Annotated in this window: 54 protein-coding genes (2 of these 54 running past the window's edge); 24 read left to right on the forward strand and 30 right to left on the reverse strand. The window is 61.8% G+C overall.

Annotated features, from left to right (window positions below; translation table 11 throughout):
- Positions 1–369 carry the beginning of a bifunctional riboflavin kinase/FAD synthetase gene (locus E5678_RS21680; RefSeq protein ID WP_136180455.1) on the reverse strand. The gene continues 723 nt to the left of window position 1, outside the view, so 369 of the gene's 1,092 nt are visible here — the first part of the coding sequence; it begins with the start codon at positions 367–369; its stop codon lies off the left edge, out of view.
- A 163-nt stretch (positions 370–532) separates the two neighbouring features.
- Between E5678_RS21680 and E5678_RS21685 the strand changes: the two genes are divergently transcribed.
- On the forward strand, positions 533–1,090 hold the full coding sequence (locus E5678_RS21685; protein WP_136180456.1) for an HNH endonuclease: 558 nt from the start codon (positions 533–535) through the stop codon (positions 1,088–1,090).
- Between the two features lie 94 nt (positions 1,091–1,184).
- Here E5678_RS21685 and E5678_RS21690 read toward each other — a convergent pair whose 3' ends face one another.
- The 4 genes from E5678_RS21690 to E5678_RS21705 form a co-directional block, all read right to left on the reverse strand.
- Positions 1,185–2,561, reverse strand: coding sequence for an alpha/beta fold hydrolase (locus E5678_RS21690; protein WP_136180457.1), 1,377 nt, complete (start codon positions 2,559–2,561; stop codon positions 1,185–1,187).
- Positions 2,562–2,641: 80 nt separating this feature from the next.
- A complete protein-coding gene (locus tag E5678_RS21695; RefSeq protein WP_136180458.1) occupies positions 2,642–3,757 on the reverse strand; it encodes an acyl-CoA dehydrogenase family protein in 1,116 nt (371 codons plus the stop codon).
- Positions 3,758–3,769: 12 nt separating this feature from the next.
- Positions 3,770–4,951: an acyl-CoA dehydrogenase family protein gene (locus E5678_RS21700; RefSeq protein ID WP_136180459.1), complete on the reverse strand. Its 1,182-nt coding sequence runs from the start codon at positions 4,949–4,951 to the stop codon at positions 3,770–3,772.
- 74 nt (positions 4,952–5,025) lie between these two features.
- Entirely contained in the window at positions 5,026–5,745 is a 720-nt protein-coding gene (locus E5678_RS21705) for a YceH family protein (protein ID WP_136180460.1), read from the reverse strand.
- Between the two features lie 78 nt (positions 5,746–5,823).
- On the opposite strand from E5678_RS21705, the gene purN reads away from it, so the two are divergent.
- The gene (gene purN / locus E5678_RS21710; protein WP_136180915.1) at positions 5,824–6,363 is read left to right on the forward strand and encodes a phosphoribosylglycinamide formyltransferase; all 540 of its coding nucleotides are present in this window, start codon (positions 5,824–5,826) and stop codon (positions 6,361–6,363) included.
- A 38-nt stretch (positions 6,364–6,401) separates the two neighbouring features.
- Here purN and E5678_RS21715 read toward each other — a convergent pair whose 3' ends face one another.
- Together E5678_RS21715 and E5678_RS21720 are read right to left on the reverse strand one after the other, a co-directional pair.
- Positions 6,402–6,986, reverse strand: coding sequence for a YqaA family protein (locus E5678_RS21715; protein WP_136180461.1), 585 nt, complete (start codon positions 6,984–6,986; stop codon positions 6,402–6,404).
- Between the two features lie 8 nt (positions 6,987–6,994).
- Positions 6,995–8,617 carry a peptide chain release factor 3 gene (locus E5678_RS21720; protein ID WP_136180462.1) on the reverse strand — a complete coding sequence of 541 codons (1,623 nt, stop codon included), beginning with the start codon at positions 8,615–8,617 and terminating at the stop codon, positions 6,995–6,997.
- 55 nt (positions 8,618–8,672) lie between these two features.
- On the opposite strand from E5678_RS21720, the gene E5678_RS21725 reads away from it, so the two are divergent.
- On the forward strand, positions 8,673–9,947 hold the full coding sequence (locus tag E5678_RS21725) for an RsmB/NOP family class I SAM-dependent RNA methyltransferase (protein WP_136180463.1): 1,275 nt from the start codon (positions 8,673–8,675) through the stop codon (positions 9,945–9,947).
- A 178-nt stretch (positions 9,948–10,125) separates the two neighbouring features.
- Positions 10,126–11,352 (forward strand): fatty acid desaturase, encoded by a 1,227-nt coding sequence (locus E5678_RS21730; protein ID WP_136180464.1) that lies wholly within the window; start codon positions 10,126–10,128, stop codon positions 11,350–11,352.
- Between the two features lie 486 nt (positions 11,353–11,838).
- On the opposite strand, the gene rpmG is transcribed toward E5678_RS21730, so the two are convergent.
- The 3 genes from rpmG to trxB all read right to left on the reverse strand — a co-directional run bounded on the left by rpmG (position 11,839) and on the right by trxB (position 13,415).
- Positions 11,839–12,009 (reverse strand): 50S ribosomal protein L33, encoded by a 171-nt coding sequence (gene rpmG / locus E5678_RS21735; RefSeq protein ID WP_066088635.1) that lies wholly within the window; start codon positions 12,007–12,009, stop codon positions 11,839–11,841.
- Positions 12,010–12,021: 12 nt separating this feature from the next.
- Positions 12,022–12,255, reverse strand: a complete 234-nt coding sequence (gene rpmB / locus E5678_RS21740) for a 50S ribosomal protein L28 (RefSeq protein ID WP_136180465.1) — start codon at positions 12,253–12,255, stop codon at positions 12,022–12,024.
- A gap of 212 nt (positions 12,256–12,467) precedes the next feature.
- Positions 12,468–13,415, reverse strand: a complete 948-nt coding sequence (gene trxB, locus E5678_RS21745; protein ID WP_136180466.1) for a thioredoxin-disulfide reductase — start codon at positions 13,413–13,415, stop codon at positions 12,468–12,470.
- Between the two features lie 163 nt (positions 13,416–13,578).
- On the opposite strand from trxB, the gene E5678_RS21750 reads away from it, so the two are divergent.
- The 10 genes from E5678_RS21750 (at position 13,579) to E5678_RS21795 (ending at position 25,468) form a co-directional block, all read left to right on the forward strand.
- On the forward strand, positions 13,579–14,253 hold the full coding sequence (locus tag E5678_RS21750) for a Crp/Fnr family transcriptional regulator (RefSeq protein ID WP_136180467.1): 675 nt from the start codon (positions 13,579–13,581) through the stop codon (positions 14,251–14,253).
- A 115-nt stretch (positions 14,254–14,368) separates the two neighbouring features.
- Positions 14,369–16,735, forward strand: a complete 2,367-nt coding sequence (locus E5678_RS21755) for a DNA translocase FtsK (protein WP_136180468.1) — start codon at positions 14,369–14,371, stop codon at positions 16,733–16,735.
- Positions 16,736–16,799: 64 nt separating this feature from the next.
- Positions 16,800–17,456 (forward strand): outer membrane lipoprotein chaperone LolA, encoded by a 657-nt coding sequence (gene lolA, locus E5678_RS21760; RefSeq protein ID WP_136180469.1) that lies wholly within the window; start codon positions 16,800–16,802, stop codon positions 17,454–17,456.
- Between the two features lie 4 nt (positions 17,457–17,460).
- Complete coding sequence (locus tag E5678_RS21765; RefSeq protein WP_247596859.1) at positions 17,461–18,762, forward strand: replication-associated recombination protein A; 1,302 nt, start codon at positions 17,461–17,463, stop codon at positions 18,760–18,762.
- Positions 18,763–18,993: 231 nt separating this feature from the next.
- Positions 18,994–19,923 (forward strand): branched-chain amino acid ABC transporter permease, encoded by a 930-nt coding sequence (locus tag E5678_RS21770; protein ID WP_136180471.1) that lies wholly within the window; start codon positions 18,994–18,996, stop codon positions 19,921–19,923.
- Between the two features lie 24 nt (positions 19,924–19,947).
- Positions 19,948–21,030, forward strand: coding sequence for an ABC transporter ATP-binding protein (locus E5678_RS21775; protein ID WP_136180916.1), 1,083 nt, complete (start codon positions 19,948–19,950; stop codon positions 21,028–21,030).
- Between the two features lie 13 nt (positions 21,031–21,043).
- A complete protein-coding gene (locus E5678_RS21780) occupies positions 21,044–21,814 on the forward strand; it encodes an ABC transporter ATP-binding protein (RefSeq protein ID WP_136180472.1) in 771 nt (256 codons plus the stop codon).
- 135 nt (positions 21,815–21,949) lie between these two features.
- Complete coding sequence (locus tag E5678_RS21785; RefSeq protein ID WP_136180473.1) at positions 21,950–22,666, forward strand: ABC transporter ATP-binding protein; 717 nt, start codon at positions 21,950–21,952, stop codon at positions 22,664–22,666.
- A gap of 194 nt (positions 22,667–22,860) precedes the next feature.
- On the forward strand, positions 22,861–24,414 hold the full coding sequence (lysS, locus tag E5678_RS21790) for a lysine--tRNA ligase (protein WP_136180474.1): 1,554 nt from the start codon (positions 22,861–22,863) through the stop codon (positions 24,412–24,414).
- A 67-nt stretch (positions 24,415–24,481) separates the two neighbouring features.
- Positions 24,482–25,468: a metallophosphoesterase gene (locus tag E5678_RS21795; protein ID WP_136180475.1), complete on the forward strand. Its 987-nt coding sequence runs from the start codon at positions 24,482–24,484 to the stop codon at positions 25,466–25,468.
- 83 nt (positions 25,469–25,551) lie between these two features.
- On the opposite strand, the gene rpoH is transcribed toward E5678_RS21795, so the two are convergent.
- Complete coding sequence (gene rpoH, locus E5678_RS21800) at positions 25,552–26,508, reverse strand: RNA polymerase sigma factor RpoH (protein ID WP_136180476.1); 957 nt, start codon at positions 26,506–26,508, stop codon at positions 25,552–25,554.
- Between the two features lie 307 nt (positions 26,509–26,815).
- On the opposite strand from rpoH, the gene E5678_RS21805 reads away from it, so the two are divergent.
- Positions 26,816–27,073, forward strand: a complete 258-nt coding sequence (locus E5678_RS21805; RefSeq protein ID WP_136180477.1) for a hypothetical protein — start codon at positions 26,816–26,818, stop codon at positions 27,071–27,073.
- 24 nt (positions 27,074–27,097) lie between these two features.
- Here E5678_RS21805 and E5678_RS21810 read toward each other — a convergent pair whose 3' ends face one another.
- The 3 genes from E5678_RS21810 to E5678_RS21820 all read right to left on the reverse strand — a co-directional run bounded on the left by E5678_RS21810 (position 27,098) and on the right by E5678_RS21820 (position 28,753).
- Complete coding sequence (locus E5678_RS21810) at positions 27,098–27,349, reverse strand: DUF2789 domain-containing protein (protein WP_136180478.1); 252 nt, start codon at positions 27,347–27,349, stop codon at positions 27,098–27,100.
- Between the two features lie 223 nt (positions 27,350–27,572).
- Positions 27,573–28,313 (reverse strand): YitT family protein, encoded by a 741-nt coding sequence (locus tag E5678_RS21815; protein WP_136180479.1) that lies wholly within the window; start codon positions 28,311–28,313, stop codon positions 27,573–27,575.
- Positions 28,314–28,441: 128 nt separating this feature from the next.
- The gene (locus tag E5678_RS21820) at positions 28,442–28,753 is read right to left on the reverse strand and encodes an RNA-binding protein (protein ID WP_136180480.1); all 312 of its coding nucleotides are present in this window, start codon (positions 28,751–28,753) and stop codon (positions 28,442–28,444) included.
- Between the two features lie 3 nt (positions 28,754–28,756).
- On the opposite strand from E5678_RS21820, the gene E5678_RS22395 reads away from it, so the two are divergent.
- Positions 28,757–28,921: a hypothetical protein gene (locus tag E5678_RS22395; RefSeq protein WP_168708636.1), complete on the forward strand. Its 165-nt coding sequence runs from the start codon at positions 28,757–28,759 to the stop codon at positions 28,919–28,921.
- A gap of 306 nt (positions 28,922–29,227) precedes the next feature.
- Here the strand turns inward: E5678_RS22395 and ureG are convergent, their stop codons facing one another.
- From ureG to E5678_RS21850, 7 genes are all read right to left on the reverse strand, one after another.
- On the reverse strand, positions 29,228–29,902 hold the full coding sequence (ureG, locus tag E5678_RS21825) for an urease accessory protein UreG (protein WP_136180481.1): 675 nt from the start codon (positions 29,900–29,902) through the stop codon (positions 29,228–29,230).
- Between the two features lie 57 nt (positions 29,903–29,959).
- On the reverse strand, positions 29,960–30,664 hold the full coding sequence (locus tag E5678_RS21830; protein ID WP_136180482.1) for an urease accessory protein UreF: 705 nt from the start codon (positions 30,662–30,664) through the stop codon (positions 29,960–29,962).
- On the reverse strand, positions 30,654–31,217 hold the full coding sequence (gene ureE / locus E5678_RS21835; protein ID WP_136180483.1) for an urease accessory protein UreE: 564 nt from the start codon (positions 31,215–31,217) through the stop codon (positions 30,654–30,656). The genes E5678_RS21830 and ureE overlap by 11 nt, the downstream gene beginning before the upstream one ends.
- A gap of 20 nt (positions 31,218–31,237) precedes the next feature.
- Positions 31,238–32,956, reverse strand: coding sequence for an urease subunit alpha (gene ureC / locus E5678_RS21840; protein ID WP_136180484.1), 1,719 nt, complete (start codon positions 32,954–32,956; stop codon positions 31,238–31,240).
- Between the two features lie 22 nt (positions 32,957–32,978).
- Positions 32,979–33,302 (reverse strand): urease subunit beta, encoded by a 324-nt coding sequence (locus E5678_RS21845; protein WP_136180485.1) that lies wholly within the window; start codon positions 33,300–33,302, stop codon positions 32,979–32,981.
- 13 nt (positions 33,303–33,315) lie between these two features.
- Positions 33,316–33,483, reverse strand: coding sequence for a hypothetical protein (locus E5678_RS22400; RefSeq protein WP_168708637.1), 168 nt, complete (start codon positions 33,481–33,483; stop codon positions 33,316–33,318).
- A gap of 135 nt (positions 33,484–33,618) precedes the next feature.
- Positions 33,619–33,921 (reverse strand): urease subunit gamma, encoded by a 303-nt coding sequence (locus E5678_RS21850; RefSeq protein ID WP_136180486.1) that lies wholly within the window; start codon positions 33,919–33,921, stop codon positions 33,619–33,621.
- Positions 33,922–34,039: 118 nt separating this feature from the next.
- Here E5678_RS21850 and E5678_RS21855 point away from each other — a divergent pair, with 118 nt between their 5' ends.
- A complete protein-coding gene (locus tag E5678_RS21855) occupies positions 34,040–37,714 on the forward strand; it encodes an ATP-binding protein (protein ID WP_247597063.1) in 3,675 nt (1,224 codons plus the stop codon).
- Positions 37,715–37,719: 5 nt separating this feature from the next.
- Complete coding sequence (locus E5678_RS21860) at positions 37,720–38,760, forward strand: response regulator (protein ID WP_136180488.1); 1,041 nt, start codon at positions 37,720–37,722, stop codon at positions 38,758–38,760.
- A gap of 35 nt (positions 38,761–38,795) precedes the next feature.
- Here E5678_RS21860 and E5678_RS21865 read toward each other — a convergent pair whose 3' ends face one another.
- Positions 38,796–39,656 carry a LysR substrate-binding domain-containing protein gene (locus E5678_RS21865; RefSeq protein WP_136180489.1) on the reverse strand — a complete coding sequence of 287 codons (861 nt, stop codon included), beginning with the start codon at positions 39,654–39,656 and terminating at the stop codon, positions 38,796–38,798.
- Between the two features lie 134 nt (positions 39,657–39,790).
- Here E5678_RS21865 and E5678_RS21870 point away from each other — a divergent pair, with 134 nt between their 5' ends.
- Positions 39,791–40,735, forward strand: a complete 945-nt coding sequence (locus E5678_RS21870; RefSeq protein WP_136180490.1) for a DMT family transporter — start codon at positions 39,791–39,793, stop codon at positions 40,733–40,735.
- 67 nt (positions 40,736–40,802) lie between these two features.
- Here the strand turns inward: E5678_RS21870 and E5678_RS21875 are convergent, their stop codons facing one another.
- A complete protein-coding gene (locus E5678_RS21875; RefSeq protein ID WP_136180491.1) occupies positions 40,803–41,090 on the reverse strand; it encodes a ferritin-like domain-containing protein in 288 nt (95 codons plus the stop codon).
- Between the two features lie 317 nt (positions 41,091–41,407).
- Here E5678_RS21875 and E5678_RS21880 point away from each other — a divergent pair, with 317 nt between their 5' ends.
- Complete coding sequence (locus tag E5678_RS21880; protein WP_136180492.1) at positions 41,408–42,229, forward strand: NAD(P)-dependent oxidoreductase; 822 nt, start codon at positions 41,408–41,410, stop codon at positions 42,227–42,229.
- A gap of 104 nt (positions 42,230–42,333) precedes the next feature.
- Here the strand turns inward: E5678_RS21880 and E5678_RS21885 are convergent, their stop codons facing one another.
- Positions 42,334–43,725, reverse strand: coding sequence for an AMP-binding protein (locus tag E5678_RS21885; RefSeq protein WP_136180493.1), 1,392 nt, complete (start codon positions 43,723–43,725; stop codon positions 42,334–42,336).
- Between the two features lie 470 nt (positions 43,726–44,195).
- Here E5678_RS21885 and E5678_RS21890 point away from each other — a divergent pair, with 470 nt between their 5' ends.
- On the forward strand, positions 44,196–45,167 hold the full coding sequence (locus tag E5678_RS21890; protein ID WP_136180494.1) for an MBL fold metallo-hydrolase: 972 nt from the start codon (positions 44,196–44,198) through the stop codon (positions 45,165–45,167).
- 381 nt (positions 45,168–45,548) lie between these two features.
- Here E5678_RS21890 and E5678_RS21895 read toward each other — a convergent pair whose 3' ends face one another.
- Entirely contained in the window at positions 45,549–45,839 is a 291-nt protein-coding gene (locus E5678_RS21895; RefSeq protein WP_136180495.1) for a hypothetical protein, read from the reverse strand.
- Between the two features lie 219 nt (positions 45,840–46,058).
- Entirely contained in the window at positions 46,059–46,370 is a 312-nt protein-coding gene (locus tag E5678_RS21900; RefSeq protein WP_136180496.1) for a YdhR family protein, read from the reverse strand.
- Positions 46,371–47,190: 820 nt separating this feature from the next.
- On the opposite strand from E5678_RS21900, the gene E5678_RS21905 reads away from it, so the two are divergent.
- Together E5678_RS21905 and E5678_RS21910 are read left to right on the forward strand one after the other, a co-directional pair.
- Positions 47,191–47,490 carry a PepSY domain-containing protein gene (locus E5678_RS21905; RefSeq protein ID WP_136180497.1) on the forward strand — a complete coding sequence of 100 codons (300 nt, stop codon included), beginning with the start codon at positions 47,191–47,193 and terminating at the stop codon, positions 47,488–47,490.
- A 111-nt stretch (positions 47,491–47,601) separates the two neighbouring features.
- Positions 47,602–48,198, forward strand: coding sequence for a cytochrome b/b6 domain-containing protein (locus tag E5678_RS21910; protein WP_136180498.1), 597 nt, complete (start codon positions 47,602–47,604; stop codon positions 48,196–48,198).
- A gap of 976 nt (positions 48,199–49,174) precedes the next feature.
- Here E5678_RS21910 and E5678_RS21915 read toward each other — a convergent pair.
- The 3 genes from E5678_RS21915 to E5678_RS21925 all read right to left on the reverse strand — a co-directional run bounded on the left by E5678_RS21915 (position 49,175) and on the right by E5678_RS21925 (position 53,862).
- A complete protein-coding gene (locus tag E5678_RS21915) occupies positions 49,175–51,331 on the reverse strand; it encodes a carboxy terminal-processing peptidase (protein WP_136180499.1) in 2,157 nt (718 codons plus the stop codon).
- A gap of 334 nt (positions 51,332–51,665) precedes the next feature.
- Positions 51,666–52,181, reverse strand: coding sequence for a hypothetical protein (locus E5678_RS21920; protein ID WP_136180500.1), 516 nt, complete (start codon positions 52,179–52,181; stop codon positions 51,666–51,668).
- Between the two features lie 703 nt (positions 52,182–52,884).
- Positions 52,885–53,862 (reverse strand): AraC family transcriptional regulator, encoded by a 978-nt coding sequence (locus E5678_RS21925; protein ID WP_136180501.1) that lies wholly within the window; start codon positions 53,860–53,862, stop codon positions 52,885–52,887.
- Between the two features lie 170 nt (positions 53,863–54,032).
- Between E5678_RS21925 and E5678_RS21930 the strand changes: the two genes are divergently transcribed.
- Positions 54,033–54,926: an alpha/beta hydrolase gene (locus E5678_RS21930; RefSeq protein ID WP_136180502.1), complete on the forward strand. Its 894-nt coding sequence runs from the start codon at positions 54,033–54,035 to the stop codon at positions 54,924–54,926.
- 984 nt (positions 54,927–55,910) lie between these two features.
- Here E5678_RS21930 and E5678_RS21935 read toward each other — a convergent pair.
- On the reverse strand, positions 55,911–56,497 hold the end of the coding sequence (locus E5678_RS21935; protein ID WP_136180503.1) for a PLP-dependent aminotransferase family protein. Its footprint extends 811 nt past the window's final position; the window shows 587 of its 1,398 coding nt (coding positions 812–1,398); its start codon lies off the right edge, out of view; it ends in the stop codon at positions 55,911–55,913.

Raw genomic sequence — 56,497 nt, forward strand, 5'->3', positions numbered from 1 at the left:
GAGGGTGTCCTGTATGAAGGATTCGGGGCTCTGGCCAGCCAGCTGGGCGTTGAAGGGCAGGACCACGCATTGGTCCACGCCACAGCGCTCCAGCTCCAGCAACTTGTCGCGCAGCGTGGCGATGCGGGCCGGAGCCAGCTCGGGCTTCTGGTGCAGGGCCGCGAAATAGTCGCGCGGGTGGGGCTCAAAGGTCATCACGCAGCTGGGCACACCGCGGTGGCGCGCCTCATTGATCAGCAGCGCGATCATGGCCTGGTGGCCCCGGTGAACACCGTCGAAGTTGCCGATGGTGAGGGCGCAGCCCTGAGCCTCGGTTGACCCATGGGCGGCGGGCGCCAGGCGTTTCCGCAGGCCTCGGAAGATTTTCATGAAAGTTTCAGCGGAGAAGACAGGCCATTCGGGGGGGATGGCTGAGGTTCAAGCAATTTGTCACAGAAGCACGGTATATTGACACACTCGATGCAAGGGGCCGCGTGCGGTGCCTGTGTGGGAAGACAGATTGTCCGGTTGTTTTTCAACAAGGAGGTGGGTCTTGAAGGTCTTGAAGCTGTCAGCGCAAGGGCTTCCACAGTCGTGGATCACCCTGGAAGAAGCCGTATTGCATTACGCGGCGGATGAAGTGCGCTGGGAGATGGGTGCCGAAGTCGCTGTATTCCACGGGGGACACAACGCCGTCAGCGGTTTGCAGTCGGTCATCACCGTCAACTCCATCATCGGCACCCAGGGCGTTCCGCGCATCAACCCGTTTGACCTGCGGCCCACGCTGACCAACAGCAAGCTGTTTTCTCGCGACCGTTGCCTCTGCGCCTACTGCGGCGGGCATTTTCATGAAGACGTGCTGACCCGGGAACACATCCATCCCGTGGGTCAAAAAGGCCAGGACCATTGGATGAACGTGGTCACCGCCTGCAAGTCGTGCAACCACCGCAAGGGGAACCGCACGCCCGAACAGGCCCGCATGCCGCTGCTCTACGCGCCCTATGTGCCCAGCCTCTGGGAGGACTTCATCCTGCGCAACCGCCGCATCCTGGCGGACCAGATGGAGTTTCTGATGTCGCATCTGCCCAAGACCTCGCGGCTGCACGCCTAGATTTTTGGGGTTCGATCCGGCGCCAGGGCGCGTCAAACCGGCGGCGCCTGTTGAGGTGCGGTGACCCCCGCAGTGGCGCACCCCGGCGGCCATTTCAGTTGGTCAGCTCAAGAATGACCAAGTGATTTTCAGCAGCGGGCCAAGATCGACCCGTGATTTTCTCGCCGTTGAACTCTGCCGAAATCGCGCGAGCGCCGTCTTCCATCAGCTGGATCTTCGAGCTTGACACACCTGCGCCGGTGGCTGGCACGCCGGGCAGGGTTTTGCCGTCAAAGACCATCTTGTCGCGTTCTGCGTCAAAGTAGCCGCGCGGGCGGTTGAAGGTGACGGTGGATTTGGCATCCTTGTCGGCGGCAGCGGCCCGCTCGGCACGCAAGTGAATCAGCGAGCTGCTGCGCAAGAACGGGCTGCGGTAGATGTGCGTGGTGGCGTAGTCCGGCGCGCTGATCACGAACTCATAGGGAACGCCAGCCTGTGCCGTGAACGGTCCCCACAGGCCATCGGTGGCCACCCTTGTGTTGTGCACGGCTGCGCCTTTTCGCTCGCCTGTGGCCGGGTCGGTCGCGTACACCGCCAGCAAAGCGCCCGGCAGGGGCAGGTTGTTGGCGTAATTGCCGCTGGCCGGGTCCGTGGGCACAAGGCCCAGGCCGACGATCTTGCCGTTCAACACCACCGCGGCCTGCGTTGTCACGTTCAGCGTTTTTGGCGCCTGGCCGGTGATGAAGCGGTAAGCGGTGTCAAAGGCAGCGGGTGAGAACGACGTTTCGCGGTGGTCCACGCGCGGCAGCACGGCATTGGTTGCGCCCTTGAGTGCCGGGCCCTCGAAGCTCACGTTGGTGGGGGTGCCCTTGGCACCGATCCACAGGCCATCGGGTTGCGCGAACTTGTCGTTGTTGTGCGAGCGGATGGTCATCCACTTCACTGGGCCGGTCACCTCGTCGCCAGCAGCGTTCTTGGGTGCGTTCAGCGCGGTCAGGAAAGGCCCTGTGCCCGAAAATTCGTTGGCTTCACGCAAGCCCTTGGTGGCCCACACCCCGTGGTTGGGCGTACCGCCCAGCACAGCGTGGCTCACCGTGGCGTCGCCGCCGCCATTCTGGATGTAGTTGCGCACCGCGTTGCCGCCGCGCGAGTTGGCGACCAGCACGACCTGTTGGGCGCCGGTAGCCCTCAGGACCTGCTCCACTTCGGCCTTGAGGTAAGCCATGTGCTCGGTGGTCGAGGTTCGACCGGGCTGTGCTTTGCTGTCGTCGTCGCGCGCCAGCGGGTAGGGCAGGTCAATGGCGTGCAACCGTTCGCTCGGCCAGCCGTTGGATTCGAAGCGCCACACCGTGCTCTGCCAGATGGCGGCGGAGTCGCCATTGCCGTGCACGAACACAATGGGTGGCTGGTTGGCGCCTTGTGGCGCGGTGGCGCAGGCGCCCAGCAGCAGGCTGCTGGCAACCAGGGCAAAAAGGTGGCGGCGGGTGGTCATGCGTGTCTCCAGATCGTTTTTTTTGGGTGCCAAAAACAACTCGGCCCGCAGAGAGCGGGCCGGTGAGAGGGAGAGGGGAATCAGGCGAAGACGCCCGCTGTGTCCTGCATGCGGCTGGACACCTCTCCCAAATGGTGCATGGTGTCGCCAAATGCGATTTCCATCTGCGTCAGCTTCTTGAAGTAGTGGCTCACGATGTACTCGTCGGTCACACCGATGCCGCCGTGCAGCTGCACCGCGTCTTTGGCCACCAGGCGCATCGAGTTGCCCAGTTGCACCTTGGCGCGCGCCATGGCGGCGCGGCGTTCGTTGGTGGGGGCGTTGAGCTTCAATGAAGCGTAGTAGCTCATGGAGCGTGCCAGCTCCAGCTGCATCTTCATGTCGGCCACACGGTGGCGCAGCGCCTGGAAGCTGGAAATGACCACACCGAATTGCTTGCGGGTGTTCATGTAGTCCACGGTGATGGCCAGCGTCTGGTCCATCACGCCGACGGCTTCCGCGCAGGTGGCGGCGATGCCGATGTCAATGGCGTGTTCCAGTGCGGTCTGGCCGTCCAGGGTGACGAGCGTGGCGGGCGCGTCTTTCAGCGACACCTCAGCTGCCCGCCCACCGTCTTGCGTGCCGTATCCGTTGGCGCTCACGCCTTTGGCGCTGCGCTCCACGAGGAACATGGCCATCTTGCCGTTGGCCATGGCGGGCACCAGAAACGCATCGGCCTGGTCACCCACGGGCACGACGTTTTTGTCGCCGGTCAGCGCCCAGCTCTCGCCGTTTTGCGTCGCCGAGGCCTTGCAGCTGTCGGTCCGGTAGCGCAGGCCGCGCTCGGTATGGGCCAGCACCACCAGCGCCTCGCCCGAGGCGACTTTGCCGCACCAGTCGGCCTTGACAGCGTCGGGGGCATAGCCCGCGAGCACAGCACCCGCGATGAGTGCTTGGGTCAGAGGCTCGATCACGATGCCACGGCCCAGCTCCTGCAGCGTGACCATGCCTTCGACCGGGCCCATGCCCATGCCGCCGAGGTCTTCGGGCACGTAGAGGCCGGTCAGGCCCAACTCAGCCATTTCGTTGTAGGCCTTGCGGTCAAACCCACCAGCCGCCACGGTGGCGCGGCGGCGTTCGAAGCTGTAGCCTTTTTCGACCCATTTGGCGCAGGCATCGCGCAATTGTTCCTGGTCGTCTGAAAAATCGAAGTCCATGTCTGAATTCCTTTAACCAAGTACCGTCTGAGCGACGATGTTGCGTTGCACTTCATTGCTGCCACCGTAGATGGTGGTCTTGCGCATGTTGAAGAAGGTGGAGGCCAGCGGGGCATTGGCGGTGACACCGCCGGGGTAGTTGCCTTGCCATCCGGCTTCCATGGCTTCTTCGATGAAAGGCATGGCAAAGGGGCCGGCTGCCAGCATCATCAGTTCGCTGTAGCGCTGCTGAATTTCGCTGCCCTTGATCTTGAGCAGGCCGGCGATATCCAGCGAATTCTTGCCCGATTTTTCGGCCGACAACACACGCAGCACCAGCATCTCCAGCGCCACGATGTCGACTTCCAGCAAGGCGATCTGATCACGGAAGCGGGCGTCATCCCACACACCTTCGGTCTTGGCGAGGCGCTTCAGACGCTCCAGCTCGCGTTTGGCACGGTTGACATCGGCGATGTTGGTGCGCTCGTGGCTCAGCAGGTGTTTGGCGTAGGTCCAGCCCTTGTTTTCTTCGCCAATCAGGTTGTTGGCGGGCACCTTGACGTTGTCAAACCAGACTTCGTTGACTTCGCACTCGCCGTCGAGCAGCTTGATCGGGCGCACGGTGACGCCTGGTGTCTTCATATCGATCAACAAGAAGCTGATACCGGTTTGGGGCTTGCCCTCGGTGCTGGTGCGCACCAGGCAGAAGATCCACTCGCCATACTGGCCCAGTGTGGTCCAGGTCTTCTGGCCATTGACGATGAAATGATCACCTTCGCGCTCGGCCTTGCATTTCACCGAAGCGAGGTCCGAACCCGAACCTGGCTCGCTGTAACCCTGGCTCCACCAGACTTCGCCGCTGGCAATGCCGGGCAGGAAGCGTTCTTGCTGCTCCTTGTTGCCAAAGGCCATGATCACCGGCGCCACCATCACGGGGCCAAACGGGACCACGCGCGGTGCGCCTGCCAGCGCGCATTCTTCTTCAAACAGGTGCTTTTGCACGGCGGTCCAGCCCGGACCGCCAAATTCTTTGGCCCAGCCGTGGCCCAGCCAGCCTTTTTTGCCCAGAATTTTGGCCCAGCGCTGCATGTCATCGCGCGTGAGCCGCAAGGCGTTGTGCACTTTGTGAGAGAGGTCTTCGGGGAGGTTGCCCTTGACCCAGGCGCGAATTTCTTCGCGAAACGCCTGTTCTTCGGGGGTGAAAGCCAAATCCATGGATGTCTCCTTGTTTCAGGGGTCGACGGGTAGCCCGTTCGACGTCAGCATCCAGTTTCGCACGACCGTTCGTTTTATGCCTGTCCGGGCTGTGACAGACCCAGCTGTTCATGCAAGTTTTGCAGTTGTCCTTCCAGGCGACCCACCGTTTCCTCCAGCGTGGCCACGCGCCGGCTGAGGTGGATGACGTCGTCCTCGGTCGCGCTGGCGCTTAGACCCGCGTGGTGGGTGGCCACGGGTTGGTTGAGGTCCACCGGGCCGCACAACAGGTGCGCCCAGCGTTGCTCGCGCGCGCCGGGCGCCTTGGGCAGTTTGACAACCAGGGCTCCGCCTTTTTCTGCCGAGCGGTCTTGCAGCTCTTCGAGAAAAGCGTCCACCGATGCGATGTCGAGAAACTTGTACCAGCGCTCGACGTTCAGCCGCAACTCGCCCGCTGTCTGGGGCCCACGCAACATCAGCATACCCAGCAGAACTGCGGATTGTTCCGGCACGCCGACCGTGCGCAAGAAATTGTGTTCGTAGCGGGTGACACGACCCCCGCTGGACTCAAACACCATGTGGAGCTGGCGCAGTTCGTCCAGGGCCTCGGCCACGAGTGCATCGGCCAGCTGCATCACCGGCTCCCGGCTGGATTTCTGGTTACAGCCAGTGATCAGGTTGTTGAAGGTGAGCGGGTAGCTGTCGGGGACGGTGCGGGCCTTCTCCATCAGCGTGCCGAGGATGCGGGCTTCGATGTCGGACAGGGGGCGTTGCTGAAAGTCGTGGCGGCGGGGGGATGGGGTGTCAGGGGTCATTACACTTCTTGCCTCAGTAGGAATGTTGGCGTGAACCAGAAAAACATTGTGATCTTGATTTCCGGCGGTGGCTCCAACATGGCCGCCATCGTCGATGCTTCGCGCCAGCGCCGCTGGCTGGAGCGCCATGGCGCTGCCGTAACGGCCGTGATCAGCAACAAGGCCGATGCGGGCGGCCTCATCTGGGCGCGCAGCCAGGGGCTGGCCTGTGCCGCGCTGGATCACCGAGCCTACCCCACACGGGAGGCTTTTGATGCGGCCCTGATGGCGCAGGTGGACACCCATTCACCTGCGCTGGTGGTGCTCGCCGGGTTCATGCGCATTCTCACGCCGGGTTTTGTGGCGCACTACGAGGGGCGCCTGGTCAACATCCACCCCAGTTTGTTGCCCGCGTTCACCGGCTTGCACACCCACCAGCGCGCCATTGACGCGGGTTGCCGCTTTGCCGGCGCCACGGTGCACCGTGTCACGGCGGAGCTGGACCATGGGGCCATCCTGGCGCAGGCGGTGGTGCCGGTGATGCCAGGTGACACGGCCGATGCCCTCGCCAGCCGGGTGCTCAGCCAGGAGCACCGCCTCTACCCTCAGGCCGTCGAAGCGTTGATCGCTGCGGGCTGAAGCGTTCTTCAGGGGTTGCTGGGGCGCTCTTGAATGGATCAGCGCAGCGCGTAGTAAAGGGCGACACCCACAACCACCAGGGCCACGGAAGCCCAGCCAATCATGTCGATGTGCCGCCGCAGTTGGGCTTCCATGCGTGCACCGCCCCAGCGCATCAGCCCGGCCACCAGGAAGAAGCGCGCGCCTCGGCCGACGAACGAAGCCACCGCAAAGGGCAGCAAAGCCATGGACAACACCCCCGCTGCGATCGTGAAGACCTTGTAGGGGATGGGTGAAAACCCGGCGATCAGAACCGCAACCACGCCCCACTCCTGGAACCAGGCCAGGGCCTGGGAATAGGCGCCCCAGTAATGGCTGTTCTGCAGCCAGGGCTCGATCGAAGAAAAGGCCCAGGCCCCGATGGCATAGCCAAACAGGCCGCCGACCAGAGAACACACGGTGGTGATCCAGGCCAGGCGCCAGGCTTTGTCGGGGTGGGCCAGGCTCATCGGGATGAGCATCACATCGGGCGGGATGGGGAAGAAAGACGACTCGGCGAAACTTATGCCACCCAGATACCAGGGGGCGTGGCGGTGACGGGCCCATTGCATGGCTCGCTCGTACAGGGGGGCAAACAGCTTCATGGGGTCTTTCAGACGCCTTTTTGATGGAACACCAGGCCCGCGTGCTCGCGCATGGCGTGGAACTTGATCTTGGGCCAGTTGGCCTCGACCGCGCGCAAGGTGGCAACGTGGTCTACCAGCAGCGTGGGCGCATCCACCGCATCCAGGGCCACGCGGTGGCTGTTGGCGTCGATGAACTTCTTGAGCTCGATTTCACCGCCATCTTCGGGCGCGCAGGTCACCCAGCGCGCCACTTGATAAGGGCTGCCCATGATGCGGGCCTTGACACCGTATTCGTGTTCCAGGCGGTGGGCCACCACTTCAAACTGCAGCTGTCCCACAGCGCCCAGGAGCAGCACCGAGCCTGCCACGGGGCGGAACACCTGGATCGCGCCTTCTTCGCCCAGCTGGGTCAGACCTGCGCGCAGCTGCTTGCTGCGCAGGGGATCGGCCACCTCCACGCTGCGGATGATCTCGGGCGCGAAAAACGGCAGGCCGGTGAATTGCAGGGTCTCGCCTTCGGTCAACGTGTCGCCGAGCTGGAGCACACCGTGGTTGGGAATACCGATGATGTCGCCCGCAAAGGCTTCGTCCAGCAACTCGCGGCGCTGGGACAGGAACGACACCACGGTGTTGGGCCGCATTTCTTTGCCCGAGCGCACCACCTTGATCTTCATGCCCCGCACAAAGTGACCGCTGGCCAGGCGCACGAAGGCAATGCGGTCGCGGTGGGCCGGGTCCATGTTGGCCTGGATCTTGAACACCACGCCCGTGAATTTGGGCTCTTCGGGCTTGACCACGCGCTGCATCGCAGGCCGCTCGCCGGGCGGTGGCGCCAGATCAACCAGCGCGTCCAGCACTTCACGCACGCCAAAGTTGTTGACGGCCGATCCGAAGAACATGGGCGTCTGGCGGCCCGCCAGGAATTCGGTTCTGTCAAAGGAGGTGGATGCGCCAGCCACCAGCTCCAGCTCTTCTTTGGCTTGCTCAAAATCGCTGCCAAAGCGTTTCAAGCTTTGGGGATTGCCCAGTCCGGAGAGCACTTCCTCTTCACCGCCGCGGCGGTCTTCGCCAGCGCTGAACACGCGCATCTGGTCGGTGCGGCGGTCGAACACACCGCGGAAGGTCTTGCCCATGCCCACGGGCCAGGTGAAGGGCACCACCGTCATGCCCAGTTCCCGCTCAATTTCGTCCATCAGGTCGAGCGGCGCCTGGACTTCGCGGTCCATCTTGTTGACGAACGTGAGAATGGGCGTGTTGCGCGCCCGGCAGACCTGCAGCAGGCGCCGGGTTTGGGGTTCCACGCCATTGCCTGCGTCAATCACCATCAGGGCCGCGTCCACCGCGGTCAGCACGCGGTAGGTGTCTTCCGAGAAGTCCTGGTGGCCGGGGGTATCGAGCAGGTTGATCACGCAGTCGCGGTATTCCATCTGCATCACCGAAGACGCCACCGAAATGCCCCGTTGCTTCTCGATTTCCATCCAGTCGGACGTGGCGTGCCGCGCCGCCTTGCGGGCTTTCACGCTGCCGGCAATGTTGATCGCGCCCGAGAAAAGCAGCAGCTTTTCCGTGAGCGTGGTCTTACCCGCGTCGGGGTGTGAAATGATGGCGAAGGTGCGCCGGCGGCGCACTTGTTGGGCAATATCGGACATAACCTTAGATTATCGCTCGCAGGGAGATCGCCTATCCAGAGGCGACAATACCCATATGCACCCAAAAGCTCTGCTGGACGAATGCGCCGGCCTCATGGAACAGGTTTTTAAGTTTGATCACCCGGCGGATGCCGTGGTGTCGCGGTACTTTCGCGAACACCGCTCGCTGGGGTCTCGCGAGCGCGCCACGCTGTCAGACACGGTTTACGCCGCCTTGCGCGAGCGCCTGAAATTTGAATGGTTTGCCCGCTCGGGCAGCGGGTCCAAGTGGCGCAAGCTCTCGATCCTGGGGTTTCCCGGCGATCGCGATTTCCTCAAGAGCGCGCTGACCGATCAGGAAAAGACCTGGCTCGATAACTGCCTGAATGCCTCAGACAATGAGTTGATGGCGCCCCATCGCCACAACCTGCCCGAATGGCTGGCCTCTGCACTGAAGGCGCAAGTGGGGGATGAGTTTGATGCGCTTGTGGCCAGTTTGAACCACATGGCCGCGCTGGACTTGCGCGTCAACCTGTTCAAAAAGAAGCGGGAAGCGGTGTTGGCCGATTTGCGTCTGGCCGGGTTGGCTTGCGAGCCCACGCCCTATTCCCCTATGGGTATCCGGTTGCAGGGCAAACCCTCTTTGGCCAAAACGCCTTCGTTCGTACAGGGCGATGTGGAGGTACAAGACGAAGGCTCGCAGCTGCTGGCGTTGCTGATGGATGCCAAGCGGGGCGAAATGGTGGTGGATTTTTGCGCCGGCGCCGGCGGCAAGACCTTGGCCATCGGTGCGGCCATGCGCAACAGCGGCCGGCTCTATGCCTTTGACACCTCGGCCCACCGTCTGGATGCGCTCAAGCCCCGGCTGGCGCGCAGTGGCTTGTCCAACGTGCATCCGGTCGCCATTGCCCACGAGCGCGACGACCGCATCAAGCGCCTCGCAGGCAAGATCGACCGTGTGCTGGTGGATGCGCCCTGTTCGGGTCTGGGAACTTTGCGGCGCAGCCCCGATCTCAAATGGCGTCAAACGCCGGAAACCGTGGCCGCCCAAGTGGAGCTCCAGCAAGCCATCCTGAACAGTGCGGTCCGATTGCTCAAGCCCGGCGGCCGATTGGTTTACGCCACTTGCAGCCTGTTGCGGGAAGAAAACGAATCCGTGGCGCAGGCTTTTGGCCAAGCGCATCCTGATTTCGAACCAGTCGATGTGAAGGCGCTGCTGGAAAGTGCCCAAGTCTCGGGGGCTGAGACGCTGACCGTGGACGCGGACGGCCAGTCTTGTCTGCGTTTGTGGCCACACCGCCACGGCACAGATGGATTTTTTGCCGCGGTTTGGCAGAAAAAGACCGCGTGAAGAGTGGTTTTTCCCACGCTCACGGCGATTTGTTGCTGGCAACATAGCTGGAGGGGTGTGTCCAAAGGTTGGTGAAAAGGCCCCTCAGCCTTAAAATACCCTGTTGCCCGTCGCTGCTTGTCAGCGCATGGGGCCGGTTGATGATTGGCGCCCAAGAGGGCGGCTGAATAGGAACTCAATGATTGCAAGCGATTTCGGTACCTGGTCCGATCTGTGGTTTGGCCTGATGGATTTTCTGGCCAACGGCCTGACGCGCGCCACGTGGTGGCAAGTGATCATCGTCACGCTGGTGCTCACCCACATCACCATTGCCAGTGTCACCATCTACCTGCACCGCCATCAAGCCCACCGCTCGCTGGACCTGCATCCGATCGTGTCGCACTTCTTCCGCTTCTGGCTGTGGTTGACCACCGGCCAGGTGACCAAAGAATGGGCGGCAATCCACCGCAAGCACCACGCCAAGTGCGAGCAGGCCGAAGATCCCCACAGCCCCCATGTGCACGGCATCAAGACTGTGTTGTTCACCGGTGCCGAGCTGTACCGCAAAGAGTCGAAAAACCTCGAAACAATGGCCCGTTACGGCCACGGTACCCCCGATGACTGGATCGAGCGCAACCTGTACACGCGCTTCTCATGGCAGGGCGTGGCCGTGATGATGGTCATCAACCTCGCGCTGTTTGGCGTGGTCGGCATGTCCATCTGGGCCGTGCAGATGGCCTGGATACCGATCACCGCCGCTGGCATCATCAACGGGGCCGCCCACTACTGGGGCTACCGCAACTTCGAAGCGACCGACGCCAGCACGAACATCTCCCCCTGGGGCATCCTGATTGGCGGCGAGGAGCTGCACAACAACCACCACACCTACCCGACCTCGGCCAAGCTGTCCGTCAAGCCCTACGAGTTCGACATTGGCTGGATGTACATCCGCATGATGGAAATGGTGGGCTTGGCCAAGGTCAAGAAGACGCCACCCAAGATGGCCTATGGCGATGTGCGCGCTGTGGCCGATGAAAAGACGCTGGAAGCCATCATTGCCAACCGCTACGAAGTGATGGCCGGCTATGCGCGTGAAATGCGTGCCGCTTGCAAACGTGAAATGCAGGCGCTGCAACCCCGCCGGGGCGATGTGGCCGTCATGGCCGCAGCACGCCGCTGGCTGCACCGCGATGAAGCGAAGGTGCCTGCCAGCGTGAGGCCCCACTTGGCGCAGGTGCGCGCCGAGCACCCGGTGCTCGACAAAATGGTCACCATGCGCGAAGAACTGCGCGCCCTGTGGTCCAGCACCACGGCCACGCGCGAGCAGCTCGCAGGCGATCTGCAGGCCTGGTGCCGCCGGGCCGAAGAAAGCGGGATCGCTGCCTTGCGCGATTTTTCGATCCGCTTGCGGTCCGCTCACGCTTGAATTAGCCCACGCCTGCGCCGGCCCGATGCTCGGGCCGTCACCCCCCAAGGGGGCAGCGCTGGCCGACCGGCAGAGCCGGATCGACGGCGTTCTCGGTGAAGACGGGTGCGCCGAGTGCGGCCGCTACCTCAGGACAAGAAACCCATGCTTGCGGTGCTCTAATCACTTAGAGGGGGCGATGCTGGCGGCCTGGCTGAACCGGAACGACTGCCGCTTGGGTTGACCGCCTCACTGGGATTTGATCCTGAAAGCCCGCCAATGAGCGGGCTCTTTTTTGCCTGGTTGGCCTGGGTCGAGCGCACGGATGGCGCAGCGTCAGGGGTGCCCTTCACAGAATGAGGCTTCGTGCGCTGTGGAGTAGGCCGACGGGCACAGGGCATGGACGGCTCGGTATCTCACAGGGGGCAGCCGAGACAGGCGGGCGCAGAGCGGACAACAAAAAACCCGCTGGTTCGCAGCGGGTTTTTTGGGGAGAGTCGCGCCGAATTACTTCAGCTTGATCTCTTTGTAGTCCACGTGCTTGCGGGCTTTAGGATCAAATTTCTTGATCAGCATCTTGTCCGGCGTGGTCTTTTTGTTTTTGGTCGTGGTGTAGAAGTGGCCGGTTCCAGCAGTGGATTCCAGCTTGATCTTTTCGCGTGTGCCTTTGGTTGCCATGTTCGGTTCTCCTTAAGCTTGGCCGCGTGCGCGCAGGTCGGCGAGCACAGTTTCGATGCCCTTTTTGTCGATCAGGCGCAATGCTGCACCCGAGACGCGCAGGCGCACCCAACGGTTTTCGGCTTCCACCCAGAAACGGCGGTATTGCAGGTTCGGCAGGAACCGGCGCTTGGTTTTGTTGTTGGCGTGGGAAACATTGTTCCCGACCATGGGCTTTTTGCCCGTAACGTCGCAGACGCGTGCCATAAGGACACTCCGATCAATTTTCTACAGCTGCACAACCGGGATGCTTTCGCATCTGGCATGTCAGCCTCACCTCGCCAGGAAAGGGTGGCGGTAACCCGAGACATTTGCATCGATCTGCCGTTCGAGTGAACGTCAAATTTCGCAGAGCCTCGGATTATAGCCCGCTCGATGTGCTTTGGCTAAATGGCCTGATGAGCGGCTGGGATGCGGCTTCAGGATTCGTTTTGTTCCAGGAATCGCTGGGCGTCCAGGGCCGCCATGCAGCCCGTGCCAGCGCTGGTGATGGCCTGGCGGTAAACATGATCCTGCACGTCACCGGCGGCGAACACCCCGGGCACGCTGGTCATGGTGGCCATGCCCTTCAGGCCCGACTGGGTGACGATGTAGCCGTCTTTCATCTCCAGCTGGCCGTTGAACAGCTCGGTGTTGGGCTGGTGGCCGATCGCGATGAAGCAGCCTTTGACGGTCACGTCTTCGGTGGCACCGGTTTGCACGTTCTTCAGGCGCACACCCGTGACGCCGGTGCTGTCGCCCAAGACCTCGTCCAGCGTGCTGTGCAGCTTGAGTTCGATCTTGCCGGCGGCCACCTTTTCCATCAGCTTGTCCACCATGATGGCTTCGGCTTTGAAGGTGTCGCGGCGGTGGATCAAATAAACCTTGCTGGCGATGTTGGACAGGTACAACGCTTCTTCCACCGCTGTGTTGCCACCGCCCACCACGCTGCAAACTTCGTTGCGGTAGAAAAAACCGTCGCAGGTGGCGCAGCCGGACACGCCCTTGCCCATGAAGGCCTCTTCTGAAGGCAGGCCCAGGTATTTGGCGGAAGCGCCGGTGCAGATGATCAGGCTGTCACAGCTGTAGTCACCACTGTCGCCTTTGAGCACAAAAGGGCGCTTGGAGAAATCCACGGCGTTGATGTGATCAAAAATGATCTCTGTATTGAAGCGCTCGGCATGGGCCAGGAAACGCTGCATGAGCTCAGGGCCCTGCACACCATCCACATCGGCAGGCCAGTTGTCCACATCGGTGGTGGTCATGAGTTGCCCACCCTGGGCGATGCCGGTGATCAAAACCGGGTTGAGATTGGCCCGTGCGGCGTAAACGGCAGCGGTGTATCCGGCAGGTCCGGAGCCCAAAATAAGTACTTTTGAATGCTTCATGGGGAAAGTTCGAACCTGTGTCCGGTCAGAGTGGTTTAGAGTTCACGCTGGCGCACCTCTTGGGGGCCGCCGGCCAGGCGCTGCGCCTGGCGGTGTGTGCGATGTTGCATCCCATTGTATGAAAGAGCTTTGCGCTGCGCTCTGCAGCCATAGGAATACACGCATGTCCATCCTGTCCAATCTGGATCTGATCCGTCGGGTCCCCTTGTTTTCCACCTTGACACAGGCGCAGGCCGAATCGGTAGCGGATGCCGTGACGAAAAAACGGTACAAGCGAGGCGAGTGCATCGTTGAGCAAGGCAAGAAGTCCAACATGCTGGCCATTGTTCTCACGGGGCGTGCCCGTGTGGTGACCACCGATGCCCGTGGCCGCGAGGTGATATTGGCCACCATGAACCCCGGCGACTACGTGGGTGAGATGAGTCTGATCGACAATCAGCCCCATTCGGCCACGGTTCGCGCCGAAATCCAGACCGATGTGCTGATCTTGGGGCGGGTGGAGTTTGCGCGTTGCCTGCCTGAGAACACCTCCATGGCGTATGCCGTGATGAAGGGCCTGGTCCAGCGCCTGCGGCATGCCGATCGAAAGATCGAGTCGCTCGCCCTGATGGACGTGTATGGCCGGGTGGCCCGCGCCCTGCTGGAATTTGCAAAACCCGACAAAGACGGCCAGCTGGTGATCCGCGATCGCGTGTCGCGCCAGGACGTTGCCAAGATGATCGGTGCCTCGCGTGAGATGGTCAGCCGCGTCATGAAGGACCTCGAAGACCGGGGTTTCATCGAATTGGCAGAAGACGGCTCCACTCTCGTCAAAGACCGCCTCAACTCCCTGGGTTGAGGTCTGTGGCCCGCCTGGGCACCGTTGGCGCAGTCCCAAGGTAACAGGGGGGGGGCTCGCGGGCTTTGTGCCGGTGTTGATGGGGTAAGCTTGTGCCTCGTATCGACCGAGGTTTATGACGTATTCACTGAACACCCTCAACGCTGACCGCGACTCTGCGGGGCCCAGCGGCCTGAGCCGCTTTGCGCAGGAAATTGCGCTGGTGCTGGGCGCTGCCGCGCTGGCTTTCTGGCTGTTGGCCATGCTCAGCTATTCCCCCACGGATCCTGCCTGGAGCACCACCGGGACTCACCTTGAAGTGGGCAACTGGGGCGGGCGCCTGGGTGCCTTGCTGGCCGATGGTGGTTATTACCTCTTGGGCTGGTCGGTCTGGTGGTGTTTCTTCGCCAGCACGCGCGCCTGGCTGTCTACCCTGGCAGGGCGCTTGCGCGTGCAGCCAGTACCCCTGAAAAAGAACAAAAACAAGGCCAAGGCGGCAGAACCCGAGCGCTGGTGGGAGCAAACGTGGGCGCGGCGGGCCGGTTTTGCCGTGGCTTTGCTGGTGTTGCTGTGTGCCAGCGGCGTGCTGGAATGGAGCCGCCTGTACCGGCTGGAACACCTGCTGCCGGGTGCTTCGGGTGGCGTTCTGGGCGAATTGCTGGGCCCTGGTGCCATGCGCTGGCTGGGGTTCACCGGCTCGGCGTTGGCGATGCTGGCTTTGCTGGTGGTCTCTGCGCCCCGGGTCTTCGGATTCTCTTGGGGCCACTGGGCTGAGCACATTGGCGTGCGTTTTGACGGCTGGTTCGAATCCCGCCGCGAAAAGCGCGAAGCGGTCGAAGATCAGCGCATTGGCGAAAAAGCCGCCCGCGAACGCGAGGAGGGGGTGAAGGTCGAGCGGGTCGAGATCGAAGAACAGCATCCGACCCCGGTCTTTATCGAGCCCACGGTCATTGAGGTACCCAAGAGCGACAGGGTGGCCAAGGAGCGCCAGAAACCGCTGTTCACCGAAATGCCCGACAGCAAGTTGCCACAAGTGGATCTGCTCGATGCCGCGCCGACGCACCAGGCAGGGGTGGACCACCAGACGCTGGAGATGACCAGCCGCCTGATTGAGAAAAAGCTCAAAGACTTTGGTGTTGAAGTGCGTGTGGTGGCGGCTGCGCCGGGGCCTGTGATCACGCGCTACGAGATTGAACCTGCCACAGGGGTGAAGGGCTCGCAGATCGTGAATCTGGGGCGCGATCTGGCGCGCTCGCTGTCTTTGATTTCGGTTCGCGTGATCGAGACCATCCCGGGTAAAAACCTGATGGCGCTGGAGCTGCCCAATGCCAAGCGGCAGACCATCAAGCTGAGCGAGATCCTGGGTTCGTCCGTGTACAACGATGCGCGCTCCATGCTGACCATGGGTCTGGGCAAAGACATCAGTGGCTTGCCGGTGGTGGCCGATCTCGCCAAGATGCCCCACTGCCTGGTGGCAGGTACCACGGGCTCGGGCAAATCGGTCGGTATCAACGCCATGATCCTGTCGCTGCTCTACAAGGCCGATGCCAAGGACGTGCGACTGCTGCTGATCGACCCCAAGATGCTGGAGATGAGCGTCTACGAAGGCATTCCGCACCTGCTGGCCCCTGTGGTGACCGACATGAAGCACGCGGCCAACGGCCTGAACTGGTGCGTGGGTGAGATGGAGAAACGCTACAAGCTCATGAGCAAGATGGGTGTGCGCAACCTGGCCGGCTACAACACCAAAATCGACGAAGCCAAGGCCCGCGGCGAGAGCATCGGCAACCCCTTCAGCCTTACGCCGGAGCAGCCGGAGCCGCTGGAGCGCCTGCCGTATATCGTGGTGGTGATCGACGAGCTGGCCGACCTGATGATGGTGGTGGGCAAAAAAATCGAGGAGCTGATTGCGCGCCTGGCCCAGAAGGCCCGCGCGGCCGGTATCCATTTGATTCTGGCCACCCAGCGCCCCAGCGTTGACGTGATCACGGGTTTGATCAAGGCCAACATCCCCACCCGCCTGAGTTTCCAGGTCAGCAGCAAGATCGACAGCCGCACCATCCTGGATCAGATGGGCGCTGAGAGCCTGCTGGGCATGGGCGACATGCTGTATTTGCCATCGGGCACCGGCTTCCCTGTTCGGGTGCATGGTGCTTTTGTCAGCGATGAAGAGGTGCACCGCGTGGTGGCCTACCTGAAACAGCAAGGCGGTGAGCCCAACTACATCGATGGGGTGCTGGAAAGCAATCTGGGCGGTGACGGCGAGGGCGGCGATGTCTTTGGCGAAGGTGGCGACAACAGCGAAAAAGATGCGCTGTACGACCAGGCGGTTGAGATCGTGCTCAAAGACCGCAAAGCCAGCATTTCTTACGTACAGCGCAAGCTCAAGATTGGCTACAACCGCGCGGCGCGCTTGCTGGAAGAGATGGAGAATGCGGGCATGGTCAGTGCGCTCACCTCCAGCGGGCAACGCGACATTCTGGTGCCGTCGCGCCAGGAATGATGCGTCTGGACTGCCTTTGCCGGACCAATGGAACCTCGTCGGCTGGTACCGACTCTGAACACACATGAATCTGTTTCTTCGATACCTGCCCGCCGTGGCCACTTCCGCCGCGCTGGTCTTCGCTGTTTTGCCTGCCCGTGCAGACGGTCTCGCCGAGCTGGATCAATTCCTGCGCGAGGTGAGCAGCGCACAGTCCAGCTTCACCCAGGTGGTGACCTCGCCCAAAAGGGCCAAGGAAACCGTGGCACGCACCAAAACGTCGAGCGGGCGCTTCGAGTTCTTGCGCCCAGGCCGGTTCCGTTTTGAGTACACCAAACCGTTTGAGCAAACCATCGTCGCCGATGGAGAGACCCTGTGGCTGTATGACGTGGATCTCAACCAGGTCACAGCCCGCCAGCAAAAAGACGTGCTCGGCAGCACACCCGCGGCCCTGATTGCCTCGGGTACCGATCTCAAGGGTCTGGGTCAGGCGTTTGATCTGCAGTCTGCGCCCGCGTCTGAAGGCATCGAATGGGTGGACGCGAAACCGCGCCAGTCTGATGGCCAGCTGAAGAGCGTGCGCGTGGGATTTCGCTCGGGTCAGTTGGCTGAGCTTCAGATCGTGGACAGCCTGGGGCAACGCTCGGTGCTGACCTTCGCTGACTGGAAGGGCAATGTGCCGCTCAAGGCCGAGCGCTTTCGCTTCCAGCCGCCCGCAGGTGCCGACGTCATCCGGCCCTGAAGCTGTGAGCGCCGCTTCATCGCCACCGGGGCACCAGCCCCTGGCCGAGCGGCTCCGGCCGCGCGAGCTGTCCGAGGTGATTGGTCAGCGGCATGTGCTCGGAGAGGGCATGGCTTTGCGGCTGGCCTTCGAGTCGGGGCAGCCCCACAGTTGCATCCTGTGGGGCCCGCCAGGCGTGGGCAAGACGACCATTGCGCGCCTGATGGCCACGGCGTTTGACGCCCAGTTCATCACCATCAGCGCGGTGTTGGGCGGTGTCAAAGACATTCGCGAAGCGGTGGACAAGGCCGAGCTCGCCCGCGCCGGGCTGATGGCCCAGCGCACCATCGTGTTTGTGGACGAGGTGCACCGTTTCAACAAAAACCAGCAAGACGCCTTCTTGCCGCATGTGGAGAGTGGCCTCTTCACTTTCATCGGTGCGACCACCGAGAACCCGTCCTTCGAAGTCAATTCGGCTTTGCTTTCGCGTGCCGCGGTGTATGTGCTCCAGCCCCTGGGTGAAGAAGATCTGCGCCAATTGTTTGCGCGGGCCCAGGCACTGGGGGCGATCCCTGCGGTGCAAACGGCAGCAGCCGATCGCCTGATCGCTTATGCCGATGGCGATGCCCGGCGATTGCTCAACACGCTGGAGACGCTGGCCGTGGCCGCCACCCGTGAAAAACTGGAGGAAGTGACGGACGAATGGCTCATGCGTGTGCTGGGCGAGCGCATGCGCCGGTACGACAAAGGCGGCGAGCAGTTTTACGACACCATCAGTGCGCTGCACAAAAGCATACGCGGCTCCGACCCGGACGCCGCCCTGTATTGGTTTGTGCGCATGCTCGATGGTGGTGCAGAGCCGCGCTACCTCTCCCGCCGCCTCATCCGCATGGCCAGCGAAGACATCGGGCTGGCCGATCCCCGTGCCTTGCGCATGGCGCTGGATGCCGCCGATGTCTACGAGCGGCTGGGCACACCAGAAGGTGAGTTGGCGTTGGCCGAGTGTGTGGTGTACCTGGCCGTTGCACCCAAGTCGAACGCTGTCTACAAAGCCTTCAACGAAGCCAAGGCATTTGTGAAGAAAGACGGCACACGGCCCGTGCCCATGCATCTGCGCAATGCCCCGACCAAGCTCATGAAAGATCTGGACTACGGCAAAGGCTACCGCTACGCCCACGACGAGTCGGGCGGGTTTGCCGCAGGCGAAAACTACCTGCCCGAGGGCATGGCCGCGCCGGATTTTTACCGGCCGGTGGAGCGGGGCCTGGAGATCCGGATCGCCGATAAGCTGCGCGACCTTAAGAATCGCAATCATCAATCTGGCTAATGTTTCGCCAATCGCGCTGATGGAGGGCTCTTCTGGCCCAAACATTGCGGGTTAACCCGGGCTTGCTTAGGGCTTACACGCTTGAATTGGCTTGTAGTGGGTCGTTACAATCGCGCACCAACCCGCAGTCTGTCCCCCTGGGACGGTGTCTGGCGGGTTTTTTGCTAATTAAATGAAACCGGCCGTTTCGGAAGAACGGCCACAGCCCTCTCAGAACTCGGAGAACCTTTTATGGACGTTTTACTGCAGCAGATCATCAATGGTCTGGTCCTGGGCAGTATGTATGCCTTGGTGGCCCTCGGATACACCATGGTGTACGGGATCATCGGGCTGATCAACTTTGCCCACGGTGAAGTTCTGATGGTGGGTGCGCTCACCAGCTGGACGCTTATCGGCTGGATGACCGAAGCCTGGACGGGCATGCCCGGCTGGCTTATTTTGTTGACGGCCACCCTGATTGCGATGGTGGTTTGCGGCGGACTCAACTTCATGATTGAGAAGCTGGCCTATCGCCGGCTGCGGAACTCGCCGCGCCTCGCTCCGCTGATCACCGCCATCGGTATGTCGCTCCTGCTGCAAACCATTGCGATGATGATCTGGGAGCCCCGGCCCCACTCGTATCCTTCCATGCTGTCCACAGAGCCGTTCCATCTGGGTGGTGCCGTGATTTCGGTGACGCAGGTGACGATTCTGGCCACCACTGCGATCACGCTGGCGCTGTTGATGTGGCTGGTGAACCACACCAACCTCGGGCGTGCCATGCGCGCCACCGCCGAAAACCCCCGCGTCGCCGCACTCATGGGCATCAAACCCGACATGGTGATTTCGGCCACCTTCGTCATCGGCGCCATGTTGGCTGCGATTGCGGGCGTGATGTGGGCTTCGAACTACGGCACCGTGCAGTTCGCCATGGGCTTCATGCCCGGCTTGAAGTCCTTTGTGGCCGCTGTGATGGGTGGCATTGGCAACCTGGCCGGGGCCGTGGTCGGCGGCATCCTTTTGGGCTTGATCGAATCGCTGGGCGCTGGCTACCTTGGCAAGCTCACCGGCGGTGTGCTGGGCAGCCAATACTCGGATATCTTTGCCTTCGTGATGTTGGCGCTGGTGTTGACTCTGCGGCCGTCGGGCTTGCTGGGTGAACGCGTGGCCGATCGCGCCTGAAGCCGAAGGAGACGTTACATCATGATGAAAACGAAAACCGGCAAAATCGTTGCCTTTGTGCTCGCAGCCATCGCGCTGCTGGTATTGCCCATACTGTTGCAGTCCACCGGCAGCAACTCCTGGGTGCGCATCGTCGACTTGGCGCTGCTCTATGTGTTGCTGGCCTTGGGGCTGAACATTGTGGTGGGTTACGCGGGCCTGCTTGACCTGGGCTACATCGCCTTCTTTGCGGTGGGCGCCTACATCTATGCGCTCTTTGACTCGAGCCACCTGATCGATACGTTTCCAGCGATGAAGGCCATGTTCCCCAACGGGACCCATGTCAGCATCTGGATTGTGATGGTTGTGGCGGCGGTGGTCGCAGGGCTGGTGGGCATGATTCTGGGCGCGCCCACACTCAAGCTGCGTGGCGATTACCTGGCCATCATCACCTTGGGCTTCGGCGAGATCGTCCGGATCTTCCTGCTGAACCTGGACCGCCCGATCAACATCACCAACGGGCCCAGAGGTATCAGCCAGATTGATGCCATTGACACCTTTGGGGTGGATTTTGCCCAGCGATTGACGGTGGGCAACTACACCTTCGAGCCCGTGACCATGTACTACTACCTGTTCATGTTCTTTGTGGTGATGGCGGTGATCTTGTCTTACCGTTTGCAAGACTCCCGCATCGGTCGGGCCTGGATGGCGATTCGCGAAGACGAGATCGCGGCCAAGGCCATGGGCTTGAATACCCGCAACCTGAAGCTGCTCGCTTTCGGCATGGGTGCGTCGTTTGGCGGCGTGTCGGGCGTGTTGTTCGCCTCCTTCCAGCGCTTCGTGTCACCCGAGTCGTTCTCCCTGATGGAGTCGGTGATGGTGGTGGCCATGGTGGTGCTGGGCGGTATTGGCCATATCCCTGGTGTGATTCTGGGTGCCCTGCTGCTGGCCGGTTTGCCCGAGGTGTTGCGCCATGTGGCGGGCCCGTTGTCGCAAATGACCGATGGCCGCCTGGCGCCTGAGATCTTGCGCCAGCTGTTGATCGCCCTGGCCATGGTGCTGGTGATGCTGCTGCGCCCCAAAGGCTTGTGGCCGTCGCCCGAGCATGGCAAATCGTTGAGCAAATAAGAAGGTTGACTGTATGAGCGAAACCATTCTCAAAGTAGCCAACGTCTCCAAGCGATTTGGCGGTCTGCAAGCGCTGAGCGATGTGGGCATGGAAATCAATCGGGGTCAGGTTTATGGCCTGATCGGTCCCAACGGGGCGGGCAAAACCACGTTTTTCAACGTGCTCACCGGCCTCTACACCCCTGACAGTGGCTCGTTCGAGCTCGCCGGCAAGCCTTACACGCCCACGGCCGTTCACGAAGTGGCCAAGGCGGGTATCGCCCGCACCTTCCAGAACATCCGTCTCTTCAACGAGATGACCGCGTTGGAAAACGTGATGGTGGGGCGCCATGTGCGCACCCATTCGGGCCTGCTGGGCGCCGTGTTCCGCACCCCGGGTTTCAAGCGCGAAGAAGCCGAGATTGCCGCCCGTGCCTATGAGCTGCTGGAGTACGTGGGCATTGCCAAGTTCGCCGACTACAAGTCGCGCACGTTGAGTTATGGCGACCAGCGCCGTCTGGAGATCGCGCGCGCCCTGGCCACCGATCCGAAGCTGATCGCGCTGGACGAGCCCGCCGCCGGCATGAACGCCACGGAAAAGGTGCAATTGCGCGAGCTGATCGACCAGATCCGCAAAGACAACCGGACCATCTTGCTGATTGAGCACGACGTCAAGTTGGTGATGGGGCTGTGCGATCGCGTGACCGTGCTGGACTACGGCAAACAGCTGTCGTCGGGCACTCCCGCTGAGGTGCAGCGAGACCCCAAGGTGATCGAGGCTTACCTGGGCAGCGGCGGAGGCTAGATGTGGCTCCCCCTGCGCCGCGCTGCGCGCGTCACCCCCCAGGGGGCGACGCTGGCCGACTGGCGAAGCCAGATCGGCGGCGTTCTGGAAAAGACACCTCGCTCGGGACGTTCTGAATGAACAAGGAAATATGAGATGGCAAACACATTACTCAAAGTCAGCGGCCTGAAGGTCGCGTATGGCGGTATCAAGGCGGTCAAGGGCGTTGATCTGGAAGTCCATGAAGGCGAGCTGATTTCGTTGATCGGCTCCAATGGGGCGGGCAAAACCACCACCATGAAAGCCATCACGGGCTCCCTGGGTTTCGAAGCGGGCGACATCGAATACCTGGGCGAAAGCATCAAGGGGCGCGGCCCCTGGGATCTGGTTCGCCAAGGCCTGGTCATGGTGCCTGAAGGCCGCGGTGTGTTCACCCGCATGAGCATCACCGAAAACCTGCAAATGGGCGCTTACATCCGCAAGGACAAGGAAGGCATCGCCAAGGATATCGAGCGCATGTTCGGCATCTTCCCGCGCTTGCGCGAGCGCAAAGACCAGCTGGCAGGCACCATGAGCGGTGGTGAGCAGCAGATGCTGGCCATGGCGCGTGCGCTGATGAGCCAGCCCAAGGTTTTGTTGCTCGACGAGCCATCCATGGGCCTCTCGCCCATCATGGTGGACAAGATTTTTGAAGTGGTGCGTGATGTGGCCGCCCAGGGCGTGACCATTTTGCTGGTGGAGCAAAACGCCCAGCGCGCGCTGCAGATCGCTGCCCGCGGGTATGTGATGGATTCGGGCGAAATCACCATGACCGGTACCGGCAAAGACCTGCTGGTGGACCCGAGGGTGCGCGAGGCTTACCTGGGGCACTGACCCAGCCTCAGCACCCGCGCCGCCTGCGGCGCCATCCCGTCAAAGGGGCGTGATTGCGGTCTGGCAAAGCCAGCTCCACAGCACCCAGGGCACCTGAAATCTGCACATTTTCCCTGGGGCCTGGTCGGAAACTTACAATCACGGGTTGCACCGCGCAGATGTCTGCGGATGTGCAGCCCGTTTTTTATTGCACCATGACACAAGCACCCACTCCCACCGCCCAACCTGTTGCCGTTGACGAAAACCAGCTCATTGCCGAGCGCCGCGAAAAGCTCAAGGCTTTGCGTGAAGTGCAGCGGCAGGGAGGGGCGGTTGCATTCCCCAACGATTTCAAGCCAGCCGACAAGGCCGCAGCCCTGTTCGCGACCCACGGCGAGGCCACCAAGGAAGCGCTGGAAGCCACGCCGGTGCGCGCCAGTGTCGCTGGCCGGATGATGCTCAAGCGCGTGATGGGCAAGGCCAGCTTTGCCACTTTGCAAGACGCCTCTCTGGGTGAGAGCGGTGGCCGCATCCAGATTTACCTGAACAATGAAAGCGTTGGCGAAGCGGTGCACGCGGGGTTCAAGCACTGGGACCTGGGCGATATCGTGGCGGCCGAAGGCGTGCTGTTCAAAACCCGCACCGGTGAGCTCACCATCCACGCCGACAACATCCGGCTGTTGACCAAAAGCCTGCGGCCGCTGCCCGACAAGTTCCACGGTATCAACGACCAGGAGATCAAATACCGCCAGCGTTATGTGGATCTGATGACCGACGAGGTTTCGCGCCGCCGTTTTGTGACGCGCAGCAAAACCCTTTCCTGCATCCGCGAATTCATGGTGAGCCATGCCTTCCTGGAAGTCGAGACCCCCATGCTGCACCCGATCCCGGGTGGTGCCATCGCCAAGCCCTTCGAGACGCACCACAACGCGCTTGATCAGGCCATGTTCCTGCGCATCGCGCCCGAGCTGTACCTGAAGCGATTGCTGGTGGGCGGCTTCGATCGCGTGTTCGAAATCAACCGCAGCTTCCGCAACGAAGGCATCAGCGTTCGCCACAACCCCGAGTTCACCATGATGGAGTTCTACGCGGCGTACTGGAACTACCAGGACCTGATGGACTTCAACGAGCAGCTGATCCGCCATGTGGTGCTTCAGGTGCATGGCGACACGCCGCTGAGTTACAACGGAAAGCCTGTCGATGTGATGGCGCCTTTTGAGCGCCTGACCATTCGCGAAGCGATCCTGAAGTACACCGATGCCGGCGACGGTGTGGACCAGCCCGAATGGCTGCTGCCCCAGCTCAAGAAGCTGGGCCTTTCGGAGGCCAAACACCAACTGAGCGGCCGCAGCCTGTCCAGCCTGCAGGTGTTGTACTTTGAAGAGACGGTGGAAGAAAAGCTGTGGAATCCCACTTTCATCATGGACCACCCCACCGAGATCTCGCCACTGGCACGGGCCAACGACGCGAACCCGGAGGTGACCGAGCGCTTCGAGCTGTACATCACCGGCCGCGAGTTTGGCAATGCCTTTTCGGAGCTGAACGACGCCGAAGACCAGGCCGCCCGCTTCCACGCCCAGGTGGCCAGCAAAGAAGGCGGTGATGACGAGGCCATGCATTTTGATGCCGACTTCATCCGCGCCCTGGAATACGGCATGCCACCCGCCGGTGGTTGCGGCATCGGTATCGACCGCCTGATGATGTTGCTGACCGACAGCCCCAGCATCCGCGACGTGATCTTGTTCCCGGCACTGCGCCGCGAAGCCTGATCGGGCCCTCGGCTTGACTCGGGCTCGCACGGTCGAGCGTTGGTCATGGCGCTGCTTTTGGGCTGCCATGGTCGTGGCCTTGATCGTGACCCTGGTGGACTATCTGGGACGCTGGTCAACGCCGGGGTTCTGGGTGCGCAACCTGGTGATGCACGCCCTGTACTGGTCGCCCCGCATTGCCGGCGCCTTCCTGCTGACGGGCCTGTTGAGCCATTCGGTGGTGAACCAGGGTTTTCGCCGCTGGCGTGCGGCTGTGTTGTCGGTGGCGGTGCTCATCGGGCTGTGGTCTTCCCTGGTCGAGCCTGGCATGGTGCGGGTGCGGGAGACCACCTTCAGCGGTATTCCTGCCAGCACCGAGCCGGTGCGTCTGGTGGTGATTTCTGATATCCACTGGGGCCTGTTTTTCAGGGATGATCAGCTGGTGGATCTGGTGGATCGCCTCAATGCGCTGGAGGTGGACGCGGTGATGGTGGCGGGCGACTGGACGCATGAGCCCCCACCCGACCTCACCGCAGGGCTGGCGCCCTTGGCTAAGATTCGACACCCGGTGTTCGCCGTGTTGGGCAACCACGATGTGGAGTCGCCCGGCCCCCCCTTGACCGGGCCTTTGAAGGCGGCGCTGCAAACCCATGGTGTGCAATTGCTGGAAGGGCGTGTGGTGCCCTGGAAGGGCTGGGAGCTGGTTGGCCTCGACGACCAATGGGGTGGCCATCCCCAGCTTCAGGTCAAAAAGCTGTGGCCGCAACCGACCAGCATGGGTACATCACCTCCCAGTGTGCGCCTGGTGCTCGCCCACCAGCCGGACACCATTGCCCTGTTGCCAAAGGGCGCGGCATTTTTGTCTTTCGCGGGCCACACCCATGGCGGTCAGATCTGGATCCCGGGGCTCACACCCTGGGTGCTGCGCAACACCAACAGCGAGCAGCCCTGGTGGAATGGGGTGTACCAGACGCGGGGCGGGCCTTTGCTGGTAACCCCTGGCATCGGGACCATTGGCTTGCCGGCACGGCTCGGTGTGGTGCCGACCATCGATGTGGTGACTTTGCAGCGTTGACAAGGCGGGAGGTCCGTCCAGGCGGCTCACCTTGCCATGAAAAAAGCCGCCCGAAGGCGGCTTTTTGCTGCGTGCGATGGACTTCAGGCGTATTCGGCCAGTGTCTTGCGCATTTTCTTCATGGCCGCCACTTCGATCTGGCGCACGCGCTCGGCACTCACGCCATATACGGCGGCCAGCTCGTGCAGCGTCATGCCACCCGAGCCGTCGTCGTTGACCTTGAGCCAGCGCTCGGAGACGATGCGGCGCGAGCGGTCGTCCAGCGCAACCAAGGCCTGGGCAATGCCTTCGCTGGCCAGCAGGTCTCGCTGGGCCGACTCGAGCATGGCTGTGGGCTCGTGGGCCGAATCGGTCAGGAAGGCGATGGGGCCGAAGCGGTCTTCGCTGTCGTCGCCCGGACCGGGATCAAGCACCACGTCGCCACCGGAGAGGCGCATTTCCATTTCGCGCACTTCTTCAGGCTTGACGTTGAGGTCGCGCGCGACGATGCTGACCTCATCGTCCGAGAAGGCCTCGCGGTGGGTGTCGCCATCGAGCGCTTCCGAACGGAAGCCTTGTTTCTTGGAGCGCAGATTGAAGAAGAGCTTGCGCTGGGCCTTGGTGGTGGCCATTTTGACCATGCGCCAGTTCTTCAGCACGTATTCGTGAATCTCGGCCTTGATCCAGTGCATGGCATAGCTCACCAGGCGCACGCCCTGATCGGGGTCGAAGCGCTTGACTGCTTTCATCAGGCCAACGTTGCCTTCCTGGATCAGGTCGCCATGGGGCAGGCCGTAACCCAGGTATTGGCGGGCGATGGACACCACCAGGCGCAGGTGAGACAGCACCAACTGACCCGCAGCGTCGATGTCGTTGTCGTCGCGCAGGCGGCGGGCGGCGCTTTGCTCTTCCTCAAGCGTGAGCATAGGCATGCGGTTCACCGCAGAAATATAGGCGTCAAGGTTGCCCAGGGGCGGCAGGGTGAGCGACCGGCTCGCCCACGGGCTCCCAACGGCCAGTGAGGCGGTCGGCAAAGCGGTGGTGGCAAGTGCAGCGGACATGTTCAAAATCCTCCTAAATTAGGCATATCTTTATGTTAGCACTCTATGTGATTGAGTGCTAAGGCAAAGGTTCCATGCCCTTATGGCCCTGTTCCGGGCTTTGGGCGTTGACGTTGTCGACTTTCCGTGGGCCTTGAATATTCTTTTACTGAGTTTGGGCGATCCCACGCTCCCGGATCCTTGGCCGTTGGTGCCTTTTCGCCGTCGAACCTTTCCGCCTGAAAGCGGCTCCTTGCATCCGATCTGATAGCGGGCGCGGCAACTTCGGAAAGGCAGCACGCTGCGATCCGTGAGGCAGAATGCGTCAATGGATCCACTACAAGAGCTTGAGACGGCCGAAGCACTGGGCTTCACGCTGCCGACCCCTGCGTACCTCATTGGCGCGGTTTTTTTCGGACTGATCGGATTCGCGGCCTTTCGCATGGGCCGCAAGCAAGAGCGCACGCGCGCGATCTGGATCGGTGTTGTGCTGATGCTATACCCCTATCTGGTCTGGCAAACCTGGCTCCTGTATGCCGTGGGCGCCTTGCTGTGCGCGGGCCTGTGGATCGAGCGCCGCTACTAGAAGACCCCCCTGGTCGGCACCCCATCAGGCGGGAGGGGTTTCCTGCCCACGCAGGGCCTCGCTCAGTTGATCGGCCAGCTCGGCCCAGTCTGAATCCAGCAACAGGGCTTCTGTCAGGAAGGCCGCCTGCGCAGGCGACCAGAAGGGTGCGTCGGGCAGCCTGACATCGCCCGCGAGAGGGGCGTGCTGCGTCAGAAACTGCGTTATGCCCTGTGGGTCATTGGGCAGCCCCAGCTGGGCAAAGAGATCGCTGAAATGGTGGTGGGCGTCTTGCATGGGGTTGTCTTTCCTTCGTTCGTTGGTGCGCTTGTTTGAATCGGGGTCGCTTGTGCGGGGTGCTGGATGGCAGGGTGAACCCGGTCAACAATTTTACGAAGCTCTGCGAAGGAAGGGGGTAGGTGAGTTCCTACGCAGGGTTCATGGGTGTGGCCGTGACTCAAGGTTCAGGACTTGGCCTTCGCGATTGCTCAAAGACCCACAGGAAATGGGCTGCCCGCTCTCAAACCCCCAAATACCGCCCCGGCCGGTGGTTCAGCGCCAGGATGGCGCCAATGGCCACGGCACCCACCACCGATTGAGCGACGCGTTCGGGCGGCACCACCACCAGCGCGGTGAGCACGACCACCACGTCCACCGACATCTGCACTTTTCCGGCGCTGAAGCCTTTTGCCTGCTGCAGCCACTGGGCCAGGATGTTGACGCCGCCCACGCTGGCACGGTGGCGCAGCAGGGCAAGCAGGCCGAAACCGATCAGAATGCCACCCAACACCGAGGCCACCCAGGGGTTGAGGAACTCGAAGCGCACCACCTGGGGCGCCACGGCGGTGCACAACGAGACCAGCGCCACCGCGAAGAAACTCTTGAAGGTGAATTCCTTGCCCAGCCGAAACCATGACAAAACGAAAAATGGCAGGCTGAACAGGAAGAAGAACAGGCCGAAGTTCAGCCCAGTGGCGTAGCTGGCCAGAAAGGCCGCGCCAGCCACGCCGCCGGTGAGCAGCCCGGCATGGCCCAACATGGTCATGCCCAGGGCGACGAAGAGCGAGCCGGCAATGAGGGCGTGGGCGTCTTCCAGCCAGGAGTGGCGGGAGAGCAGGGACGGCTGGATTGGCTGGGTGGGTGCCTTGGCGCCAGAGCGCGGTGCGGGGGTTGAGTCAGAGGCGCGGGCTTGGGCGCGGCGTGGTTTGCCGCTGCGAAGGCCGGGCGCCCGCCTTTTGAGCGAGGTAACGGTGTGGGCCATGGGGTCAACGCATGCATTTTGCGTGCCGGAGCTTGGGCCGGCGTCTGCTCCTGGGACGGAGCAGATGCCTACAGGCGAAAAAAAACCGGCCTTTCGACCGGTTTTTCTGATGCTACTGAGCGCAGGGCTTAGTAACGGTCACGGCCACCGCCGTAACCACCGCCACCGCCGCCGCCGCCACCGGTGCGTGGCTCCATTGGACGGGCTTCATTCACGACAGCGTCACGGCCGTCGAGGTTTTGACCGTTCATGCCGCTGATGGCCGCTTGGGCTTCAGCATCGCTGGACATTTCGACAAAGCCGAAACCCTTTGAACGGCCGCTGTCGCGGTCGGTCATGACTTTGGCGGACTGGACCGAACCAAATTCAGAGAATGCTTGTTGGAGGGAGCTGTCGTTCACCGAGTAGGAGAGATTGCCGACGTAAAGTTTCTTGCCCATGAAGTGGACCTTTCAAAAATTGCCCGCGCGCTAGATGGAATTGAAGTGCGCGAAGCGGGGGATGCTGAGCTGGATTACGAGCTCAATCATCGGAAAAAATGGCGTTCGGACGATGCCGATGTGCCGTGGGTCTGGGTATTGGCATGCCAGCGAATGGTGCGGCATTGACCCAGGTAGAAGGTGGTGTTGGGAAAAGAGAGAAAAAGGCCGGGTTCAAATCGCCACAAAAGACGGTTCTGATCACCGGGAAGAAGGTGGGCGCTATGGCCAGGAGAAGGGCGGCGAGAGCAACAAAAGCTGCGCTGCGAACCGTATCTGACGGCGTGACCCAAATGAAATCATATTGGGCAGCGTGGTTATTCTAATCCCGTTCCTGTTTCTATGCTGAATTGTTTTGCAGGCGGGTCGCCGGCTGAGTCCACACAGCAACACCACAAGCGCTTGCGGCTTGTGGTGTACCGCCGCTGGCCTGCCTCAAAGGGTGACGGGCTCGGCTTGAGGCGCGAGCATGCCACGCGTCTCGATGAAGCGCACCACTTCGTCTACCCCGCTGAGGGTTTTGAGGTTGGTCATGACCCAGGGGCGGCGGGTGCTGTCGGGTCGCATGCGGGCCGTGTCGGCTTTCATGACCTCAAGGTCGGCGCCCACATGGGGCGCGAGATCGGTTTTGTTGATGATCAACAGGTCGCTCTTGGTGATGCCAGGGCCGCCTTTGCGTGGAATTTTTTCGCCAGCGGCGACGTCGATCACATAGAGGGTGAGGTCGCTCAGTTCGGGGCTGAAGGTGGCCGCGAGGTTGTCGCCGCCGCTTTCGATGAAAACGATATCGGCATCGGGAAACTCACCGAGCATGCGGTCGATGGCTTCGAGGTTGATCGAGGCGTCTTCGCGGATGGCGGTGTGTGGGCAGCCTCCGGTCTCCACGCCCATGATTCGCTCCGCAGGCAAGGCGCCGCTCACGGTGAGCAGGCGCTGGTCTTCCTTGGTGTAGATGTCGTTGGTGATGGCGATGAGGTCGTAGCGCTCGCGCATGGCTTTGCACAACATCTCCAGCAAGGTGGTTTTGCCGGAGCCGACCGGGCCACCGATGCCCACGCGCAGCGGGGGCAGGAGTTTGGTGCGGCGGGGGATGTGGTGCAGTGCGCTCATGGTGTTGGGTGTCTCGTTGTGTCTTGCAAGGGTGTCGGGACAGTGGTGTGGCCGTGCTCAGGATCTGAACAGGCGGGAGTATTGGGTTTCATGGCGGGCCGAAAGAATGGCCAGCATGGGCGTGCAGGCCTGGCGGGTGTCGTCGGTCAGGCGGGTCGCGGTGGCCACCGCTTCGGGGATCGCCTGGGCCAGGCGGGCGAGCATGCGCTGGCCGGCGCTCTGGCCCAGAGGCACCGATTTGATGGAGGCCTGGACCATGTTTTCTCCCCACGCGAAGGCGAAACTGGACAGGCCGTCGTGTAGCGATGCACCGCTGTGGGCGAGCGCGCAGGCCATGACCACCGGGTAGGTTGGCGAAGTGAGCTCGGCGCTGGACAGCTGCTCGTGCAAGCCTTGGCCCAGGTCGCCGAGGGAGCGGGCCCATTCCACCAGGGAGCGACCCATCTGTTCCGTTTGCAGACGGAATTCCTGGGTCTCTCGGGTTTGAAGAATCCAGTTGTTGAGGGCGTGTATGCGAGCCCGGTCGGGGGTTTGCCAGGCGGGAATGGCCTGGGCCACCACGGCGAGGTCGCAGCGCGCCAGGCTGAGCTGGAGCTGGTCGAGCAGCCAACGGCTGGCGCTGTCTTCGTCGCTGACCCAGCCGGTGTCTGTGGCGGCCTCCAGCCCTTCGGAATACGAGAAGCCACCCACCGGCAGCGCGGGTGAGGCCAACCAGAGCAGGTTCAGCAGGCCCGCTTTGGTCGGGGGCACTTCAGTCGACATGACCGGGGGGTGTTTCGGCAGTGGGCGTGTGGTCGTGTGCGTGGTGATGGCCATGCCCGCCGCCATGCGAGTTGGCCTGGCCGTAGGCGCCCGACTCGGGCTCAAACGTGGCGCGCACGGTTTCGACGTTGAGGTGCATGGCGCGCAGCATGTCGGCCAACACGTGATCGGGCTCGATCTTGAGGTGATCGGGCTTCAACTCGATGGGCACATGGCGGTTGCCCAGGTGGTAGGCGGCTCTCATGAGGTCAAACGCACCGTTGTGTGCGTGGCCATGGTCGTGGGTGTGGTCGGTGCAGGCGGTGATCCGCAACACCGGCTGGGGCGCGGCCACCACGCGGATCAAACCACCGGCGGTGGTGACCAGCACATCGCCGCCGCGCACCACGGTGCCGCGGGCCAGAAAGACGCCGACCTGGCAGCCATCGGAGGCCGTGGCGTCGAAACGGCTTTTCTGGCGCAGGTCCCAGTCGAGCTCGAGGTGGGGGGCTCGGTTGACCAGGGCGGCGGCCAGGCCGTGGCCCTGGGGAATGAGTTTGGAAGCTTGCAACATAAAGGGGTATCGGTGTTCTTTCAGAACAGGAAGTAGCGTTGGGCCAGGGGCAGGCAAGTCGCCGGCTCACAGGTCAACAACACGCCATCGGCACGCACGGTGTAGCGCTGCGGATCGATTTCCATCTTGGGCAGGTAGCTGTTGTGCACCATGCTGGCTTTGGTGACGCTGCGGCAGCCTTGCACGGCCACCGTGGCCTTTCTCAGCCCGTATTGCTGAGCGATGCCGGCGGCGTGACCGGCCTGCGACACAAAGGTCAGGCTGCCCCGCGCCAGTGAGCTGCCCAGGCTGCCAAACATGGGCCGGTAGTGCACGGGCTGCGGCGTGGGAATGGAGGCGTTGGGGTCACCCATGGCGGCCAACGAGATGGTGCCGCCTTGCACCACCAACGCGGGCTTCACGCCAAAGAAGGCGGGTTTCCAGACCACGATGTCGGCCCACTTGCCCACCTCGAGCGAGCCCACCGTGTGGGCTATGCCGTGGGCGATGGCTGGGTTGATGGTGTATTTGGCGATGTAGCGCTTGACGCGGAAGTTGTCGTTGCGGCTGCTGTCTTCGGGCAGCGTGCCGCGCTGGCTCTTCATCTTGTCGGCGGTCTGCCAGGTGCGGATCACGACCTCGCCCACGCGCCCCATCGCCTGGCTGTCGCTGCTCATGATGCTGATGGCGCCCATGTCGTGCAGCATGTCTTCGGCGGCGATGGTTTCGCGGCGGATGCGGCTTTCGGCAAAGGCCAGGTCTTCGGGGATCGATGCATCCAGGTGGTGACAGACCATGAGCATGTCCACATGCTCGTCCAGCGTGTTGACCGTGTAGGGCATGGTCGGATTGGTGGAGGAGGGCAGGAAGTTGGCCTCACCCACCACGCGGATGATGTCGGGCGCGTGGCCGCCGCCCGCGCCTTCGGTGTGGAAGGCGCAGAGGGTGCGTCCCTTGGTGGCTGCGATGGTGTCTTCGACAAAGCCCGATTCGTTGAGCGTGTCGGAATGGATCGCCACTTGCACGTCGGTCTCTTCGGCCACATCGAGGCAGTTGCTGATGGCCGAAGGCGTGGTGCCCCAGTCTTCGTGGAGCTTCAGGCCAATGACCCCTGCGCTGACTTGCTCGTGCAATGCTGCAGGAAGGCTGGCGTTGCCCTTGCCCAGAAAGCCCAGGTTCATGGACAGGCCGTCGGCGGCTTGCAGCATGCGCTCGATGTGCCAGGGACCAGGCGTGCAGGTGGTGGCAAAGGTGCCGGTGGCCGGGCCGGTGCCGCCGCCCAGCATGGTGGTGATGCCCGAGGCCAGGGCTTCGTCGACCTGCTGCGGGCAGATGAAGTGGATGTGGCTGTCGATGCCGCCGGCGGTGACGATGTTGCCTTCGCAGCTGATGATTTCGGTGCCGGGGCCAATGATGATGTCAACACCCGGCATGGTGTCGGGGTTGCCGGCCTTGCCGATGGCAGCAATGCGCCCGTCTTTCAGACCGATGTCGGCCTTGACGATGCCCCAGTGGTCAATGATGAGCGCGTTGGTGAGCACGGTGTCCATCGCGCCCTCGGCGCGGGTGCGCTGGCTTTGCGCCATGCCATCGCGGATGGTCTTGCCGCCGCCGAATTTCACTTCTTCGCCGTAGCCACCGGCGCCGAGTGTGAAGTCTTTTTCCACTTCAACGATCAGGTCGGTGTCGGCCAGGCGCACGCGGTCGCCGGTGGTGGGGCCGAACATGTCGGCGTAGGCGCTGCGGGAAATATGGGCCATGTCGGATTCCTTGTTGCTGCTGCTACGGCTGCGGCTGTAATGACACGGCGCCTTGCACCAGCCCCCGGAAACCGATGACGATCCGATCGCCCGCGTAGTCCACGAGTTCGACGGTGCGTTGCTGGCCAGGCTCGAAGCGCACGGCGGTGCCGCTGGCGATGTTCAGCCGCATGCCTTTGGCGGCCTCGCGGTCGAAGCTGAGTGCGGCGTTGGTTTCGGCGAAGTGGTAGTGCGAGCCCACCTGCACCGGGCGGTCGGCTGTGTTTTGAACCACCAGCGTGAGCGTACGGCGGCCGGGGTTGAGGGCGTGTTCGCCCGCGTCGGTGAAGAGCTGGCCGGGAATCATGCGTTGACCTCCCTTATTTGCCGCGGCCGGAGAACCACACCAGCAACGCCACCGCGCCGCCGGCTGCCACAAAGCCCAGCACGTCGGTGGGGTGCCAATGGCTGCCCAACAGGCCGTGTCCATCGTGGGCGAGAGCGGGGAGGGCGAGGAGGCTGGCGGAAATTGCAGCGAGTGATTTCATGTCAAAGTTCCTGAAGAGGTTTCTAAGAAAAGAGGTGCCCGGAGCGCAGTGTCGCAACCCAGGGTGCCGCGGAACCGGCTTCGCCGGGCCGCCAGCACCGCCCCCTGGGGGGTGACGCCGCAGGCGGCGCGGGGGCTAAATAATCGGTTGATGCACCGTCACCAGCTTGGTGCCGTCGGGAAAGGTGGCTTCGACCTGGATGTCGGGAATCATTTCGGCGATGCCTTCCATCACGTCGGCGCGGGTGAGGACGTTGCGGCCCGTGCTCATGAGCTCGGCCACGCTTTTGCCGTCGCGAGCGCCTTCCATCACGGCCGCGCTGATCAACGCAACCGCTTCGGGGTAGTTGAGCTTCAGTCCGCGGGCCTGGCGGCGCTCGGCCAACAGGGCTGCGGTAAAGATCAGCAGCTTGTCTTTTTCTCGGGGAGTGAGTTCCATGGGATGCAGGCCATCGGGGTCAGGCGCAGAGCGCGGATACTCAGAGACCAGCAAATACCGTGCCCTGTGCCATCGTTGCCCTCTGGCGTGGCACGAAAGCTGCACCTCAGACGGGGTGATCGCCAAAAACCCCACCGTTTCAGACCCGACCGTCCCAGGCCTTGCCGGAGGCGGAGCTGCACCGCAGCGCATCATCAAGGTGCGCCGGGACTACAACAGCTGGGTGGGCAGCGAGACGCTGGAAGACTACGCCCTGCGCTTCACGCCGCAGCGCTTTCGCCAGTGGAGCGAGTGGCGGGTGGCCAACACGGCTTTTGGTGCTTCGTCGTTTCTGATCCTGGAGGCGGTGGGCGCCACGCTGCTGGTGCACTACGGGTTCATCAACGCTTTCTGGGCCATTCTCGCGACCGGGTTGATCATCTTCATGGCCGGCCTGCCCATCAGCGTGTACGCCGCGCGTTATGGCGTCGATATGGATCTGCTCACCCGGGGCGCCGGTTTTGGCTACATCGGCTCCACCATCACCTCGCTGATCTACGCCTCGTTCACCTTCATTTTTTTTGCGCTGGAAGCCGCTGTGATGGCCTATGCGCTGGAGCTCGCACTCGGCATACCGCCGGTCTGGGGCTACCTGATTTGCGCGGTGGTGGTGATACCGCTGGTGACCTACGGTGTGTCGGCGATCAGCCGCTTCCAGGTCTGGACCCAGCCCCTGTGGCTGGTAATGATGTTGGTGCCTTTTGTGGCGGTCTGGATGGCCGAGCCCACTGTTTTCTCCAAAGTGGTGCGCTACGGTGGCCAAGATGGTGCAGGGGCGCAGTTTGATTGGCACCTTTTTGGGGCAGCCTTGACGGTGGGCATCGCCCTCATCACGCAAATGGGTGAGCAGGCCGACTATTTGCGCTTCATGCCGGCGCGGAATCCGAAGCGCCCTGCGCGCTGGTGGTTGGGGGTGCTCGCTGGCGGGCCGGGCTGGGTGTTTCTGGGGGTGCTCAAGATGCTGGGCGGTGCTTTGCTGGCCTATCTGGCCATCAGCCACATGGTGCCGCCTGAGCGCGCCGTTGACCCCAACCAGATGTACCTGGCCGCTTATGAATACGTGTTCCCGAATTACGGCTGGGCGGTGGCCGCCACGGCGCTGTTTGTGGTGGTGTCCCAGCTCAAGATCAATGTCACCAACGCCTACGCGGGCTCGCTGGCCTGGAGCAATTTTTTTTCCCGCCTGACCCACAGCCACCCGGGCCGCGTGGTGTGGGTGGTATTCAACACGCTGATCGCATTCATGTTGATGGAGATGAACGTGTTCCAGGCGCTGGGGGAGGTGCTGGGGCTGTACTCCAACATCGCCATCGCCTGGATCATGGCGGTGGTGGCCGATCTGGTGATCAACAAGCCCATGGGGTGGAGCCCCAAGGGCATCGAATTCAAGCGCGCCTACCTGTACGACATCAACCCGGTGGGCGTGGGCGCCATGGGGCTGGCTTCGGCGCTGTCGATCATGGCCCACCTGGGTTTGATGGGGGATCTGGCTCAGGCGTTTTCGGCGCTGATCGCGCTGGTGACCGCCTTCGTGACTGCGCCACTGATCGCCTGGGCCACCCAAGGCCGCTACTACATCGCCCGATCTGCATCACCCTGCGTTGCTGCGTCTTGCGATGGGTGCGCTGAGCGAGGTGCGGCCCCATCAGACACACCGCGGCACGGCCCTTCGACAGGCGCAGGACCGGCCGCAGGTGTTGCCCCTCTGGAGGGGGGTGACGCCGGAGGCGGTGCAGGGGGTGTCCTCACGTGTGTGATTTGCGAGCGCGAGTACGAAGGCCCTGATATGGCGCATTGCCCTGCTTACCAAGGCGCCATCTGTTCGCTGTGCTGCACGCTGGACGCGCGTTGCGGCGATCTGTGCAAACCCCATGCGAGGCTGTCGGAGCAATGGCAGTCGGTGTTGCGCTGGGTCTTGCCCCAGCGGGTCTGGCCCTTTCTCGATGCCGGCCTGGCGCACTACCTGTTGCTGATGGGGGTGATGGCGCCGGTGCTGGCAGCCGTGTTGGCGCTCCTGTATCGGCAGCAAGCGGCGGGCCTCGACGCCGGGTTGGAAACCATGGCCGATGCCGGGCTGCTCGATGCGGCGTTGCGTTCGGGATTTGTGCGTGTGTACGCTGTGTTGCTGCTGATCGCGGGCACGGTGGCGTGGTGGCTGGTGCTCGCGCACAAGACGCGTGAAGTGGCGCAGGAAGAATCCAACCGGCAGACGCATTTGCTGATGGAGGAGATTGCCTCGCACCAGCGAACCGACGAAGAGTTGCAGCGCGCCCGCCAGGCGGCCGACCAGGCCAATCAGGCCAAGACCCGTTACATCAGCACCATCAGCCACGAACTGCGCACACCGCTCAACAGCATCCTGGGCTATGCGCAACTGCTGCAGGAAGACGCTGACATGGCCCCCCACCGCGCGCAAGCCATTCGCGTGATCCACCGGGGCGGCGAGCATCTGCTCTCGCTTATTGAAGGCACGCTGGACATCGCACGCATCGAATCGGGGCGGCTGGCGCTCGATGTGAAACCCATGGCCTTTGCCCAGGTCATGCAGGAGGTGGCGGGCATGTTTGAGTTGCAGGCGTCCGCCAAGGGTTTGCGTTTTGTGCTGGACACCAGCAACAACCGCCCCTTGCCGCAAACGGTGCGCGCCGACGAAAAGCGGCTGCGCCAGATTTTGATCAACCTGCTGGGCAACGCGGTGAAATTCACGCGGGCGGGGGAGGTGTGCCTGCGGGTGAGCTATGCGCGCGAGATGGCGCAATTTGAGGTGCACGACACCGGTCCCGGCATGGACACCGCCGAGCTGGAGCGGGTGTTTGAACCTTTTGCTCGGGGCGCCCAAGGGGTGAGCGCCCAAGCACCTCAGGCGCACAGCGCTGCGGGCGGGACGGGCCTGGGCCTCACCATCGCCAAGATGTTGACCGACCTCATGGGCGGTGAGCTCAAAGTGCGCAGCACACCGGGCGAGGGCACGGTGTTCACCGTGCGCCTGTTGCTCTCCGAGGTGCATGGTGGCGTGGTTCGTCAACGCACCTCGCCCGTGATCACCGGTTACGGCGGGCCGCGCCGGCGGGTGCTGGTGGTGGACAACGAAGAGGCTGATCGCGAGCTGTTGCAGCGCTGGTTTCAGCCCTTGGGCTTTGAGGTGCAACTCGCCACCAGCGGCCACGACGCCCTGGCTTTGCTTGAGGGGATGGCGCCCGGCAGCGAGCAGGCGCCGCACGCCGTGTTTCTGGACCTGGCCATGCCCGGCATCGACGGTTGGGAAACTTTGCGCCGCCTGCGAAGCCAGGGTTGGGGCCGTTTGCCGCTGGCCATTGTGTCGGCCAATGCTTTTGACAAAGGGCTCGTGGCCGACAGTGAGGGCGCTGCGGTGCACAGCCCGCCCGACTTCTTCGTGAAACCGGTGCGCCGAGATGACTTGCTGGACTGGCTGGGCGAGGCTTTGGAGCTGATCTGGACGGAGTCGAATGCCGATCGCCCACCGGTCGCCGGGTTGCCGGCGGGCAGGGTGCCTGGCTTGGTGCCTGGTGGAACCATTGCAGCTGACGAAATGCTGCCTTTGCTGGATCTGGTGCGCCTGGGCTATTACCGGGGCACCGTGCAGTGGCTGGATCAATGGGTGACCCTGCACCCCGAGCAGAGCGACTTCGCGCAGGGCCTGCGCACGCTGGCACGCGAATTCCGCTTTGAAGCCATCGAGCAGCGGCTGCTGCCTTACTGTCCCTCGGTATCGCCCGTGGGGCCCCAGTCATGAGCGCCATGTCACCTGCTTCCCCCCCACTTTCTTCCGGCGTTGCATCCGCTCCACTCGGCGTGAGCGGCGAAGCCCTGGTGGTGCTCATCGTGGACGACGTGCCGGACAATGTGGCCCCCTTGCACGATGCGCTGGACGAAGCGGGTTACACGGTGCTGGTGGCGCTCGACGGCGAGAGCGCTATCCGGCGCGCCATCCAGGCGTTGCCTGATGTGATCCTGCTTGACGCGGTGATGCCGGGCATTGATGGTTTTGAAGTGGCCAGGCGCCTCAAGGCCGATCCAGACACCACGTTGATACCCATCCTCTTCATGACCGGCCTGACCGAGACTGAGCACCTGGTGGCCGCGCTGGAGGCAGGCGGAGCAGACTACGTGACCAAACCCATCAAGCCGCGCGAGGTGATGGCGCGCATGGGCGTGCACCTGCGCGCGGCGCAGCATGTGAAGGCGGGGGCGGTGGAGCGCAGCCAGGCGCGCAACGCGCTCGATGCCTTTGGCTACGCGTCGATCACGGTGCGGGCCAGCGACGGCAAGCTGATGTGGCAAACGCCGCTGGCCCGCGACCTGCTGGAGCGTTACTGCGGCACCCAGGCGCCGCAAACACCTCCCGAGGTGTTGTCGTGGTTGCGCCGGCACCTGGGCGAAGCCCAGGCATCGCGCGAGCCGCCCCGCCTTACGCTGGAAAGCGGCCCACGCCGGCTCACCTTCCGCCTGCATTTGCAGGTGGGGGATCAGGACGACTCTGACCTGGAAGAGGCCTGCGATGGCGACTGGCTCATCGTGATGCAGGAAACGTCGGATGCCGCAGTGCTGGAGTCACTGGCGCAGGCCTTCGGCTTGACCGCGCGCGAGGCCGAAGTGTTGTACTGGGTGGTCAAAGGCAAGATCAACCGCGACATTGGCGATATCCTGGGCACCAGCCCGGCCACGGTGAAAAAACACCTGGAACGCATCCACGCGAAGATGGGTGTGGAAACCCGAACGGCCGCCGCGGGGATGGCGATCAACCGCGTGCCTTTGCTGCAGCCGCACCACGGGGGGTAATGGGGGACGTTTGATGACCACCACTGCCCCGCAGGCTAGCGCATTGCCCTGGGCAGATCAACGCGTAAAAACGCATGCAAACCTTCGGCTGCGGGGCTGTTGGCGGCTGTGTTGTGCAGCACACAGACCTCCAGGTCGGGGAGTGCGGGCAGTCCCTCGGCCAGGCCCACGACACGAAGCGCCGAAGGGACCGCGCACTCGGCGATGCCCGCCACAGCAAGTCCCGCCTGCACCACGGCAATCAAACCCAGCAGGCTGGGGCTTGAATAGGTGGCGCGAAAGGGCTGGTCGGCATCCGACAGGGCGCGAAGGACATGGGAGCGGGCCGTGCATCCGGGCTCGAACAAGGCCAGTGGCAACGGGTCTTGCTGCCACACCACATGGTTGGGCGATGCCACCCACACCATGCGTTCGCGCCGCAGCACCTCCATGGCTTGCTCGGGTCGGCGCGTGACGATGGCCAGGTCAAGTCGCCCTTCGTCAATCGCTTTGCACAGCAAGCTGGAGGGCTCGCACACCAGGTCCACCGTGACCAACGGATGCGATGCCGCAAAGCGCGCCAACACCAGAGGCAGCAGCGACGCGGCGTAGTCGTCTGGCACGCCCAGACTGACCGCGCCCACCTCTTGCGGACGTGCCACGCTGCTCCAGGCCTCGTCCGACAGGCGCAGCAAGCGCCGGGCATAGTTGAGCAGGATTTCACCTGCCGGGCTGGGTGTGACCGCGCGCGGCGTGCGCATCAACAAGGGCTTGCCCACCGCTTCTTCCAGTCGCTGCATCTGCATGCTGATGGCCGACTGGCTGCGCCCTATGCGCTCGGCCGCGTGAGAAAAGCCGCCGGCCTCCACCACCGCCACAAAGCTCTTGAGCAACGCCAGATCCAAGGGGGTGTTCATGAACGTGTGTTCCTTCAATATCAACATAACGAATAGATAGATTCAAAACTATTCGTTTGACTGAATTTGAACACCTTGCTTGAATGATTGCAAACGCCGACCCCTGGCGCCCAGCTTCAACCAAGGAAATCCAGATGAATCCCACACGCGACCTGCCTGAGCGCTTTCCCGCTGCCGCATTGGCGGCGGCCATGGTGATCGCCGGGACCATTGGTGCCTTTGTGGTGGAAGCCGCCCTGGACCCGGTCACCACGGTGTTCTGGCGTTGCTGCTTTGCCGCGCTCTTCCTGCTCGCCTGGTGTGTGGCCCGTGGGTACCTCAAAGTGGCGGACCTCTCCTTGCGGCTGTTGCTGCGATCGGCGCTGGGTGGCGTGTGCATCGTGCTCAACTGGGTCGCGTTTTTTGCTGCGTTGAAGATGACTTCGATCGCCACCACGACCATCGTTTACCACGTGCAGCCGTTCTTTGTGGTGTTGCTGGGTGTCTGGTTTTTCGGCGAGCGCATCAAGTTCGACCAGGGGCTGTGGATGTTGGGCGCCTTTGTGGGCGTGGTACTGGCCAGTGGCTTGGTGGCCGATCCGCTGGTCACCAGCGCAGCGGCCACCACCGACACATCGACCTGGGTCCAGGGGATTGTTCTGGCGTTGGTCGCCGCCATGCTTTACGCGGCCTCCACGCTCATCGCCAAAGGTTTGGGCGGGCAGCGCCCCGAAGTGACTGCGCTCAGCCAGACCACCGTGGGTGTCTTGTTGCTGGTCGGTTTTGCCAATTTTTCAGGACCTGTCAGCGCGGCGTCCTGGGGCTGGCTGGTGGGCATTGGGGTGCTGCACACCGGGGTGGCATATGTGTTGATGTACGCAGCGTATCCGCGCCTCACCACGCCCGTCATCGGCATCCTCGCCTTTATCTACCCGCTGGTCGCCATTGCAGTGGATTGGGCGTTTTACGATCATCCGATTGGGGTGGTGCAGGCCCTTGGCATGTTGCTGATCGCGCTGGGTGCATTGGGCGTCAAGCTCGGGTGGCGACATCCCGGCCACCTGTTTGCGCGCCGTGATAAAGCACCTTGTGCACCCTGACACTAGCCTGGCAATGGAAATGCAGAGCAGCTGCAGCCAGGGCTCCGCAGGACTTCACGCGCTCACGCTATTTGTGCGCGATGGGTTTGTCGGTGAACAGGAAGTCTTTCAACTCGTGTGAGAACCTGGCATCTTTGCGGCGAATCCATTCCAGCACCATGGCGGCGTGTTCTTTTTCTTCATCGCGGTTGTGCTCCAGAATGGCTTTGAGCTCCGGGTCTTTGCAAGCGTCGGCGCGCTGGTTGTACCAGTCAACCGCTTCCAGCTCTTCCATCAGCGAGACAATGGCGCGGTGCATGTCGCGGGTTTCGCTGGACAGTTCTTCGATGGGCTCGTGGTAACCGACGCTGGACATGTATTTCTCCATTCAAGTTGTTTGGAACAACACAATTCTGGACCACTTGACGGGAGTTGGGTGGCGTTGTGGCCCAAGATCGCCGATGGTTTGATTTACATCAGAAAAGCAGATGCCGAAGTGCTGTGCAGATGGCTTCAAGTGTCAGCTGCGCGTGAGTTTTGGTTCGGGTGCCGGTGACAGGTGACAGGTGACAGGTGCGAGGTAGAGCAACATCAGGGACCCTCTTGCAACTCCCGCAATAGTCGCGCCGTGCGCGGCCTGGTTTTTGAACACCCTCCCTAGGCAAGAATGCAAGAAAGAAAGGACGCTCCCCCATGTTGAAACAACCCGCCTCCCCGCTGAAATTCGGCCGACTGTTGCTCACCGGCGCTGCCGGCAACCTGGGCCAGGTGCTGCGTCCGCGTCTCAAGGCCTATTGCGGTGTGCTTCGCCTGAGTGACCGCAGCGACATCGGCGCGGCCGGGGCGGGCGAAGAAATCGTCGTTGCCGACCTGACCGACAAAGTGGGCGTGCACGCCATGTTGCAAGGCGTGGACGCTGTGGCGCACATGGGCGGCATTTCCACCGAGCAGCCTTGGGACCAGATCCTGGCCGGCAACATCGTGGGCGCTGTGAACCTCTACGAAGCCGCGCGTCTGCAAGGGGTGAAGCGCATCGTCTTCGCCAGCTCCAACCACGTCACCGGTTTCTACCGGCAAGACGAAGTCATCAGCCCCAACACCCCGCCCAAGCCAGACGGCTTCTACGGGCTGTCCAAAGCCTTCGGCGAAGACCTCGCCCAGCTCTACTGGCACCGCTGGGGCATCGAGACCGTGAGCTTGCGCATCGGCTCCAGCTTGGCCGAGCCCAAAGATCGGCGCATGCTCGCCACCTGGCTGAGCCACGACGATCTGGAGCGTTTGGTGGTGGCCGCGCTCACCGCGCCCATTGTGGGTCACAGCATCATCTACGGCGCATCAGACAACCAGACCAGCTGGTGGGACAACACCCCTGCACGACACATCGGCTACCGCCCTCAGGATTCGTCCGATGTGTTCCGCGCCGAAGTGGAGGCCCGTCAGCCGACCATCGACCGCAACGACCCGGCCGCGTTGTACCAGGGGGGGGCGTTTGTGAAAGTATCGCCGCACGGCTGACCAGGTTGCCAGGGCCGGTGGTCTTTGCCTTGAACGGGAACAGGGGAGCGGTTAAACCGCACGCCCTCGATCCCTGCAGATAAAATTCTTCTGCTCTCCACGGCTCAGGGTTTCTGTGCCTGAATCCGGCAAGCCTTGCCGCTGCGCCCCCGAGGCACTTCCAGGCCCAGCTCGCCCACCACGCGCAGCGGCGCAGCGCCTTGCTGCGAGGCATAGGACTTCAACACGGCCCGCGCACGTTTCAAAGCCAGCTTGCCGTCTTCCCCTTGGTCGGGCAGGCGCAATACCAACGTGCGGTCATCGCGCTGGCGAATCTGAAAATCAAATACGCCGGCGTCGTCTTCCAGTACCGTGGACAAAGCCAGGGGCAGCAAGGCCACCGAGGCGCCGGGCGACTTGCCCTGCATGCGAAGAATATCGTCGCGGCGCCCCAGCACCTCCACCCAGGGCAGCGGCGATCCGCAGGGGCAGGGCGTTTCATGCAGGGTGACTTGATCGCCCATCTCGTACCGGATCAATGGCTGCACCGTGTTGGCCAGGTTGGTCAGCAGCATGGAGTGCGATGCTTCGCCCGGAGGCACCGGCTTCATCCGCTCGTCCACGGGCTCCAGCAACAGCCAGTCGGTGTTGAGGTGCATGTGGCCGTGCGCGCACTCCCAGCCCATCGCCAGAAACTCTGAGGCGCCGTAGCTGTTGCGCACCTTGCAGCCCAGCGCCTGCTCGATGCGCTCGCGTGCGGCACGGCTCAGCGTCTCGCCCCCGGTCCACAGCTCGCGCAGCTTCAGTTGCAACCGCCCCGCCAACACCTCCTCTGCCAGCAGGCTGGCCGCTGTGGGGTAGGTGGCCAGCACCGTGGGCGCGAACGCCTGGAGCGACGCCACCAACTGGTCCAGCGGCTGCAGGATCGAAAATGAATGGATCAATGGCGCCAGCCACGGCTGCAGCTGCGGCATTCTCTGCATGGTCACAAAGCTCGCAAAATGCCCATCGGTTGCGCCCACAAAAGCCACGCGCTCGGTCAGGTACAGCGGGTCCCACAGGCGCCACGGGTTTGAACTCTGCGGGCGGCGCAGGGCTTCCAGCGCGTCGTAAACGGCCATGGTCTGCGCGTCTTGCACGAAGATGCCGGGTGATCCGCTGGTGCCTGAGCTTTCCCACACCAGGTAGCGCCCCAGATACGGCTCACCGATGTTAGAAGGATCGGCGAGCCAGGCCTGCAGCCCAGCCAGCGACAGCGCCGGGTCACACACCCAGTCGTCAAAGCGCTCCATCAACTGCTCGCGCCCCACCGGCTCAATATCCGCCAGGACGGATGCACCCTCCGGCAAACCGGCCAGACGCTCGCGGTAAAGCCTGGAACCCGAGCGCGCAGCACTCAGCAATTGGCTCAGGCGCCGCTGCTGCATCTGTGCCAGCGCTTGCGGTGTGGCGAGCTCCACTGCCCGCATTTCGGCGCAGGCGCAGGCCAATCGAAAGGGATCAAAAACGGTGCCCATGCAAGCCTCCGGCGTTGGTGGGTCCCCATGGAAGCGCCCGCTTGTGGGCCAGGCACCCAGCGGGATTGGGGCAAGCCCCGCCTTCAAACCATGTTAGGCCGGCCCATGGCAGACGCATTGTCATGGATCAATGTTTGGGACGTGGGTCATCGCTCCCGCGGGTCATGTGGATGCGGCACGGCGCACCAAGGAGGCTGGTGGAGCGGGGCGCGGGTACGGTACACAGGAAAGATGGGAAAGGGCGAAGCCGGAACCCAAAACACCGGGATCCCAAGGGCGCTGCGGCCTTGCTTACCGGGGTTGTGCCGCGCTGTTTTTCGGTCTGCTGGCCAGGGGCTCGAGCCGTGGACCTTGCAAAACCCCTGCAAGTCAATGGTTTTCCTCATTGCGTAGACTGATCAGTCTAATTTGTGACGACCCGGTTCAATATTCATTGTTTGCTCCTTTTTCAACCAACGAGATACAACCCCATGCGCATTTCCGCTCTGCTTCCCCTGGTTCTCGCGGCCAGCTTTGGCCTCGCCAACGCCCAGACCCCTGCCTCGCCAAACGTGAAAGTCACGCCCTTGGGCAGCCACAGCGGTGAGTTTTGCCCGCTCGACCGCGCCCTGGTGTTTGAAGACCCAGACGGCACCCGCATCTTGTACGACGCTGGCCGCACTGTGCGTGGCCCTGAAGACAGCCGCCTCGGCAAAATCGATGCGGTGCTGCTGAGCCACGTGCACGGCGACCACCTGGGTGACCGCATCCAGCCGTCAGAAAATGCGGGCAGCTGTGGCAAGCCCGATTTCTCCAAAGTGATCGCGCCCGGGTCCAACACCGTCAATATCGCTGTGGGCAAAAAGTCCAAGCTGATCGTCGGCGGCGAAATGGGCAAGTACTTCTCGCTCAAGGTGAAAGAGGCGGGCGGAGATCCGGCCCAGGTGCAATTGGTGCGTTTTGGCGCCACCAGCAAGGTCGGCGGCGTGACCATCGCCAGCGTGCCTGCGGTGCACTCCAACGGACTCGACCCCGCCTTCCTGCACAAAGACCACGCCGACGCGCTGGAAGCCAACGGCCTCACCGCCTACATGGGCCCACCCGGCGGCTATGTGCTCACCTTCAGCAACGGGCTGGTGGTCTATTTGTCGGGCGACACGGGCGTGACGGCCGAGCAAGACGTGGTGGTGCGCCGCATGTACAAAGCAGGGCTGGTGGTGCTCAACATCGGCGGTACGTTCACCACCGGTCCGGTGGAAGCCGCCTACGTGATCAATGAACTGGTCAAGCCGCAGGCCGTGATCGCCTCACACGCGAATGAGCCAGCCACCGAAGGCGGCAAGCTGCGCGCTGGCACCAAGACCGAAGCCTTCATCAAAGCCACTACCGTGCCGGTGCACCTGCCCCTGAGCGGCCGCACCATGAAATTTGGTTCCAGCGGCGCCTGCGCAGCCGGCTGCTAGGAGCCTGCGGGGCAGAAAGCGTCGAAGCGAAAAGTGGCCCCAGCGAGGGCAGCTTTCGCCAGGTTTGCAGCCCGATAGGACGGCTATGGGGCAAAAAGGCGGTGGAAAATGGACCGCTGCGGCCACTTTTCAGCCGACGATCCTTTTGCCGCGCAGACGCCTCGGCCTGACGCTTCCCATGCCGTCCGGCTCAGGCGCAAAGTTGGTCGGCCTCTGGGCGCAGAGCGAATGGCTGCGCCGAGATGCACTGGCGGCGTGCCGTTGGTACCCCGCTCGAGTGATGGGATGGCCTGTCCCGCTGGATTGCGCCTCTCTCACGCTTTGAACCGATCTTGCCGATCTTGGCTGGCCGGAAAATAATCGCTGCACCCACCAACTGGCTTACAAGTTGAGCGTATAAATCGCGGTCGAAGCACGTACCTCTGCGCTGTGTCCAGAGAGATTTTTGTCCCAGTCTGCGCCCGCAGCGCCAATGATCGGTGTGAGGCCCCTCAGCATCGAAGTCACCTCTTCTGTGTTGGCGTCGAGTTCTGCCAGGAGCTCTCGATTTGTGTCCAAAAGCTTCGCGGCCGGGCCTTCGGGCGCGGGTATCACGATCAAATATTTGGTGACCCTTCGATGTACTGCTTGTACATGGGGCTCCGGAACGCCACCACCAAAAACTTGGCTCATCGCCTGCCTCCGATCGATAGTAAATCTGAAAATATCACTGTCATTTTGCGCTTCAATCTGTGTCGGCGGGCAGCTGATCGCGCGGCTATTTCGACGGCTGGCGGTCGCGACGCATCTCCGGTCTAACGCTCAACGCAGGCGGCACCTTCACCACCAGCGCTGTGGACGGGGCCAACATGATCAACGAGTTGGTTAAGCCCCAGGCCGTAGAGCGAATGCTTATGCCGAAATGATCTCGTTCGTGGTGTTGTCGACCACCACCGGGCACTCGAGGTAGGTGACGGATGGCTCTGAGCCGTATTTCCCGCGCACGAAGGCTCGCCATTCAGGCGTGTACACCTGCTCTGCTTGCGCCCGAGATTCCCACAGGTAGATGCCGCCTGCCTTGGCGCCGTCTTCTGACAGGTAGTAGTACTTGCGAATGAGGCCTGGCATGCCCTGGTATTTGGGCGCCGTGCTGAGGAACGTCTCCCGCGCTTCGGCGACGGTGATGGGCTTGGGCAGCTTGAATTCGACAAAGGCTGTGATCATGCGGTTCTCCTGGCGATGGAAGGGGGCGTTTGGTGCTGCACCATGTTAATGGTCGTTGGCCAGCGACGCCAAGCGGACTGCTTGATGGATTGTTCCCACGAAGGAAACAAGGCAAGACTTGACCTTGACGTTGTGAACCTGAAGATGCTTGGTGTTGGCTGCGGGTCGGTGGCCGCTTTCTCCCGAGCCGTTGAACGCGCGACAGGTTTACCGCCTGCCCGCTGCCGGGCGGATACACCGCCGAATCGGCATGAAGTCGATGCGCCGCCATGACCATTGACCGTCGCCCGCCTAAAGAGCACTCACAGAGAGAATTCATGCCCGATCGTCGGTGGCGCGTGGCCGGAGAGCTTCTCACCGTTGTAGAAAGATTCGCTCCCCGCAGTCGCTGCCATGGCAGCCGTGCTGGGTGTTGGTCAGTGCGACAAAGCACTCACGAATCATCGAGGTTGAAGGAGGTTCTGAAATCCCAATGGAAGCGCCAGGCGCTGGGCGCAGCAGATCCGGTACTGTCTGCAAACGGTCAGGTCCGGCGGTTCGAGCGCTGGGAAGTGGGTGCTACCGATGGCTGGTTGCGAGGGTACAGCTGCCATCGGAAGAGGATGCTGGTCCAGGAAGGCGGGGGAAGCCCACTTCGCACGAGCCAACTGTGCTCCGACGGCCCCAGCGCTGAGAAAAAATGCACCGGCAACACCGCATATTCCGGTGTTGTAACTGTGGGGGAACTCCTACCACTCATTGTGGGCCTTCACCCATTTGATTTAGATCAATTCGGTAACACACTGAAGTCGCGGGTGGATCCGCTAAACAGGAGTGAGTGATGTCTACTTTGAACACAATAAGTCGCCCCGCTTTCGGTCTGCTTGCTCTGGGTCTTTGGGCTACTGGGTCCGCGGTGGCCGGACCGAAATGCACGGATGAACCCGAGTCCAAGTGGCTTAGCGCCGAGCAGATGACCAAAAAATTCACCGACATGGGGTACACCGACAGCGTCAAGAAGCTGCACGTCTCAAAAGGAAAGTGCTGGGAAATCTACGGCACCGACAAGGAGGGCAAGAAGGTTGAGATCTACTTCCATCCCATCACCGGTGAGATCATGGAGAAGAACGTCAAGGAATGAACGAGAGCGGTGGCTGGCGCGCGTACCTCCCCTCGGGGAATACGCGCCGCCGCCGGTCCGCATTGCCGGGCGCGGGTGTACCCGCAAGTGTTCTACGAACAGGGGACTGTCATGGCGAGCAACAAGCGCGTTCGGGTCTGGGATCTGTTTGTCCGACTGTTTCACTGGGGGCTCGTGGCGATGTTCGCGACGGCCTACTTCTCGACCATTGGCGAACAATGGGTGCACAACGCCTCGGGCTATGCAGCGCTGGCCTTGGTCGGGGCTCGTCTGGTCTGGGGCTTCATCGGGTCGCGCCACGCGCGCTTCGCTGATTTCGTGCGGGGTCCAGCCGATTGCTTGCGATACGCCAAAGCAGCGCTGCACGGGAGCGAGCCCCGTTACCTGGGACACAACCCCGCCGGCGGTTTGATGATTTTGCTTTTGCTCGGCATGGTCGGCGGCATTGGGGTGACAGGTTGGATGTTGACCCTTGACGCCTATTGGGGCAGCGAGAAAGTCGAAGGCCTGCACGTCGTGTTGGTCAACATCACCCTGGTGGCCATTCCGATTCACATTGCCGCAGCGATTTACGAAAGCTGGAAGCACCGCGAGAACCTGGTCTGGTCAATGGTGGTCGGCACGAAGCGCGAAGCCGATCTGGCCGATTCGCAGCACGTCGCAGAGGGTGGCGAGGGGCGAACGATCGCAGGCGTCGACCCGGTGTGATGAAGCGCCTCGCGCGACGAGAGCCACGCAGCATTCCATGCATTTGACAACACTTTGACCTGGATTCTGGGTCACGACAGAGAGGCCGGTAGACCTGCGGCATCGGTGCTGGCCTGCCTTTGCGTAGCGCGACGCGGCGTGCCATGGGTTCGGGCAACGGTACGTGATTCGGCGGCTGTGTGCTGACGCAGGGCACGCGGTGGCGGTCGTCTGCGAGAGCGGTCGTTCGGTCTGGCGCTACTTCGGGCGTCGGCTTCCTGGCACGACCGCGAACTGGTTGTGCCGGCCAGAAGCGGGTGCTCCCTGAACTTTCGCGACTGTCAGTTTCTGCCAGCCAGCAAGCGCTGCCCAGGCTTTGAAACTGATCAGCTGCAGACATGGGCTGACCACAGAGGCCATGCAACTGCCCCTTCTTCACCATGTGCATGGTCTTGATGTCGGTGATCAGTTTCTGCGCACCCAAGAATGACTGAACTCCCAGCACCGGATCCGTGATGCGTTTCATGACCCGGGGGCCTGCTTCACGGGGTTGATCAGGTGCTTGTACTGGCGCGGCTCAATATCAAGACAGGCGCCAGCATGGACGCTGCGAATGGCCGCCATGCTTGCACCGTTCTTGTGGCGATGTCGACGTTAGCTGGCGCAACGATCTCCTTACCGGCTTGAAGCGAAGGTGGAGGCGGTGAACGATGAGGCCAATCATGAGGCGCAGCGAACTTGTCGAACGCTCCAACAGATGACAGCGCTTTCTCTGGGCGGCCGCGCCTTGCACGAAGGCGGGTTTGTCGGTGTCATTGAGAACTTCTTTCTGGCACCTGTTGAAGGGCTCGCACATCGCGCATCTTGCATTGCCACGCCACGCCACGCCACGCCACGCCGCGCCGCGCAAGCCCATGCGGCGGACTTGGGAACTCGGCGAAAGATTCACGGTCGCCATGGTGGGCATTGGCTTGATGGGGCGAGCCCATAGCCCAACTCACGATTGGGTTTGCCCGGCTTGCAACAAGCCGATTGCATCGTTCATGATGCGCGTCGACTCGATCAGAACAATGTCTTTCAATGTATTCATCGACTTCTCGGCACGCAGTTCTTCCTCGAAACTGCGCTCGCCAGACAGCATGCCGTCTTCCAGTGTTGTGCCCTGCGCAGCAAGGGAGGTTGTCGCACGGGTATCACTCGGACAGGGACTGGCCATGTGGGTATCTGCTTGGCGGGCAGTCAACTGCGCCTGCCTGGCCGCTCTTTCTTGGCGCCTTTCGGGTTCATTCAGAGAAATTTCATTCTTGTCGCGTTGCCGTTGACGCTCATCCATGTCTTCTCGCAGCTGTTTGAAGTCAGCGTCGAGTTGTGTGCGCGACTCATGCTTTGCAACCAGCGCAGGAACGATGGACCCGATGGTGGCGTTGGGCGCATTGTGGACCGCCTTGATCATGGTCCAGGGCAGCGCGTTGTCGAAGGCTGACTCGCCAAGCGCATCACCATCAAAATAGCCGGAGAACCCAATGTCTGGCGTGACGCCCTTGAGCTGAGTGGTGCCGCCATTGACGCGAAAGAACTGCGCAATGGTCATCTTCAGCTCACCCAACTGCGGCTTGTCGTTTTTGACGAGTCCGTCCAGATCGACCATCAACTGGACGGTGCCCTTGCCATAGCTGGATTGGCCCATGATGACGCCACGTCCGTAGTCCTGAATGGCAGCCGCAAATATTTCGGATGCAGACGCCGAGCGTTTGTTGATCAACACGCCCAGTGGCCCGTGCCAAAGGACGCTGGCCTGATTGTCCACGCCCAACATCACATCACCGGTGGCGTTGCGTTGTTGGACCACCGGAACATTGCCAACGAACAGGCTGGTGAGTTCGATGGCTTGCGAGAGTGAACCGCCGCCGTTGTCGCGCAAATCGATCAAAACACCATCAACATGGCTGGCGTTGAACTCAGACAGCAGTTTTTTCACGTCGCGCGTCGCGCTTCTGAAATCTGTCTCATCGGCCTGCCTGCCAGCAAAGTCCTCGTAAAAAGAGGGCAGGGTGATCACGCCGATTCGCCGTGAAACAGCCCCGTCTGACCGGGTTTCGATGGACGATCTGGCGGCTTGACCCTCCATGGCGATAGGCTGGCGCACCAGGGTGACCACCTTTCGTTCGGCGCTGACTCCGGCGTCGGCTGGCAATACAGCCAGTTTGACCACGGTCCCAACCGGACCCCGAATGAGTGAAACCAAGTCTTCCGAACGCAAGCCAATCACATTGGTCATCTCGCCACGCGCCCCTTGCGCCACACCAACAATTCTGTCACCCGCCCGGAGCTGCTTTGAGCGGCTGGCTGGCCCACCCTCGGTCACCGCCATGATGGTGGCAAAGTCCTCTGCATCAGAAACTGCAACGCCAATTCCGACCAGGGACAGACTCATCGAGATGTCAAACTCCGCCGCGGCATTGGGGCCCATGTAGTTGGTGTGGGGTTCGATCGCCATGGTGTAAGCGTTCATGAAGATCTGGAAAGCATCGGCGCTCTGGGTCTGGCCCATGCGTTTGATCGCGCGCTCATACCGCTTGTCCAGCATGGTGACAATACTTTTGTGATCTTTGCCAGCCAGTTTGAGTGACAGCCAGTCACTCTTCACCCGTTTGCGCCACACATCGTCCAGCTCAACGCTTGTCTGCGACCACGGTTGCAGACTGCGCGAGACCTGCAGGTCCTCGCTCACCTGGAAATCAAAACCGAGCTTCAGAAGTTTGCGGGCATATTGGAATCGCTCCGCCGCGCGGTGCGCATACAAGTCGTAGATCGCGAAAGGAATGCTCAGGTCATCCTGCCGGACCTTTTGGGCAATGCTGGCGCTGTCGCCTGAAAACCGGTCAACATCCGTTTGCAAAAGAAACAGCTTCTCCGAATCCAGCGATTTCAGGTATTGGTCAAAAACCTTCGCTGACAAAACCGGGTCTGGCGGCACCTCCCTATAGTGGTAGAGCGCGAGGATGTCGGCTGCCATGTGGGCAGCCTGGGTCTCTTGCACCGTCGGCTTGAGATCCTGAACGAAGCTTTCTTCCGCATCAACGGCGGCTGCGTGCGCCCAGACAGGCAGGCTCAGAATGAGCCACAGCAGCGTTTTTCTAATTGATTTTTTCATGAGTTGTGTCAGAGGCCGTGCGCGCTGGGTGATGAACATATCTCAACCCCGGCTGCCAAAAAATGCAGAAACCAAGACCAACGGTTCGCGGTCAGCCTGAATATGTCGGTATTGAACAGAAACGTGAGACTCGGGCTGGGTCGAGCAAGCCAGCGCCCTGGAGCAAGTCCGAAGCCGCAGGGACGAGTCGCTTGCAACAGGCAACGCCTGCATCGCCGCTTTTGTCGATGGCGATTTCTTTGGCAGGCGATGAAGGCCAATGGTGCGCTCCAGGTCACCCCAGGCCGAGTGCCTGTTGGCTGTCATCGCGACAGAACCCACCAGACCGAACAGGTCATCGGGATACGGGCCTGATCTGCCCACGTTCGATCTGCACACGCTCTCCGGCGTGTAGCCCGTTCAACTCCATCACCTCGTAAGTTTGGCGATACCCGTCGTCAAAGTTGATGGATACCCGATAGAGTCGGCTCGAGGCCGCTTGGGCCTGCTGTTGCTCAATATGGTTGCCGATCAAGGCGCCGGCCACGATGGCGACCACCGCAAACGGGAACAAACCAGGGCCAGAGCCGCGCGGACCACCGTGACCCATCGGGCTCGCGATGACCCCTCCGAGCAAAGCACCGCTGGCAGCGCCGGCGCCGCTCACCCCTACTTGGGTCTCAACAATCTCAATTCTGCCCACCGTACCGAGCCGGGCGGTCGATCCCTGTACGGTGGCACTGGCTGGCTCCTCATAGACCCAGACGGTTCTTGTGACCGGAGCGGCGCAGCCCGCGACGAGCGCGCAGATCACCACCGCGCTCAGGGCCCTCAGTCTGTACTTGGATGGATATCGTTTGGGTGTATTCATGCTAATTCTTTCATTGCGTTGCGGGTGGCCGATGGCCAGGCATCAAAGGCCGTTTCTCAAACGGCATCGAAGAAAGCCGGCACGTCGGAAAAGCGATCGCACCTGGCGCAATGTCGACTCATTGCAACAGCCTGGAGTCTGCGGCGGCAATATGGAGGCGATGTGGACGTAGATCCACAATTGCTCCGCATTGGGTGCGCAACTGCTTCGCGTGAAAAGGGGTCGTTTTCCTGACGATCCCAACACGCAGGCTTCGGCATGTTTTTTGGGATTAACAGGGGCGACTTTCCCGTTGATCAATCGATGCCCAGAAAGCCTGTGGCTGGTGCCGTGCCTATAGCGGCTGCTCAGACTGGGACGTTTTATAGCCGCAGTTGGTCGGGTCAGGTGTTTCGACTTTGCCGTGTCCAAGGACTGAAAACACAGCAAAGCAAGCGTTGAAAGCCGGGCTATGACTGGCTGCATCGGGTCGACTTGCGGCGGCGGTCACCTCTGAGAGCGGTCGTTCGGTCAGGCTCGACGTCGTCTGATTGACAGGCGTCGGGACAAGTAGAAGGTCAGAGCTCATTGGTTGCAGTTGAGCCCGAGCGTCTTCAAATAACTTCAACCGGGAGTTGATATCTGCCCGGGTAACCGGTTGAACTCACTCTTGACTCAGATCTTGGATGGATCAAAGCCGAAGGACTGAGCTCCTCATCCTGGTCTATAGAGCCGAGCTGCGGTAGATGCTGGGAGTGAGGCCGACGGTGCGTTTGAAGGTACGCGTGAAGTTCGATGCCGACGAAAAGTTGAGCATTGCGGAGATGTCATCGACGGTTCGTTTGGTGCTGCGCAGCAGGCGTTTTGCACGATCGATACGGACGTTATTGACATAGGCCAACGGTGTGACACCGGTAGAGCGCTTGAATGCCCGAATGAAATGGTATCGGCTCAAGCATGCCTCGGTGGCAATAGCGTCGAGTGATACGTCTGCTGCAGCGTGCGTATCGATGAACTCGAGCACCCTGCTCAATCGGCGCTTGTCCAGAATGCCGCTACCTTGCGCTGCTGACGCAGCCAGAGGTGAGCCAGCTCGGGCATAGCGCTCCACCAGGCGCGCTGCGACTGCTGTGCTCAGCGAGTCCACCATCAGGCTGGACGTTGAGCTTGGTTGCTCGCGTGACAGTTCTTCAGCGATGGCCGTACCGATGCCACGCACCAACGGATCGTCAATGCCGCCGGTGTAGATGAGGCCAGCGCTGACGGCGTCCTCCCCTGACTCGAGAAGCCCGTACAGATCAAGTGGCAGATACAGGTGCAACATGTCGAGTTGACCTTGCGCCACGTGCAGGTAGCGCACATCGACACCCCGAGGACAAAGACAGGCAAGGCCTTCTTTGGAGACGAATTTCTGCTCGGGCCCGTTCGCCCGGCGCTGGATGGTGGCCGACCCGCTGATCGCGATCGCCAGCTCGTTCACAGGTTGCAGAAAGGGCTGGCAGTGCAGATCGGTATGGCGACGCAACTCTGCGCCCAGTCCGTTGCTCCACTTGCGGCCAGTGGAGGATGCCAGCAGGGTGCAGCCATCGGTCTCGTATTTTCCTCCGGAGAATCCGTCGACGTTGTGGTCCGAAGAGAACTGGGCATGCGCAGCAACCGGTTGCGGCTTGCTGGTGGATGTCATCGGGCTGCAGGTTTGCACGGTGTTCCTTCCTCTGCGCAGATCCGCTCCGGGGTATGCCAGAGGAAGGGATCAAGTCAGCAAATTGAGATCATACATAGAGCAATGGATGAATGTGCTGAATCCCGATACGCACCAAGAATGACACTGGACAGTGTGTCCAACTCATAAAACCGCAGGAGACAAATACCATGAAGAGCGACGTTCAGACCATTCGCATTCCCCACCTAGGTGGCTCCACCATCGGGTATCGGTTCGGAAAACCGTACGATGCTTCTTTGCCGACACTGGTGATGGTGAACTCATTCATCACGTCATCGGCGTTGTACGAGCCTCAATTCAACGATGCAGCGCTCTCAGCCACGGCAAACCTACTGGCCATTGAGTTGTATGGCCACGGTGATACGCGTACCGATGTTGAGCAGTTCACGTATTGGGACACCGCTGCCGCCAACCTCCAGGTACTGGATGCCCTGGGCATTCCGTCGGCCTTTGTATTGGGCACCTCGCAGGGGGGATGGATATGCGCGCGCATGGCTTTGCTTGCCCCGAAAAAAATCAAGGGCATCATGCCGTTGGGCACCTCGATGGACCACGAAAGTGGGCAGAGCCTAGAGCTCGGCTGCTGGAACGGATATGAATTTCTGACGCCTTCGGTTGACGAGTTCGCACTGCCTGTAGCCGACGATTGGCAGCTGACGGACGACTTTTGCGACGCTGTTTTGCAGGCCGGACTAGGCGATAGCGTGACGCCAGAGCAGCGTGACTTCTGGCGCGCGACCATCAAGCGAAACTATGCAGGTGATGAAGGCCGGCGTCGACTTCGCATGTGTGCGATCAATCTCCGAGACCGCGATGGGTTGTACGGTCGGCTCGACGGTATCAAGTGCCCCGTGTTGTGGATGCATGGAACCGCCGATGCCGTGTATTCAGTCGCAAATGCCGAAGCTGGGATCAAGAAATTTTCAAATTCGGTGGATGCAAAGCTGGAAGTGGTGCCAGGAGGGCAGCACTTTCTGAGTGCTTCGGATCCCTCAGCCGTCAATGCAGCCGCAGTGAAGTTTATTCAAACCTGGAATACGTAGGTCAGCTGGGCCTGCATAGGCCAAACCATCATTGTTCTGTGTGGACGAGGGGTGGTGCGCGGGGTGAAATTGCGTCCCAGATTTGCATGGGTGAGCGCTCAAAGCCTTTCGCATTCCTCTATGGCCGTAGTCCGCAGGGGTTCAGTGGGATGCGTGCCACGTCAATCCACTTCCCATTGCGACCAGCTTGGGCGGGCTCAACCATTTTTTGCTCGGCCCATGCTGTGAGTCTTTCCTGTCGTTTGAGAAGCGCTTCTTGCGGATCGGATATGGGGTACGCGTGCCCATTTTCAGTCGTTTCAAGTTCGATTTAGTCGATCTTCCATGACTCGGGTGAAATGGCAAACCACTGAACCCAACGGATGGACTGCACCCGCTTCAATGGACACCTGTGAGGGTCGAAAATGGAGCGGGTGAAGTCCACCAGCCCATGGCCCGTATTCGTTGGCCATGGTGGTCAAAATCGGATCGGCGCTGACAGGCGGGGCTTGTCAGCACCTCCCCCGGGCAGCACTTTCAGCAGCTCGCGCCAATTTCGACCCACCTACGTGTGCTCGCGCTGCTGAGGCGAGACGCAGAGCCGTCGAATGATGACCGCGGTGCGGGCAATAGCCACTCGTTCTGTTTCTTCGTCCATGAGCGCTGGCGAGTCCCTCCGCCAGCCATGGGCACAGATTCCGAAGCCCTGGGTGACCGAGTCTTGCGCTACCCAAGGGGTACGCTACAGAGCGCTGCCGCACACATTGAGGTTCAGTGGCAACTTGCGCTGCACAAAAGTCGCTCCAGCACCCGGCGATAGCCACATCGTGCGCTTTGCTTGACGTGCGGACCCATTCAGAAATCGGGTGCGCCGGTGATCTGGTTGACAACTTCGTGTGCTGCTTCATTGTGTTGGTCACCGCTGGTGACCGAAAACCCGCCACCCTCTTCTATGGTGAGCGCAAAGGACACCGCCAGGCGGCATCATCGCCGTTGCATTGAGGTTCAAGTGTCGCGAGGTTTTGAAACAGACCGCAGAAACTTGATAAACCTTGCGTCTCCAGCATAGGCCACGTTCACACGCAGCGCAGGAGAAGGTCCTTGGCGATCTGGATAGAAAACGGATCCGGGTGCCAGGAATATTCCTTGACTCGCGGCATGCCTGACGAGTTCAAGTTCGTCGCATTTCTTCGGAAGATCGACCCATAAGTAGTAGCCTCCCGGATCACTTGGGTGTACCTTGACCCCGGCACGCTCGAGTGCCTTTACCGCAGGGCCATGCGCCTCAGCGAGGCGAGCTTTCAGGCGGGTGATGTGCCGCCTGTACTGGCCCGCCGATATGAGTTGATGAACGACTCGTTCGACAAAATCCGAGGTGGATACAACAGTGACCATCTTGAGGTCGCAAAGCGCGGATATGCGTTCGGGCGCTCCTGCGATGTAGCCCACGCGCAGACCTGCCGAGAGGGTCTTGGAGAAGCTGCTCACATACAGCACCCTGTCCAGCTGATCCAGGGCTGCCAGGCGAGGTGCTGCCGCGGGCAGCAGGTCTGCAAATGGATCGTCTTCCACCACCAGGCAGTCATATTCAG

The organism is Hydrogenophaga sp. PAMC20947 (genome assembly GCF_004795855.1).
Classification (GTDB): domain Bacteria; phylum Pseudomonadota; class Gammaproteobacteria; order Burkholderiales; family Burkholderiaceae_C; genus Hydrogenophaga.

Coding starts and splice junctions, on each gene's coding strand:
- E5678_RS21690 (WP_136180457.1), bottom strand. CDS start 2,561: ATGACCACCCGCCGCCACCTTTTTGCCCTGGTTGCCAGCAGCCTGCTG.
- E5678_RS21695 (WP_136180458.1), bottom strand. CDS start 3,757: ATGGACTTCGATTTTTCAGACGACCAGGAACAATTGCGCGATGCCTGC.
- E5678_RS21700 (WP_136180459.1), bottom strand. CDS start 4,951: ATGGATTTGGCTTTCACCCCCGAAGAACAGGCGTTTCGCGAAGAAATT.
- E5678_RS21705 (WP_136180460.1), bottom strand. CDS start 5,745: ATGACCCCTGACACCCCATCCCCCCGCCGCCACGACTTTCAGCAACGC.
- purN (WP_136180915.1), top strand. CDS start 5,824: ATGGCCGCCATCGTCGATGCTTCGCGCCAGCGCCGCTGGCTGGAGCGC.
- E5678_RS21715 (WP_136180461.1), bottom strand. CDS start 6,986: ATGAAGCTGTTTGCCCCCCTGTACGAGCGAGCCATGCAATGGGCCCGT.
- E5678_RS21720 (WP_136180462.1), bottom strand. CDS start 8,617: ATGTCCGATATTGCCCAACAAGTGCGCCGCCGGCGCACCTTCGCCATC.
- E5678_RS21725 (WP_136180463.1), top strand. CDS start 8,673: ATGCACCCAAAAGCTCTGCTGGACGAATGCGCCGGCCTCATGGAACAG.
- E5678_RS21730 (WP_136180464.1), top strand. CDS start 10,126: ATGATTGCAAGCGATTTCGGTACCTGGTCCGATCTGTGGTTTGGCCTG.
- rpmG (WP_066088635.1), bottom strand. CDS start 12,009: ATGGCAACCAAAGGCACACGCGAAAAGATCAAGCTGGAATCCACTGCT.
- rpmB (WP_136180465.1), bottom strand. CDS start 12,255: ATGGCACGCGTCTGCGACGTTACGGGCAAAAAGCCCATGGTCGGGAAC.
- trxB (WP_136180466.1), bottom strand. CDS start 13,415: ATGAAGCATTCAAAAGTACTTATTTTGGGCTCCGGACCTGCCGGATAC.
- E5678_RS21750 (WP_136180467.1), top strand. CDS start 13,579: ATGTCCATCCTGTCCAATCTGGATCTGATCCGTCGGGTCCCCTTGTTT.
- E5678_RS21755 (WP_136180468.1), top strand. CDS start 14,369: ATGACGTATTCACTGAACACCCTCAACGCTGACCGCGACTCTGCGGGG.
- lolA (WP_136180469.1), top strand. CDS start 16,800: ATGAATCTGTTTCTTCGATACCTGCCCGCCGTGGCCACTTCCGCCGCG.
- E5678_RS21770 (WP_136180471.1), top strand. CDS start 18,994: ATGGACGTTTTACTGCAGCAGATCATCAATGGTCTGGTCCTGGGCAGT.
- E5678_RS21775 (WP_136180916.1), top strand. CDS start 19,948: ATGAAAACGAAAACCGGCAAAATCGTTGCCTTTGTGCTCGCAGCCATC.
- E5678_RS21780 (WP_136180472.1), top strand. CDS start 21,044: ATGAGCGAAACCATTCTCAAAGTAGCCAACGTCTCCAAGCGATTTGGC.
- E5678_RS21785 (WP_136180473.1), top strand. CDS start 21,950: ATGGCAAACACATTACTCAAAGTCAGCGGCCTGAAGGTCGCGTATGGC.
- lysS (WP_136180474.1), top strand. CDS start 22,861: ATGACACAAGCACCCACTCCCACCGCCCAACCTGTTGCCGTTGACGAA.
- E5678_RS21795 (WP_136180475.1), top strand. CDS start 24,482: ATGGTCGTGGCCTTGATCGTGACCCTGGTGGACTATCTGGGACGCTGG.
- rpoH (WP_136180476.1), bottom strand. CDS start 26,508: ATGTCCGCTGCACTTGCCACCACCGCTTTGCCGACCGCCTCACTGGCC.
- E5678_RS21805 (WP_136180477.1), top strand. CDS start 26,816: ATGGATCCACTACAAGAGCTTGAGACGGCCGAAGCACTGGGCTTCACG.
- E5678_RS21810 (WP_136180478.1), bottom strand. CDS start 27,349: ATGCAAGACGCCCACCACCATTTCAGCGATCTCTTTGCCCAGCTGGGG.
- E5678_RS21815 (WP_136180479.1), bottom strand. CDS start 28,313: ATGGCCCACACCGTTACCTCGCTCAAAAGGCGGGCGCCCGGCCTTCGC.
- E5678_RS21820 (WP_136180480.1), bottom strand. CDS start 28,753: ATGGGCAAGAAACTTTACGTCGGCAATCTCTCCTACTCGGTGAACGAC.
- ureG (WP_136180481.1), bottom strand. CDS start 29,902: ATGAGCGCACTGCACCACATCCCCCGCCGCACCAAACTCCTGCCCCCG.
- E5678_RS21830 (WP_136180482.1), bottom strand. CDS start 30,664: ATGTCGACTGAAGTGCCCCCGACCAAAGCGGGCCTGCTGAACCTGCTC.
- ureE (WP_136180483.1), bottom strand. CDS start 31,217: ATGTTGCAAGCTTCCAAACTCATTCCCCAGGGCCACGGCCTGGCCGCC.
- ureC (WP_136180484.1), bottom strand. CDS start 32,956: ATGGCCCATATTTCCCGCAGCGCCTACGCCGACATGTTCGGCCCCACC.
- E5678_RS21845 (WP_136180485.1), bottom strand. CDS start 33,302: ATGATTCCCGGCCAGCTCTTCACCGACGCGGGCGAACACGCCCTCAAC.
- E5678_RS22400 (WP_168708637.1), bottom strand. CDS start 33,483: ATGAAATCACTCGCTGCAATTTCCGCCAGCCTCCTCGCCCTCCCCGCT.
- E5678_RS21850 (WP_136180486.1), bottom strand. CDS start 33,921: ATGGAACTCACTCCCCGAGAAAAAGACAAGCTGCTGATCTTTACCGCA.
- E5678_RS21860 (WP_136180488.1), top strand. CDS start 37,720: ATGTCACCTGCTTCCCCCCCACTTTCTTCCGGCGTTGCATCCGCTCCA.
- E5678_RS21865 (WP_136180489.1), bottom strand. CDS start 39,656: ATGAACACCCCCTTGGATCTGGCGTTGCTCAAGAGCTTTGTGGCGGTG.
- E5678_RS21870 (WP_136180490.1), top strand. CDS start 39,791: ATGAATCCCACACGCGACCTGCCTGAGCGCTTTCCCGCTGCCGCATTG.
- E5678_RS21875 (WP_136180491.1), bottom strand. CDS start 41,090: ATGTCCAGCGTCGGTTACCACGAGCCCATCGAAGAACTGTCCAGCGAA.
- E5678_RS21880 (WP_136180492.1), top strand. CDS start 41,408: ATGTTGAAACAACCCGCCTCCCCGCTGAAATTCGGCCGACTGTTGCTC.
- E5678_RS21885 (WP_136180493.1), bottom strand. CDS start 43,725: ATGGGCACCGTTTTTGATCCCTTTCGATTGGCCTGCGCCTGCGCCGAA.
- E5678_RS21890 (WP_136180494.1), top strand. CDS start 44,196: ATGCGCATTTCCGCTCTGCTTCCCCTGGTTCTCGCGGCCAGCTTTGGC.
- E5678_RS21895 (WP_136180495.1), bottom strand. CDS start 45,839: ATGAGCCAAGTTTTTGGTGGTGGCGTTCCGGAGCCCCATGTACAAGCA.
- E5678_RS21900 (WP_136180496.1), bottom strand. CDS start 46,370: ATGATCACAGCCTTTGTCGAATTCAAGCTGCCCAAGCCCATCACCGTC.
- E5678_RS21905 (WP_136180497.1), top strand. CDS start 47,191: ATGTCTACTTTGAACACAATAAGTCGCCCCGCTTTCGGTCTGCTTGCT.
- E5678_RS21910 (WP_136180498.1), top strand. CDS start 47,602: ATGGCGAGCAACAAGCGCGTTCGGGTCTGGGATCTGTTTGTCCGACTG.
- E5678_RS21915 (WP_136180499.1), bottom strand. CDS start 51,331: ATGAAAAAATCAATTAGAAAAACGCTGCTGTGGCTCATTCTGAGCCTG.
- E5678_RS21920 (WP_136180500.1), bottom strand. CDS start 52,181: ATGAATACACCCAAACGATATCCATCCAAGTACAGACTGAGGGCCCTG.
- E5678_RS21930 (WP_136180502.1), top strand. CDS start 54,033: ATGAAGAGCGACGTTCAGACCATTCGCATTCCCCACCTAGGTGGCTCC.